Origin of the sequence: Paucisalibacillus globulus (assembly GCF_900184735.1) — a bacterium.
Taxonomy (GTDB): domain Bacteria; phylum Bacillota; class Bacilli; order Bacillales; family Amphibacillaceae; genus Ornithinibacillus; species Ornithinibacillus globulus_B.
In genome coordinates, this window is the sequence record NZ_LT855386.1 from 394,988 (window position 1) to 452,658 (window position 57,671).

Annotated in this window: 53 protein-coding genes; 13 read left to right on the forward strand and 40 right to left on the reverse strand. The window is 35.9% G+C overall.

Going from position 1 to position 57,671, the window contains the following annotated elements:
• Positions 1 to 683 precede the first annotated feature (683 nt).
• The gene (locus tag BN999_RS04065) at positions 684 to 1,037 is read right to left on the reverse strand and encodes a DUF1360 domain-containing protein (protein ID WP_096270106.1); all 354 of its coding nucleotides are present in this window, start codon (positions 1,035 to 1,037) and stop codon (positions 684 to 686) included.
• 136 nt (positions 1,038 to 1,173) lie between these two features.
• Positions 1,174 to 1,809, reverse strand: coding sequence for a DUF3889 domain-containing protein (locus tag BN999_RS04070; RefSeq protein WP_096270107.1), 636 nt, complete (start codon positions 1,807 to 1,809; stop codon positions 1,174 to 1,176).
• A 164-nt stretch (positions 1,810 to 1,973) separates the two neighbouring features.
• Here BN999_RS04070 and BN999_RS04075 point away from each other — a divergent pair, with 164 nt between their 5' ends.
• Positions 1,974 to 2,183, forward strand: a complete 210-nt coding sequence (locus tag BN999_RS04075; protein WP_096270108.1) for a heavy-metal-associated domain-containing protein — start codon at positions 1,974 to 1,976, stop codon at positions 2,181 to 2,183.
• 170 nt (positions 2,184 to 2,353) lie between these two features.
• On the opposite strand, the gene BN999_RS04080 is transcribed toward BN999_RS04075, so the two are convergent.
• Both BN999_RS04080 and BN999_RS04085 read right to left on the reverse strand, forming a co-directional pair.
• On the reverse strand, positions 2,354 to 2,623 hold the full coding sequence (locus tag BN999_RS04080; RefSeq protein ID WP_096270109.1) for a GNAT family N-acetyltransferase: 270 nt from the start codon (positions 2,621 to 2,623) through the stop codon (positions 2,354 to 2,356).
• Positions 2,624 to 2,675: 52 nt separating this feature from the next.
• Positions 2,676 to 3,857, reverse strand: coding sequence for a DHH family phosphoesterase (locus BN999_RS04085; protein ID WP_096270110.1), 1,182 nt, complete (start codon positions 3,855 to 3,857; stop codon positions 2,676 to 2,678).
• Positions 3,858 to 3,980: 123 nt separating this feature from the next.
• Between BN999_RS04085 and BN999_RS04090 the strand changes: the two genes are divergently transcribed.
• Together BN999_RS04090 and BN999_RS04095 are read left to right on the forward strand one after the other, a co-directional pair.
• Positions 3,981 to 4,418: a YndM family protein gene (locus BN999_RS04090; RefSeq protein WP_096270111.1), complete on the forward strand. Its 438-nt coding sequence runs from the start codon at positions 3,981 to 3,983 to the stop codon at positions 4,416 to 4,418.
• Positions 4,419 to 4,535: 117 nt separating this feature from the next.
• Positions 4,536 to 4,637, forward strand: coding sequence for a YjcZ family sporulation protein (locus tag BN999_RS04095; RefSeq protein ID WP_096270112.1), 102 nt, complete (start codon positions 4,536 to 4,538; stop codon positions 4,635 to 4,637).
• Positions 4,638 to 4,791: 154 nt separating this feature from the next.
• Here the strand turns inward: BN999_RS04095 and BN999_RS04100 are convergent, their stop codons facing one another.
• Positions 4,792 to 7,530: a UPF0182 family membrane protein gene (locus BN999_RS04100; protein ID WP_096270113.1), complete on the reverse strand. Its 2,739-nt coding sequence runs from the start codon at positions 7,528 to 7,530 to the stop codon at positions 4,792 to 4,794.
• 241 nt (positions 7,531 to 7,771) lie between these two features.
• Here BN999_RS04100 and BN999_RS04105 point away from each other — a divergent pair, with 241 nt between their 5' ends.
• Complete coding sequence (locus tag BN999_RS04105) at positions 7,772 to 8,362, forward strand: DNA-3-methyladenine glycosylase (RefSeq protein ID WP_096270114.1); 591 nt, start codon at positions 7,772 to 7,774, stop codon at positions 8,360 to 8,362.
• A gap of 64 nt (positions 8,363 to 8,426) precedes the next feature.
• The gene (gene moaC / locus BN999_RS04110; RefSeq protein ID WP_096270115.1) at positions 8,427 to 8,912 is read left to right on the forward strand and encodes a cyclic pyranopterin monophosphate synthase MoaC; all 486 of its coding nucleotides are present in this window, start codon (positions 8,427 to 8,429) and stop codon (positions 8,910 to 8,912) included.
• Positions 8,913 to 9,546: 634 nt separating this feature from the next.
• Here moaC and BN999_RS04115 read toward each other — a convergent pair.
• From BN999_RS04115 to BN999_RS04170, 12 genes are all read right to left on the reverse strand, one after another.
• Positions 9,547 to 10,059 carry a MogA/MoaB family molybdenum cofactor biosynthesis protein gene (locus BN999_RS04115; protein WP_096270116.1) on the reverse strand — a complete coding sequence of 171 codons (513 nt, stop codon included), beginning with the start codon at positions 10,057 to 10,059 and terminating at the stop codon, positions 9,547 to 9,549.
• A gap of 10 nt (positions 10,060 to 10,069) precedes the next feature.
• Entirely contained in the window at positions 10,070 to 10,660 is a 591-nt protein-coding gene (gene mobA, locus BN999_RS04120) for a molybdenum cofactor guanylyltransferase (RefSeq protein ID WP_096270117.1), read from the reverse strand.
• Positions 10,657 to 11,166: a molybdopterin-guanine dinucleotide biosynthesis protein B gene (gene mobB, locus BN999_RS04125; protein WP_096270118.1), complete on the reverse strand. Its 510-nt coding sequence runs from the start codon at positions 11,164 to 11,166 to the stop codon at positions 10,657 to 10,659. Before mobB ends, mobA begins: the two co-directional genes overlap by 4 nt.
• Positions 11,167 to 11,169: 3 nt before the next feature.
• The gene (moaD, locus tag BN999_RS04130) at positions 11,170 to 11,403 is read right to left on the reverse strand and encodes a molybdopterin converting factor subunit 1 (RefSeq protein ID WP_096270119.1); all 234 of its coding nucleotides are present in this window, start codon (positions 11,401 to 11,403) and stop codon (positions 11,170 to 11,172) included.
• Positions 11,400 to 11,882, reverse strand: coding sequence for a molybdenum cofactor biosynthesis protein MoaE (locus BN999_RS04135; protein WP_096270120.1), 483 nt, complete (start codon positions 11,880 to 11,882; stop codon positions 11,400 to 11,402). Before BN999_RS04135 ends, moaD begins: the two co-directional genes overlap by 4 nt.
• Positions 11,875 to 13,185: a molybdopterin molybdotransferase MoeA gene (locus BN999_RS04140; RefSeq protein WP_096270121.1), complete on the reverse strand. Its 1,311-nt coding sequence runs from the start codon at positions 13,183 to 13,185 to the stop codon at positions 11,875 to 11,877. Before BN999_RS04140 ends, BN999_RS04135 begins: the two co-directional genes overlap by 8 nt.
• 12 nt (positions 13,186 to 13,197) lie before the next feature.
• Positions 13,198 to 14,208 carry a MoeB/ThiF family adenylyltransferase gene (locus tag BN999_RS04145; protein ID WP_096270122.1) on the reverse strand — a complete coding sequence of 337 codons (1,011 nt, stop codon included), beginning with the start codon at positions 14,206 to 14,208 and terminating at the stop codon, positions 13,198 to 13,200.
• 13 nt (positions 14,209 to 14,221) lie between these two features.
• Entirely contained in the window at positions 14,222 to 15,229 is a 1,008-nt protein-coding gene (gene moaA / locus BN999_RS04150) for a GTP 3',8-cyclase MoaA (RefSeq protein WP_096270123.1), read from the reverse strand.
• A gap of 82 nt (positions 15,230 to 15,311) precedes the next feature.
• Positions 15,312 to 16,124 (reverse strand): formate dehydrogenase accessory sulfurtransferase FdhD, encoded by an 813-nt coding sequence (gene fdhD / locus BN999_RS04155; protein WP_096270124.1) that lies wholly within the window; start codon positions 16,122 to 16,124, stop codon positions 15,312 to 15,314.
• An 11-nt stretch (positions 16,125 to 16,135) separates the two neighbouring features.
• On the reverse strand, positions 16,136 to 18,487 hold the full coding sequence (locus tag BN999_RS04160; protein WP_096270125.1) for an FdhF/YdeP family oxidoreductase: 2,352 nt from the start codon (positions 18,485 to 18,487) through the stop codon (positions 16,136 to 16,138).
• A 252-nt stretch (positions 18,488 to 18,739) separates the two neighbouring features.
• Positions 18,740 to 19,330, reverse strand: coding sequence for a helix-turn-helix domain-containing protein (locus tag BN999_RS04165; protein WP_176481866.1), 591 nt, complete (start codon positions 19,328 to 19,330; stop codon positions 18,740 to 18,742).
• Positions 19,331 to 19,485: 155 nt separating this feature from the next.
• A complete protein-coding gene (locus tag BN999_RS04170; protein WP_096270126.1) occupies positions 19,486 to 20,391 on the reverse strand; it encodes a hydroxymethylglutaryl-CoA lyase in 906 nt (301 codons plus the stop codon).
• Positions 20,392 to 20,774: 383 nt separating this feature from the next.
• On the opposite strand from BN999_RS04170, the gene BN999_RS04175 reads away from it, so the two are divergent.
• A complete protein-coding gene (locus BN999_RS04175; RefSeq protein WP_096270127.1) occupies positions 20,775 to 22,361 on the forward strand; it encodes a peptide chain release factor 3 in 1,587 nt (528 codons plus the stop codon).
• 32 nt (positions 22,362 to 22,393) lie between these two features.
• Here BN999_RS04175 and BN999_RS04180 read toward each other — a convergent pair whose 3' ends face one another.
• Together BN999_RS04180 and BN999_RS20490 are read right to left on the reverse strand one after the other, a co-directional pair.
• Entirely contained in the window at positions 22,394 to 23,248 is an 855-nt protein-coding gene (locus BN999_RS04180) for a protein kinase domain-containing protein (RefSeq protein ID WP_096270128.1), read from the reverse strand.
• 15 nt (positions 23,249 to 23,263) lie between these two features.
• A complete protein-coding gene (locus BN999_RS20490; protein ID WP_176481847.1) occupies positions 23,264 to 23,425 on the reverse strand; it encodes a hypothetical protein in 162 nt (53 codons plus the stop codon).
• Between the two features lie 165 nt (positions 23,426 to 23,590).
• On the opposite strand from BN999_RS20490, the gene BN999_RS04185 reads away from it, so the two are divergent.
• The gene (locus tag BN999_RS04185) at positions 23,591 to 25,063 is read left to right on the forward strand and encodes an aldehyde dehydrogenase family protein (protein ID WP_096270392.1); all 1,473 of its coding nucleotides are present in this window, start codon (positions 23,591 to 23,593) and stop codon (positions 25,061 to 25,063) included.
• Positions 25,064 to 25,258: 195 nt separating this feature from the next.
• Here BN999_RS04185 and BN999_RS04190 read toward each other — a convergent pair whose 3' ends face one another.
• The gene (locus tag BN999_RS04190; protein ID WP_096270129.1) at positions 25,259 to 26,143 is read right to left on the reverse strand and encodes a fumarylacetoacetate hydrolase family protein; all 885 of its coding nucleotides are present in this window, start codon (positions 26,141 to 26,143) and stop codon (positions 25,259 to 25,261) included.
• Between the two features lie 12 nt (positions 26,144 to 26,155).
• Entirely contained in the window at positions 26,156 to 27,406 is a 1,251-nt protein-coding gene (locus tag BN999_RS04195) for a DUF2088 domain-containing protein (RefSeq protein WP_096270130.1), read from the reverse strand.
• A gap of 151 nt (positions 27,407 to 27,557) precedes the next feature.
• Here BN999_RS04195 and BN999_RS20495 point away from each other — a divergent pair, with 151 nt between their 5' ends.
• Positions 27,558 to 27,722: a hypothetical protein gene (locus tag BN999_RS20495; RefSeq protein WP_176481867.1), complete on the forward strand. Its 165-nt coding sequence runs from the start codon at positions 27,558 to 27,560 to the stop codon at positions 27,720 to 27,722.
• Positions 27,723 to 27,768: 46 nt separating this feature from the next.
• On the opposite strand, the gene BN999_RS04200 is transcribed toward BN999_RS20495, so the two are convergent.
• The 3 genes from BN999_RS04200 to BN999_RS04210 all read right to left on the reverse strand — a co-directional run bounded on the left by BN999_RS04200 (position 27,769) and on the right by BN999_RS04210 (position 30,531).
• On the reverse strand, positions 27,769 to 29,010 hold the full coding sequence (locus BN999_RS04200) for an EAL and HDOD domain-containing protein (protein WP_096270131.1): 1,242 nt from the start codon (positions 29,008 to 29,010) through the stop codon (positions 27,769 to 27,771).
• 159 nt (positions 29,011 to 29,169) lie between these two features.
• A complete protein-coding gene (locus BN999_RS04205) occupies positions 29,170 to 29,622 on the reverse strand; it encodes a hypothetical protein (protein WP_096270132.1) in 453 nt (150 codons plus the stop codon).
• Between the two features lie 48 nt (positions 29,623 to 29,670).
• A complete protein-coding gene (locus tag BN999_RS04210; protein ID WP_096270133.1) occupies positions 29,671 to 30,531 on the reverse strand; it encodes a DUF421 domain-containing protein in 861 nt (286 codons plus the stop codon).
• 168 nt (positions 30,532 to 30,699) lie between these two features.
• Here BN999_RS04210 and BN999_RS04215 point away from each other — a divergent pair, with 168 nt between their 5' ends.
• A complete protein-coding gene (locus BN999_RS04215; RefSeq protein ID WP_176481868.1) occupies positions 30,700 to 31,047 on the forward strand; it encodes a DUF4363 family protein in 348 nt (115 codons plus the stop codon).
• 63 nt (positions 31,048 to 31,110) lie between these two features.
• Here BN999_RS04215 and BN999_RS04220 read toward each other — a convergent pair whose 3' ends face one another.
• A complete protein-coding gene (locus BN999_RS04220) occupies positions 31,111 to 32,148 on the reverse strand; it encodes an FUSC family protein (protein WP_096270135.1) in 1,038 nt (345 codons plus the stop codon).
• Between the two features lie 198 nt (positions 32,149 to 32,346).
• The gene (locus tag BN999_RS20280; protein ID WP_141249038.1) at positions 32,347 to 37,548 is read right to left on the reverse strand and encodes a S8 family peptidase; all 5,202 of its coding nucleotides are present in this window, start codon (positions 37,546 to 37,548) and stop codon (positions 32,347 to 32,349) included.
• Positions 37,549 to 38,351: 803 nt separating this feature from the next.
• Here BN999_RS20280 and BN999_RS04235 point away from each other — a divergent pair.
• The 3 genes from BN999_RS04235 (at position 38,352) to BN999_RS04245 (ending at position 42,067) form a co-directional block, all read left to right on the forward strand.
• Complete coding sequence (locus tag BN999_RS04235; RefSeq protein ID WP_096270136.1) at positions 38,352 to 38,591, forward strand: hypothetical protein; 240 nt, start codon at positions 38,352 to 38,354, stop codon at positions 38,589 to 38,591.
• A 1-nt stretch (position 38,592) separates the two neighbouring features.
• Complete coding sequence (locus BN999_RS04240; protein WP_096270394.1) at positions 38,593 to 40,545, forward strand: insertion element protein; 1,953 nt, start codon at positions 38,593 to 38,595, stop codon at positions 40,543 to 40,545.
• A 304-nt stretch (positions 40,546 to 40,849) separates the two neighbouring features.
• A complete protein-coding gene (locus BN999_RS04245) occupies positions 40,850 to 42,067 on the forward strand; it encodes an MFS transporter (protein ID WP_096270137.1) in 1,218 nt (405 codons plus the stop codon).
• 512 nt (positions 42,068 to 42,579) lie between these two features.
• On the opposite strand, the gene cyoE is transcribed toward BN999_RS04245, so the two are convergent.
• On the reverse strand, positions 42,580 to 43,476 hold the full coding sequence (gene cyoE, locus BN999_RS04250) for a heme o synthase (RefSeq protein WP_096270395.1): 897 nt from the start codon (positions 43,474 to 43,476) through the stop codon (positions 42,580 to 42,582).
• A gap of 329 nt (positions 43,477 to 43,805) precedes the next feature.
• Between cyoE and BN999_RS04255 the strand changes: the two genes are divergently transcribed.
• A complete protein-coding gene (locus BN999_RS04255) occupies positions 43,806 to 44,354 on the forward strand; it encodes a cysteine hydrolase family protein (RefSeq protein WP_096270138.1) in 549 nt (182 codons plus the stop codon).
• Between the two features lie 43 nt (positions 44,355 to 44,397).
• Here the strand turns inward: BN999_RS04255 and BN999_RS04260 are convergent, their stop codons facing one another.
• The 13 genes from BN999_RS04260 to BN999_RS04320 all read right to left on the reverse strand — a co-directional run bounded on the left by BN999_RS04260 (position 44,398) and on the right by BN999_RS04320 (position 57,546).
• Positions 44,398 to 44,598: a cold-shock protein gene (locus BN999_RS04260; RefSeq protein ID WP_026905872.1), complete on the reverse strand. Its 201-nt coding sequence runs from the start codon at positions 44,596 to 44,598 to the stop codon at positions 44,398 to 44,400.
• A 264-nt stretch (positions 44,599 to 44,862) separates the two neighbouring features.
• Positions 44,863 to 45,594, reverse strand: a complete 732-nt coding sequence (locus BN999_RS04265; RefSeq protein WP_096270139.1) for an ABC transporter permease — start codon at positions 45,592 to 45,594, stop codon at positions 44,863 to 44,865.
• Positions 45,595 to 46,305, reverse strand: a complete 711-nt coding sequence (locus BN999_RS04270; protein ID WP_096270140.1) for an ABC transporter permease — start codon at positions 46,303 to 46,305, stop codon at positions 45,595 to 45,597.
• On the reverse strand, positions 46,302 to 47,213 hold the full coding sequence (locus BN999_RS04275) for an ABC transporter ATP-binding protein (protein ID WP_096270141.1): 912 nt from the start codon (positions 47,211 to 47,213) through the stop codon (positions 46,302 to 46,304). Before BN999_RS04275 ends, BN999_RS04270 begins: the two co-directional genes overlap by 4 nt.
• A gap of 723 nt (positions 47,214 to 47,936) precedes the next feature.
• Complete coding sequence (locus BN999_RS04280) at positions 47,937 to 49,283, reverse strand: sensor histidine kinase (protein WP_096270142.1); 1,347 nt, start codon at positions 49,281 to 49,283, stop codon at positions 47,937 to 47,939.
• A complete protein-coding gene (locus BN999_RS04285) occupies positions 49,280 to 49,948 on the reverse strand; it encodes a response regulator transcription factor (RefSeq protein WP_096270143.1) in 669 nt (222 codons plus the stop codon). Before BN999_RS04285 ends, BN999_RS04280 begins: the two co-directional genes overlap by 4 nt.
• Positions 49,949 to 50,111: 163 nt before the next feature.
• The gene (locus tag BN999_RS04290) at positions 50,112 to 50,567 is read right to left on the reverse strand and encodes a DinB family protein (protein ID WP_096270144.1); all 456 of its coding nucleotides are present in this window, start codon (positions 50,565 to 50,567) and stop codon (positions 50,112 to 50,114) included.
• Positions 50,568 to 50,665: 98 nt separating this feature from the next.
• On the reverse strand, positions 50,666 to 51,805 hold the full coding sequence (locus tag BN999_RS04295; protein WP_096270145.1) for a PcsB-like coiled-coil domain-containing protein: 1,140 nt from the start codon (positions 51,803 to 51,805) through the stop codon (positions 50,666 to 50,668).
• Between the two features lie 577 nt (positions 51,806 to 52,382).
• The gene (locus BN999_RS04300; protein WP_096270146.1) at positions 52,383 to 52,658 is read right to left on the reverse strand and encodes a hypothetical protein; all 276 of its coding nucleotides are present in this window, start codon (positions 52,656 to 52,658) and stop codon (positions 52,383 to 52,385) included.
• Positions 52,659 to 52,773: 115 nt separating this feature from the next.
• Entirely contained in the window at positions 52,774 to 54,729 is a 1,956-nt protein-coding gene (locus tag BN999_RS04305) for a GTP-binding protein (RefSeq protein WP_096270147.1), read from the reverse strand.
• A 119-nt stretch (positions 54,730 to 54,848) separates the two neighbouring features.
• A complete protein-coding gene (locus BN999_RS04310; RefSeq protein ID WP_096270148.1) occupies positions 54,849 to 55,415 on the reverse strand; it encodes an NADPH-dependent FMN reductase in 567 nt (188 codons plus the stop codon).
• 11 nt (positions 55,416 to 55,426) lie between these two features.
• On the reverse strand, positions 55,427 to 56,485 hold the full coding sequence (locus BN999_RS04315) for an LLM class flavin-dependent oxidoreductase (RefSeq protein WP_096270149.1): 1,059 nt from the start codon (positions 56,483 to 56,485) through the stop codon (positions 55,427 to 55,429).
• A gap of 128 nt (positions 56,486 to 56,613) precedes the next feature.
• Positions 56,614 to 57,546, reverse strand: a complete 933-nt coding sequence (locus BN999_RS04320; protein ID WP_096270150.1) for a DMT family transporter — start codon at positions 57,544 to 57,546, stop codon at positions 56,614 to 56,616.
• Positions 57,547 to 57,671: the final 125 nt, after the last annotated feature.

Consider the following 57,671-nt stretch of genomic DNA (forward strand, 5'->3'; position numbering starts at 1 on the left):
GTCCGCCGCTAGATCCACTAACGTCATCCCGAAGGAATCAGTTAGTTTCACTCGCTCGACTTGCATGTATTAGGCACGCCGCCAGCGTTCGTCCTGAGCCAAGATCAAACTCTCCAAAAAAGTTTGTTTATCATAATTGAAAGAATCAATTAAGTTCTTAGCACTAAAAGCACGCTAGCTTTTAGAATTTCTTTTTAATAGAAAAAACAGGGTTGTTTTTTCTTACATACTGGTTGTTTTGTTCAGTTTTCAAGGAGCAAGTTTGTTTTTTTAACAACTTTTATATAATACCAAAATAACAAAATGAAGTCAATAGTTATTTTGAAAAGTTTTTGTGTAACTCACATGTCTTAATGAGCAACGATTAATAATTTAACATAGATATCAATAGGGTGTCAATAACTTTTTTATATTTTTAGCAAGTTAACTGTTTAGGTAGAATGATGTAACTAATATCCATCATCTGATGGAGTTATTATTTCATGACGCACAAAAAAACTAAGCCACACAACAATACAAGTTTCTGTATGGCTTAGCTCCTATTCTAAAGTACTTATTTTCTTTTTCTTCTATTACCACAACCACAACCCGATTTTTTCCTTCTCTTTCCTTGTGGTTTTGGTGAGGACGAACTTTCTTCTTTCTTTTGTTTAGTCATTAAAACTGTCCTCCTTTTAACATTTTTACTCTACTAAGCGCTGTACAATGGATTCACAAATACCAGCTGCCCCAGCAATTGCTAGTAATGTAATCAGAACATCACTTCCACTAGGCCAAATAACTGTTAAACCAACTAGAAAGGCTGAGCACCAGATACCTGCACACCAATAACAACTTAATAATTCACCAAGCCAATATTGTAAACCTTTCCCTTTAATTTCAATATAATTGATTGTATTTCCATTAGAATCTATCTCTTCAACTTCTTCATGAAAAGGTCTCCTAATAAAATTCGTAATCTTGTCAAACACAACTAGCCTTGTTAATCGGAAAGAGGCTAGAATTAATAACACAAATTCAAACCATCCACTAATCATTTGCTTCATCCTTATTAAAAATTCTAGTTTAAGGGAAGATTTACTTTATAAACAACGTTATAGAAATAGTATATTTTTCACCACTACTATGTGACACTGTTATATACCCAATTGAATCTTTTCGAGATCCTCGTGTTTATATTTCCGCGAGATCAAAAGAAATTACGCGATCGGTCTGAGGATTATAAATAACATTTCCACGTATTTTTAGTTCTTCTTGTTGTTGATGTAGAACAAAGTCAAAAGTTTCTTTGGTTCTTGTAGGAGAGATCTCTGTTTTTCCGACAGATTTGTAATCAGTTACTTCAAAGTCTGGATGACCAACTTGCACTAATTCGAGTAGATACTTGCCCCATTTCTCCTCTTCTAATTCTGGTGATAGGGTTATTTCTACATTTATAACTCCTTGATTTAGATTAGCTCCTAAAGCTTCAAACGCTCTACGATGTATGTTAATTTTATTTTGAGGATATCCTCCCACTTGGTCTACAACTGTTAAAATAACCTCCCTACCAGTTATCGGATTTCTTACTTTTATAGATTCACCACACTGATACGGGGTGTCCTCACCAACTGCAACCGTCATAAACTGGTTAGTGGACCAGGGTAGACCGCATTTTGTAACTTGACCTCCTGAAGTCCATGTTGCTTGACCTTTAATAACTTGTTGACGTTCCTTCTCATTTGAATATAAATACTCAGGATAATATGGATAAACCGGATAAGGATAATATCTATATTCCGAAATATAAGGATTATAATAATAATACATCTCGTTTCCCCCTAAATGTAAATTGTTTCCCATAGCTTGTTAGTCAAGCTAACGAGCTAGTTCTGTATTACATGAATATGAATACAGATGGTTGACCTGTTACAATTTTGGAAAACATATTTAGGATAGAGACAAAATTAGAAGCAAAGAAAGGAAAATAATTAATGAGTGAACAAACTATATATATAAAAGAAGCCACATCTAAACCAGGGATTGTAAAAGTAGAAGATCTCCTGAATCAATTACATGGTATAGAGAGAGTATTGATAGATACCGATGATGGAGAGGTAAGAGTAGAGTTCGATGAAAAGGCCATTTCAAAGGAAAGAATTTTAACAGTCTTAATAGAGAGCAATTTTACTATATTACATTAAGTTGCTTTAAAAAACTGTACAAGGCACTCGATGTATTCTTGTAAGACAGTAGTAAAATACTCATTTATCATTTTTTAGAGATACTCTATCTCCCTTCACTAATTCTCAATAAAAAACTAATAAAAAAGTAAAAAAGCAGTATAGCTAATTGCTACACTGCTTTGTACATATCACGCTAGAACTTCTTGAAGATTATTTTTTTCTATATACTTCTGAGCATAGGGACATTCTGCTACTATCTTTACTTCTTCTTGTCTTGCAAAACTTACAACCTTTTCGACAAGCTGCCCTGCCATGCCTTGTCCCCTTAGTTCATCTGATACATAGGTATGGTCAACCACCAAATTACCAGTAGAATCTTTTTGATAGGTGATTTCAGCTTTTGGTCTCGCTTCATCACCAACAAAAAACTTACCTTGACCCTGTTTAATATCGCCCATTACGCCACCCCTTTATCTGTTTTTTTCCTTATTTTCCATTATAATCTACTGATTATTTTTTTGATAGTTTGTAACCTTCCATCAAATACTCAACAAATTCTTCATCACGTATTAGCCATGTCTGATAATTTCTCTTTATAAATTTTTCACCGTCATCAAAGCTAGGAAATGACAGAGTTAATTCTTTGTGATTTTCTTCTAGCAACCAATATTCATCTTTTCTAAATAATAAATAGTTTTTTCCTTCATTAGAACGGTAAAGTGAACCAAGTGGATTTCCTTTTAAATTAAATTTATTTCTTCTAGCATCTTCTCTAAGGGGGTCCAGATGGAAGGTTTCCTCCACAAATTGTTTGAAAGCTTCACTACTCATCGTACATCCAGAAGCCTTGGAGTGTCCTCCACCACCATATTTTTGGGCAACTACAGATACATCAACATCATCATGAATCGTACGAAAGCCAATACGTCTTCCCCCCATATTGATAATAGCAATGTAATCTAAATGTGGATAATCTTTCCCTAACTCATTTCCAAGTTCTGAGTGATACATTTCTGCGAACACTACACCAGCATAGTAACTATCTATCTTATGTTGAATCAATTCCCTCCTTTTTCTTCGAATGTAGCGCTCTATTTTATTGTCTTCCAACTCAAGAATTTTTTTCTCGAAATCACTAAATTGAAAATGCTCATTATCTTGTAAGCGTTCCAACATAATTTCTACAAACTCGTCGATGGAAATTAAATAGAATAATGAATTTAAACGATGCGCCTCATAGTTATCATTTTCTTCCCATTCCCACGTATCATATTGCCTTATCAACTCCACAAATTCCTCAATTACTGGCTTCGGAGTCAAAAGATTATGCTTAACAAGATATTCATAAAGGAGAGAAGTTGCTGAATTAAGTTTGCCCTCTCCATTTTCAACAACAACATGCCCCCACTCATATTCATTAAAATGCAATGCAGTTTTATGATGATCAATCAATTGTAGATTTCCACCACTTCGGAAATACTCAGCTAGTCTTTTTTCATTTTCTTCATTCACTGATAAATCAGTGATAAATAAGAATGTATCCATATCTTTTTGATCTAAGAACCAAGAAACTTCTTTATCCAACCCACCTACTGAGTTATATCGGATATTTACTTCCTTTCCAAATGCAAGTTTTGCTAATATTCCACAGCCAACACCATCTAAATCATTATGCGAAAGTAATTTATACATGTTCTCACCTCTGATGCTAGTATGTATTATGCGACATAAAAATATGAAAGCTAAACAGAATGAAAATATTAAACCAAGGAGAGAATACTAAGTAAATTCTACTTAAAAGAAGGTGTAACACTTATGAAGCATTTATCATCTTTCCTAATAAAACTTATCATGACTACCTTAATACTTTGGGTAGTGTTAGGTATTTTTTTCGATGTAACACTATCCGATATACTACTCACTAGTTTTATATTAAGTACGGTTTCGTTTATTACCGATGTTTTTATCCTACCAAACGTGTCCAATCTATGGGCTACAATTGGTGACTTTGGTTTAGCACTGGTTGGGGTTTGGCTTATAGGTCAAGGTTTATTCGAAGGGAACTTCTCATTAAGTGACGCATCACTAATATCTGCTGCAATAATCGCACTTGGAGAAATATTCTTTCATCATTATATGAAGAGTAGAGTAATCGACAGAAAACAATATAGTGCACCTAATACCATTACCCTTACTAATCGAATGCAAACGGAATTCAGTAGAGAATTACAAGAAGAAGAAGAAGATAAGTAACCCTATAGACTCAGGAAAGCGGAAGAGCACATTTTACATTCCCTCCACGTAAGTCCACAAAGTGCTAATTAAATTCCCATATGCTAATAGTAATACGGGTGTAAGGAGGGGAATGTAATGGGATACGGTGGAAGAAACAACAATAACTTCGAATTAATTGTTGTTCTATTTATCCTACTAATTATTGTAGGATCATCTTATGTTGGTAGAGGGTACTAACTATAGTAAACGAACGCATTATTTTACTAATGCGTTCGTTTATTGTTCCAACTATTAGGTGAAGTCGCACCTTATAATATCTAGTGATTTGTATACCTTCCTAACAAAAAAATATGCCAGGTTATCGGTTGTTTCGATACCTGGCAATTTTCTATTATTCAAGACCTTCTAAAATTGTTTCTATTTCTGTCATTAACTCCCCAGCTTTTTGCCATTCACCTTGTGAAAGGGCCTCTTGATATGCATCAAATAGTTCAGATACTTCTATTAGAGTATCTTCAGCATTCAGAATTGGTTCGGTGTCCTCCCCATCCTCCGTATCTTCTTGAGAATCATTAGGCTCATTATTTTGCTTACTATCTGGGTCAACAAGTTCGAGAATCCGTGCTAATGCTTTTTCAAAACTCTCTTCCATGACGATATAGTCACTATACGCTACAACTACTTGCTTTACTTCAGGTAGTGAAGTTTCATTGGAAGATTCAATATAAATAGGTTCCACATACAATATCGTATCCTCAATAGGAATAGCTAACAGGTTACCACGAATAACTTCAGATCCACCTTGAGACCACAGATTTAACTGCTGTGAAATAACACTATCCTGGTTAATTCGGTTTTCAATCTGTTGTGGTCCATAAACATTTTTCTGTTTAGGGAAACGATAAACAAACATCTCACCGTAATGTTCTCCATCATTTCTAACACCCATCCACGCAATCATGTTTTGCCTATTTCTAGGTGTAAATGGTTGCATTAATATAAATTCCTCCTCTTCATACTCAGGAAGTTTCATGGTTACAAAATACGGATCCATTTCTACATCTTCATTATAATACTTTTCTGTAGGAATCTGCCATACATCTTCACGATTATAGAAGACTTCTAAGTTAGACATATGGTATGTTCCGTATATAGAGGATTGAACCTTAAATAACATTTCTGGATAGCGAAAATGAGCACGTATGTCTTCAGGAATTTCCTCTTCAAAAAGACTCGGGAACATATTTTGATAGGTCTTTAATAAAGGATCACTTGGATCCACAACATAAAAGTCGACCTCTCCAGTATAAGCGTCAACTACAACCTTTACTGAGTTTCGAATATAATTCGCTCCACTATCCGAATAAGGTTCAGCATATGGATAATGCTCTTCTGTTAAATAAGCATCAATCATCCATGCTAAGCTACCATCTTCTCGAATGAAAATATAAGGGTCCTCATCATAAGTGAAGAATGGCGCAATTCTATCAACGCGATCCATAATATTTCTTGTATGCAGCAATAAACTATCACTACTTATTTGATCAGAAACTAGCATTCGGAAATTAGCTGTATCTAATGCAAATAGCAAGCGGTTCAGCCCTGTCATCGGAATACCATTTTCCGCTTCATAACGAGAGGTAGCATTATCACCACCTTGCGGATAATCGAATTCCTCTTTCTTGCTGTTTACCACAATTTCATCATAAGACTCTTCACCAAAATATATCTGAGGTCGATTAACATCCATAACACCTTGTGGCGGTAAATTATTTAACATGTATTTAGGTTGCCCCTGTGGTGTCACTTGATTTACGTGACTCATTACAACACCATAACCATGTGTATAGCGAAGATTCAGGTTTTCCCAGGTTTTTGCTTGTTCAGATAAATCTTCTGTTCGCAATTCTCTTGCACTTATGAATACTTGTTCGTAATCTCCATCAATCTGATAACGATCAATATCAACATCATTAAAAGCATAGTATGGTCTGATCGTCTGGGTTTGATCATACACATCTTCCAGCGGTCTTACATCATTTATACGGACATTTTCAATCGTCTTCATATTTCTCTCAATCATAGCTGTATCTAGCGAATCATTTACAGGATGCTCCTGCTCTTCTATTCCTAATATTTTATAAGCAGCTCTCGTATACTCTAAATTATGTGCCAAATAAGGCTCTTCTTTTGAGAATTCATTCGGTGAAACAACAAAGCTTTGAACCGCAACACTTGCAAGTTGTCCAACAATAACAAGTACAACGTAAGCAACAATTGGCATTGCCATGGAAAGGATTTTCCCACGATTCATGGATACAATCATCCAAATTGTTCCTATGACTGCCACAGCTGCTAATACATAAGCTTTCGGTATGTTGATTAATTGGTCTGTATAACTTAGCCCATAAACAGCACTTTCTTGAAAGATATTAACCTTATTAGTAAGTATGGTTTCATATGGTGCTAATACATGTAACCCAGCAAGTAGTAAACCAATAAAACCTAATGTCACACCCATATGAATTTGCGCTTTTTTACTTTTACGATACATTCCAAAAACAGAATAAAACCCTGCTTCAAGTAAGAAAAAGAAAATACCCAAACTTAATAAAAGATTTAGCATGATTTTTAATACTGGTAAGGTATACATATAAAAAGATATATCCATATTAAAGTATGGATCAGTTATATTAAATGAAGCTTGATTTAGAAACTTTAATAAAGGTTCCCAACCTATCCCCTGTACGAGTGAACTTCCAAATAAACCAATTACCATGGATATACCAAAAATAATAGCACTACTTTTCTTTTTTTCTAGGATTATAGGTGGCAACTGTTCTTGTTTCAGATGACCAATATACGTACTCCGAACCCAGAAAAATGTTATCATGGATAATACTAAGAAAACGATAAAGCCAATCCCTGCTAGCAATACTTTGCTTCCTAGAATTGTTGTAAATAAGTCACGAAACCCTAAACTATCCATCCAAATAAAATCGGTTATGAAACTAACAGATAAAGCACCGACAATAAATAAAAGAATAATGACTATAAGTGTTATAGATTTTGCTTTTGACATTCTTGGTTTCTTTTTAGAAGTTTTATTCTCAAAAACCGTAAAATCCAAAGTTGTTCCTCCTAATATTTAGTATTAATAAGGTTAATTTCCCTTGCTAATCATAACAGATAATCAGATTGTTTCACTATTATTACGATAAATTTACTAATAAGTTTCACTTTTTTATCAGAGACATGATAATCGATACTAAGGTTATCACACTTAATCTACTATCATCCTATCCAATATTACATCTACTATTTCATTTGAAAATTATAAAATAATAGGCATTGATTGAAAGGAGATTTATATGAATAGCACACTTTCCCCTCTACCTAAAAGTTTCTATATCAAACCAACATTAGAAGTAGCAAAAGATCTCTTGGGATGTGTTTTGGTTAAAATCACAGATGAGGGTATTACATCAGGAGTTATTGTTGAGACGGAAGCTTATCTTGGAGTTAATGATCGTGCGGCTCATAGCTTTCAAAATCGCCGAACCAAACGTACAGAAATCATGTTTCACGAACCTGGCCTAGTTTATACATACCAAATGCACACCCATTGTTTAGTTAATGTAGTCACTGGTGGGTTAGGCATACCAGAAGCTGTATTAATTCGGGCTGTAGAGCCCTTAAGTGGTATCGAGTTAATGTTAAAGAGAAGACCTGTTTCTAATATCAAAAATCTCACAAGTGGTCCTGGCAAACTTACAAAAGCATTAGGGATTACAATGGATGATTATGGAAAAGCCTTTTATAATTCATCTTTGTTTATTGCGGAGGGAAAACAACCATTAACTGTTGAGCAAGGAACAAGAATAGGAATTAATAATTCTGGTGAAGCAAAAGATTATCCGTATCGGTTCTTTATTCCAGGCAACCCATTTGTATCCCGATAACTTGTCTTTTCCAATGCCCTACCATAAGATAAATGTAACAAAATTTTCGAGAGGTGGAACAATTATGTTAACCCATTTTAATGAAGACGGAAGAGCTAAAATGGTTGATATTTCAAATAAAGATAAAACAGTTCGATTAGCAATTGCAAGGTCCAGTATTCAAATGAGTAATCAAGTATATGATGCAATCCGAAATCAGAAGATAAAAAAAGGAGACGTACTCTCTGTAGCACAAGTTGCTGGAATTATGGCAGCAAAACAAACATCCTCACTCATTCCAATGTGTCATCCAATCCCAATTAGTGGGGTAAACATAACATTTCAATGGAATGAACTAACAGAAGCAGAAGCTATAGAATTAGTAATACGTGCAGAAGTAAAAACTGTTGGAAGTACAGGCGTAGAAATGGAAGCATTAACCGCAGCATCCATTTCAGCGTTAACTATTTATGATATGTGTAAAGCTGTTGATAAAAGTATGGTTATCGGTTCAACCTATTTACTTGAAAAAAGTGGGGGTAAGAATGGAGATTATAAAAGGAATGGTTAAAACAATAGGCAGTATTTAAGTGCTAGTTTCTTGCATTCTCTCATTCACTTTTGATAGAAACTGTGCGGCTAATAATTTATTATGGGAGCAACATACCCGCTACGGAAATACACTCCGCTTTCCGCGGGCGGCTGGTGAGCCTCCTCGTGCTATCGCACTGCGGGGTCTCACCGATGCCTATCCTCCCGCAGGACAAGGAACGCTACGAAAGGGATACATCGCACGCAGAAAAAGTGATTTTCTTTTTCAAGGAGTCTCCGTGTATTTTCTACGCTAGTGTTGAGTGAATAAGAGCAATTGAACCACATAAAAGCAAAACATAATTCAATAACTAACAATAATTAGAAAACTAAACCAGCGCAGGCAGAATTCGGAGACTCCTGCGGGAATAGCACGTGTCCGAAGACCCCGCAGAGGTGGTCTTTCCTCGAGGAGGCTGAGGCCGGGCCCGCGGAAAGCGGAGTATTCTGCCGGAGCGGTAACATACCACTATCCCGACTTAATTATAGCAGTTAACAGTCTACCGCACTGTTTGTATAAATTATGTAATTCACAATTATTTTAGAGCAACTAGTAGTAAATTAAAGATATTCACATGGAATAATGAATGCCTCTAATCGTTAACACATCACACCTAATTTAAATCCTTGGTAACTTCCCTAACAGCATGTCCAAGCTCCGGCAGAATCAGTCTTTCCATAGCCAATTCTACTGCTCCACTTGAACCCGGTGTTGAAAAAACCACTCGGTTATTGATTACACCTGCAATGGCCCTTGATAACATACTCGCAGAACCAATGTCTAGTTGATAACTAAGCATACGGAATAGCTCTCCAAAACCTGGTATCTGCTTGGCGAACAACGGCTGAAGTGCTTCAATAGTCACATCACGATTAGAGATCCCCGTACCACCATTTATGAGTACCGCTTCTACTTCATTACTTGCTGTTACACCTTTTACAGTTTCTTGTATTACTGTTTTCTCGTCTGGAATGATGCTGTATTGGAGAACCTTATGTCCCCCATTTTCCAGAAATTCAATCATTAGTTTACCACTTTTGTCTGTTTCTTTTGTTCTAGTGTCACTAACCGTAATTACCGCACATTTTACAGAACGTTTAGCAAGTCTCTTATGGTCCTTTAACATATTTCCCCTCCTAACTATCCTTAACTTGATACTTACGTAAATCATCTTGATAATTAATATTTCGAAAGGGTTCTTCACAATCCATTTCTATAAATTTAACTTTACTTTTTGTAAATAATTGTTTAGGGGAGAGTTCTTGATTCGCAAGCTGCTCTCTTATTCTCTCCTTCATCGTACAATGGAAAGCGGAAATGAGCGGCTGCATTCTCCCCTTTACAATAGGAACAACTATTTCGTTACCAACTTCTATATTCTCGAGAAGAGTTTTATAAACCAATTCATCCATAAATGGTACATCAATAGGGGAAATAAGATACCATTCCGCTTCGACAGAATCCATCCCAGAATAAATACCTGCAAGTGGTCCAAGTCCTGCATATAATGGATCATCAACAATTAGTTTAAGATTAGGAATCTCATGCTTGAACTCATCCACTATATCGTTATTAGATACTAGTACAATGGATTTTACAAATGGCTTCATCACGTTAATGGAGTACTTATAAAACGGGATACCTTCGAGTAATGCAAACGCTTTTGGTGTACCGAATCTTCTTGACTGTCCACCTGCTAATACTATTCCAGCAATTTCAAGATTCATCTTATTTCTCCTTGTACATAATGGTGTTGATATAACCACTCACATATACCACCTGTATTCTCCAGTCGAAATATAGATGTATCTTTATTTTCTATATGTATATCACAAGGCTTTATTATACCGATAATATTTGTAAGACTAGTTAACAAAGATACGTCATCTTGATTCCGAAGAAGGACTAACTTGGGATAAGCAAGTTCCTTAAATCCTTCTAAGATTAGGAATTCTATTTTTAAATATTGGTAGACGGCAAGCATATCCTCAATCTCCCATTTATTTACATGAGACAACTGAAATATATTTTCACCTAGTACACCTGCAATTTTAGAACCCGCTTTTTGGTGTTGAGCGCTATCTGTGAACTCCATTCCAAGTGGTGTTCCACCGTGTCCATGATGTTTGAGTGAGCCGACTTTAATACCTTTACTAGTAAAGTAACGAATTATTTCTTTAGAAATAGTCGTTTTTCCACTGTTTTTGTAACCCACTACCTGTAGTATTTTCATTTATTATCCACCACTAACTGGTGGAATTAGGGCAACTACATCTCCACTCGAGAGTATATCATCTGGTAAAGCATATTCTTCATTTACAGCTGTCATAACATGATCAATTTGAGGTAAATTGTAGGCGATTTTAAGTTGTTCTTTTAACTCTGTAACGGAAATATTTGAAGCTTCGACTTCAATCATTTCCTTCCCTAATGATTCTTGAAGTTGTGCAAAAAGCAGAACTGTAATCATTCTTCTATATCCCCCTTCATAGATATAGATGGTACACCATTAGGATAGGCTACTTTTTCTAATTGGTCGCCAATCCAAATTTCACCATCTTCCCAATGCTCTTTTTTCCAAATTGGAACAATTTGTTTTATTCTTTCGATCGCATATTCATTTGCTTCGTATGCCGCCTTTCGATGTGGAGAAGAGACGACAATTGCAACAGCCACTTCTGAAATGTCTAGTTTCCCAATTCGGTGAGTAATAGCAACTTCTGTATTTTCCCATCTATCTTTTATCTCTCTTCCAATTTGAGCTAACTTCTTAACCGCCATTGGTTTATAGGCTTGGTATTCCAGATAAAGGGTCCTTCTCCCCTTTGTCCATTCTCGAACTGTTCCAAGGAAAGTGGTAATCGCACCTGCTTCACTTCTGGTAACTTTTTGAATCAATTCCTCAACCCGAATTGGTTCCTCTACGATAGAAAAGAAGTCATTATCCATGACGCATACCCCTTCGCGAAATAATATCGTTTTGTATAAATGTCTCCAAGGTTGTACCTTCCTGATCTTCTAGTAGAATAACCGACACATCCATTCCCGCTTCATATCCCCTTGTTCCTCCTGGAAGTTGAATTAATATGTCTGCATGACCTAGCGATGAAACTACATTTGATTTATCTAAACCGACTGGGATGGCTACTAATCTACCATGTTTAATTTCTAAATGTCCTCTTACAAACCGGTCAAATGGGTTTGCTTTTTTGAAATCAATCCCTAGTACAGCTATCTCTTTCTTCAAAATTGGTTTCTTAGTATGTAAGAACTCCCGAATTATTGGTCTAGTAAAAAGTTCAAACCCTACGTAACAAGCTGATGGGTTGCCAGATAAACCAAACATTAACTTGCCATTTAGTTCTGCAACAGTTGTGACACTGCCGGGACGCATCGCTATCTTATTGAATAGAACATTCGCCCCTAATTTTTCATAAATTGCTGGTAAATAATCATAGTCACCTACCGATACCCCTCCCGTTGTAAGGAGAATATCTACTTTAGATAACGCTTCTGATACTTGATGGAAGCATGTATCAAAATCATCGCTAAATTGACCTAAATAGATTGGGTTTCCACCTGCGCGTTTTACTTGAGCATAGACCATATAAGCATTACTATTGCGTATTTTACCCGGTTCAAGTGGTTGATCGACCTCGAGTAACTCACTACCTGTTGCAATTATCCCAACATTAGGTTTTATACTAACTGGTACCTTTTTATATCCAAATGTTGCCAAAAGGGCTACAATTCCCGGATTTATATATGTGCCCTTTGATGCTAGAATTGTTCCCTTTTTGGTATCTTCACCAATAAATGAAATATTTTCACCTACTTTTGAGGGGCGCTTCAATTCAAAGTAAGATTTACCACCTATTTCCAATTCATTAGCTAATTCAAGCATCACAACAGCATCACACGCCTCAGGTAGTTGTGCACCTGTCATAATTCGAACTGCTTGCTTTTCTTCTACATGCTTATCAAATACACTTCCTGCACCAATCTCTCCAATCACTTCAAATGTGACCGGATTACTTCTAGAAGCACCTGCTGTATCTTCAGCACGAACTGCAAAACCATCATATGGTGAGCGGTCAAAATAAGGAATGTCATGATCGGCAATTAAATCTTTTCCTAGAAAACGCCCAAATGAGTCTTCAATAGAAACAAATTGAACACTCCCACTTTTTTTATACTTCAACACCCTTTGTAACGCATCTATTACTTTGATAGGTTTTCTTCTTTCAACCATCTTGTATCCTCCCTATCCAACTAGCTGATAATAAATATTCCTCGCTTTTTCAGTAGAGTCAGTTCCATGAATTAGAACCCGACCATCATGAAAAATCACTACCCGATATCCCTCGTATTGTAAAGATAATAAAAATTCATTTTGATTTACAATGCCTATCCTCTTTAAGCGATTTGCTAATTCTTCAAGATGAACCTCTCTCCTAGCTCTTACCTGTACCGTATTCCTACCACATAGCACTTCCATCTTCGTCTGTGCATCATAGGTAAGAGTTGGATATACTGGGTTCTCTCCACAGGTTGGACATGAGTCCTTTTGGGCACGCTTCATATTCATTGTATGATAAAGATTTTTCCACATATCAAAGGTAACTAAATTTGTACGTAGTGCACCGTAATCCTCTACCAATATCTTTAAAGCCTCTGCTTGTTGGTGAGCAACAACCATCTGAACAGTAGGAGCAATAATCCCCACAGAATCACAAGTTGCACCTGATACAGGTGTTGCATCAAGTATACATTGTAGACATGGACTATTACCTGGTAGGATGGTATAACTCATTCCTGTGCTTCCAACGCAAGAGCCAAATATCCAAGGTACCTGGTATTGATGAATTAAGTCATTCATGATGAACCGTATATCAAAATTATCGGTAGCATCTATAACTAAATCCGCTTCGATTACGAGTGGTACTAAATTAACACTAGTTCCATCCATCACATAACTTCTAATGTCCACACTAGAGTTAATTTTAGCTAAATGTTCTTTTGCAGCAACAGCTTTTGGTAATTGCTCCAAGCAATCTTGCTCTGTAAACAACTGCTGTCTTTGGAGATTACTAGCTTCTACATAATCACGATCAACAATTGTTAACTTGCCAATACCAGCTCGTACTAAACCTTCTGCGTTGGCTGTACCTAATGCACCGCAGCCAATGATCAGTACATGTTTTTTAGAAATAAGTTCTTGTCCATTCATTCCAATAGGATTAAATAATATTTGCCTGGAGTATCTATCTTTCATCGTATTACCTCACTTAGCCACCAATATAGGACATTTCAATTCTATCTTTATTCTTTGCTGATTCTTCCGTTCTCTCATCAGAGTAGCGGTCTGTTCTATTATTCCAGAGAGCAATAATTTGCTTAATGACCTCATCATCATTCACACCAGAACGAAGCAACTCTTTAAAATCAAATCCTTTTGAAGCAAATAGACAGGTATAGAGTTTTCCATCTGCTGCAATTCGTGCCCTTGTACAAGTAGAACAAAATGATTCTGAAACAGACGTTATGAAGCCTACCTCCGTATCTGTTCCAATATAACGATAGCGCTTTGCCACTTCGCCAATATAATCAGGATCTATTGGCTCTAATTCAAATTCACGGGATAATTCATTGAAGATTTGCTTCTTTGTAATGACCTTACTAAAGTCCCAACCGTTTGTCTTACCGACATCCATAAATTCTATGTAACGAAGCGTTACACCTTTGTCCTTAAAGAAGCGAGCCATTGGAACGATTTCAACTTCATTCATTCCTTTTTTTACAACCATATTGACTTTTACTTCTAACCCAATTTCTACTGCTTTATCAATACCTCTCAGCACTTTTTCAGTATTAATACCACTATCATTAATAGATTGAAATAATTGATTATCTAAAGCATCTAGACTAACATTAATACGCTTTAACCCTGCATCCTTTAAATCACTAGCCATTTTCTCTAGTAAAGTAGCATTTGTAGTTAATCCGATATCCTCTAAACCATCAATAACTGATAATTTACCTATCAAATCTGGTAAATTTCTTCGTAACAGTGGTTCTCCGCCTGTTAAACGTATTTTCTTTACACCTAACTGAACAAAAGCTTTTGCTAGTCTCTCTATCTCTTCAAACGAAAGTAAATCGTTCTTGGGTAAGAATGGATAATCACGACCAAATATCTCTTTAGGCATACAATATGTACAACGAAAATTACAGCGATCTGTTACAGAAATACGCAAATCCTGTAAGGGCCGACCAAATTTATCCGTTACAATCATGACGACAGGCCTCCTTTTATTACTTAACTACTAACCTATGATAAAGAGCTGTATTTCATCACTAAACACAGCTCTACATCATTTATTTTGTATAGGATTCCATATCCAATTCTACAATCCGATGTGGATGTGTATAGACATTCATTTTATTCTCACGGGCAAAACCTATCGCTGTAATTCCCAACTCATTTGCCAAGTTCAGTGCTAGGTCAGTAGGTGCAGATTTCGATAATAATATTCCTACTCCAATTTTGGATACTTTCAATAGCACTTCAGAGGAGATACGACCACTAAATACTATTAATTTATCATTTAGAGTTATTTTTTGCTCTAGTACTGTACCATAGATTTTATCTAATGCATTATGTCTACCGATATCAGTTCGAACCTCAAGTAGACTTTCCGGTGTTGCAAGTGCTGCATTATGAACACCGCCTGTTCTTCTAAATTGTTCAGAGCGTAACTGCAATTCCTTCATAAGATTATAGCATTGTTCTGCGCTAATGAGAATTTTACTCGTAACAGTTTTAGCCGTTTTTGCGTCACTTTTAAAATAAAATTGTCTACTTTTACCACAGCACGACCCGATGAAGCGTTTGGAGTGTTCTATACTTGCTTGATTGATTTCTCGATATAACTCCACATATGCAAACCCCATTGCTTCATCAATGAACATGTTTTTTATCTCCTCATACAACCGAATAATACCTTCTGAGGCAAGAAAACCAACAATTAATTCTTCCATACTAGTTGGAGAACAAACCATCGTAGCAAATTCTTCACCATTAAGAATAATAGTTAGAGGAAACTCTTCAACAATTTCCTCCTCCATTCTAGTTGCTTCTGTACCATTAAAACGAATGATTTCAAAAGGTTCTTGTTTTACCTCATTCATACTCTCACCCTCTAATGTGGTTCCATCTCTAGTTCTTCCACACGTTTTTCTACATATTTCGTGTCTTTATGGGCATAATAAGTTTCCGCTTTTTCTATAATAACTGCAGTATTATATTCCGGTATTCCTGCAAAATTCTCATATACACCTTTTGGAATGAGGGAGTTACCTTCTGGCCAATGGACTTCTACATTCCCAGACTTTACCGGTTCAAACTTAGCTCGACCTGTAAATGTTCCATATTGATTAAAAGCAACTATTGCATCACCTTCATTTATATTTAATTCTAAAGCATCTTTCTTGTTCATGAGAAGGTCATAGCGATCAGCTGCATTAAATGGATCTTTTTCATCATAAATCATGGAGTTAAATTGTTTACCTCTTCTTGTTGTGACATAGAAATGTCCTTCTGGCTTCCTAAGTTCCGGAATCTCTACAGTAATTAGATTGCCTTTTCCGTCTGGTGTTGGACATATTCCATCTTCGCAAAGCCATGCACCACCCCATTGGAATACGTCTCCTTTATTATTTAACTGCTGGATTCCATCATAGTTAGGAGCGGTGATAGCAATTTCTTTACGAATATCGTTAGCGTCCTTAAAATCGATCAATTCCTTTTGTTCGGGTTTTACTCGTTTTGCTAAATCTACATAAATCTCCCACTCTGCTCTTGCTTCTTCTATTCTGGGACCTTTGATTTCTGGTGAAAAGTATACCATTCTTTCTGTTGAGGTAGATGTTCCACCACCTGGTTGTTCATATCTAGTCATTGCAGGTAGGACAAGCACTGCTTCCTTTGCATCTAATAAAGTAGAAGTGTTCAAAATAATATCTTGATGGACACGTAACTCGATATTCTCTAGTGCTTCTTTTACAAAATCCGGATCTGGCATGGTCTCTAGGAAGTTACCACCTGACAAATAGTAGAGTTTTAACTTTCGTTCATGTTCCCCTGGTAATAGTGCATTTTCTAATGAAACACCTACAATATCTCCCTGCCATTTTGGAATATCGAACCCCCATATCGATTCAACACGTTTACGGTTCTTCTTATCTAATCCACCACCCGGTAAAGAAAATGGGTCTGCCCCCATTTCCGCTGAACCTTGAACACCTGAATGCCCACGAATTGGCATTAAGCCACAATGCTCTCTACCAAGAAATCCTCTGAGTAGAGCTAAATTTGCTACTTGTGATATATTATCCGTTCCAAATCGGTGTTGTGTTAGTCCCATTGACCAGACAAACACTGCAGAGTTTGATTTAGCTAGAAGCTCGGCCAATTCTAGCATTCTGTCTTTAGGTATTCCAGATGATTTTTCTAATTGCTCCCATTGATAGGACATTACTTTCTTTCTTAATTCTTCAAGACCGTTCACATGTTCATTTATAAATGCATGGTCAAGTGCTGATCCAGGATTTGCTTCTTCCATCTCAAACCAGTGCTTCATAATTCCATGCATAAAGGCAATATCACCGCCGATATTTACTTGATAAAAATCATCAGCTATCTTCGTTCCAAATAGAGCAGATTCTGCAATAGAAGGTACCCAATACTTATCCATCGCAGGTTCGTGATATGGATTGATTATGATAATCTTCGTTCCTTTACGTTTTGCTGCATACATATATTTCGTTGATACAGGTTGGTTATTAGCAGCGACTGACCCCCAGAATACAAGGACATCTGTTCCAATCCAGTCTTTATAATTACAAGTTGATGCTCCAACTCCAATAGATCGGCTTAAAGCTGTTTTCGATGGAGAGTGACAGATTCTTGACGCATTATCCACATTATTTATTCCTAGGAAACGGGAAACTTTTCCTAATGTATAATACACTTCGTTCGTTATTCCTCGAGATGTTGTATAGAAAGCCGCTTGCTTAGGGTTGATTGACTTTATTTTTTCTGCAACCATATTTAACGCTTCATTCCAGGAAATACGAGTAAAGTTCGGGTCACCTGGCTTTCTGATTAGTGGATACGGGATTCTTCCTAGTTGCCTTAGCTCTGTACTAGTCATTTTACGAAGCTTTTCAATGTCGCCATGTAACATACCTTCTTTAATTGGCCCCATTGTATTAAGACGTAATACATTAAGTCTAGTTGTGCAGACATGTGGACCTGTCAATGTTTGATCTTTAAGACCTGAAACCCCAAGCGCACATCCATCGCATACACCTTGTGTAAGAATTCGAGTAGCATACGGTAAGTTATCCTTATTTTCCCATACGACTTTCATGGTATCTCGAATATGGTGGGGTTTAACTTTACCTAGACCAAAAGGAACCTTACTTACCCAAAGCTTTGGATCTGGCTTTTTTGGTAATTTAATCGGGCCAGTATGTTTGGTTTTCCCCATTTCCTTCCCCTCCTAACAATGTTCGAAGATCTACTGTACAACTGTTAATTACAAACTATTATTTTCTTTATATTCTGTCATTAATTGTAACATGGAATCGCTTTCAATTAAATGTTAAATACTTTCCTTTGATATTCCTTCTATTGTTATATGTCTATGGTAACGAATCAAACTTTTAGAATCCTGGTGAACAAATTATTTTTTTCTTTTGTAATAAAAAAAGCCCTAATATACAGGACTTTGTTTTTCTATCTATAATGGATTGTCTATAAAGAATGTTAATACTTTTGCTTCATTTTCATCAACAGGAATGAATAAATGCGGCTTTGACCCTTGAAAACATGCACTATCTCCCTTTTCCATAAAATAATTCTTCCCATCATAAGAGAGGTATATAGAGCCTTCCAAGACAAAAATAAACTCGTCCTGGGAGTGGGTATAAGATTCTTGTCTTAAATTTAGGTTTTTAGGAGTAACATGTACAATGGTTGGTTCAAACCCAGATAACGAAGAACGATTAGCAAGTAACTCGTACGAATAACCCATATTATCATCACCAATTCTTGCTCGCCTATTACTTTTTGGCAGAAATACCAAGTCCTGTTCTTCTCTATCATCAATTAACCACGAGAGAGAGACATCTAGGGCTTCACTTATTTTAGACAGGGTGGCTACCGCTGATGCTGTTTGACCATTTTCTATTTTAGATAACATACTTTTTGAAATACCAGATAAATCAGCAACTTGCTGTTGAGTTAATTTTTTACGTAATCGTAATTCTTTTATTTTCTTTCCGATAGTTTCAAGATTAATTGTATTTCTCCCCTCTCTGGCTGCGAACAATATTTCTTATATAATAGATTATAGTTATAAAGCTAGTCAAGATACGTAACTTAACGGGTGACTATTAGACTTACTTAAGTCCGAAAAAAAATGACTATAAGAATTCTATAGTCATTTTAAATCTCAGTATAGCGTTATAATTGGCAGGAGAAAGGTTAAGCAGTTCCTTCAATATAGGCTAAAGAGCGACTCGGGAGTTTTTTTCCTAATCTATTTTGAATAAAAATAGAAGCCTCTTGAATCTTTTTATCTATTATCCCAGTTCTTACCCCTAATCCATGTAACAAATATAACACGTCATTGGTCGCAACATTTCCAGCAGCCCCTGGAGCATAAGGACAACCACCAAGTCCCCCAATGGATGTATCAAATCTGGTTATACCATAGTTTAAGGAAGTCATTATATTAGCGATTGCCATTCCTCTTGTATCATGAAAGTGCAAGATTACTTTTTCTTTAGGAAATCTCTTTAGAATTTCTTCTAGTAGCAATTCCACTTGTGAAGGAACTGCTGATCCAATTGTATCTCCGAGTGAAATGTCGTCAACCCCATCCTCAATCAATTGGTCAAATACACGCAAAACTTGATTGGGATTAATCCTACCTTCAAACGGACAGTCAAAGACTGTTGACACATATCCTGTTACCTTTTTACCTTCTTTTTTAGCCTCTGTGATAACTTGTTTCAAAACCGGGTAAGTTTCCGCGATTGATTTATTAATGTTTTTACGGTTATGTGTTTCACTTGCTGACATAAACACAGATGCACCATCAATTCCTGCTTCTAATGCATTCTCTAGACCTCTCATATTGGGAATTAATGCTGAATATAACACATCTGGATTTCGTGTTATCCGCTTCCCAACTTCTTTGGCATCAGCTAAGGCTGGGATCCATTTAGGATTAACAAATGAAGAATACTCAATTTCCTTTATTCCCGAGTTTGAAAGCATATCAATCCACGCTACTTTATCATCGGTTGAGATAAACTGTTTCTCATTTTGCAAACCATCACGTGGTCCAACTTCTTTTAACGTAACAAAATCCGGCCATTTTCCCACGAACTTCCCTCCTTAACCTTATATTCACCCAAGAGTCCTTATCAGGAATACGTTTTCACCAGTATAGAAAATTTTTTATATTATACAATATGAAAATAAGAAAAGAATCGTTTATAAAAGCATATTCAATTTTGTATCGTTTCATTCAATTTTGTTGAATATAGTTTAACGAAGTATCATAATATTGTCAACTTACGAACCATTATCCATGTAAGATTATAAACTGCCTATATATCTTAAAAATCATCAACGGAACTATTTATTCAACTATACAGACCCGAAAAGAATATAGTATTATAGGAAAGTGCCTAAGCCATTGCGGTATAGTAATGGACGAATGAAGCTCGAAATAATGTGAATTTTACTTTGGAAAGGAATTATTTATGACGATTAAAGAGGAAGTTGCAAAACGAAAAACGTTTGCTATTATATCTCACCCAGATGCCGGAAAAACAACACTTACAGAAAAGCTATTACTGTACGGTAACTTAATTCGCTCTGCAGGTACTGTTAAAGGTAAAAAGTCAGGAAAATTTGCCACCTCAGATTGGATGGAAATTGAAAAGCAACGTGGTATCTCCGTTACATCCAGTGTTATGAATTTCCCTTATAAGGATTTTCAAGTTAATATTCTTGATACACCTGGACACGAGGACTTTAGTGAGGACACTTATCGTACATTAACAGCTGTTGATAGTGTGGTAATGATTATTGATTCGGTTAAAGGAATTGAGGCCCAAACAATCAAGTTATTTAAAGTATGTAGAATGCGTGGTATACCTATCTTTACTTTTATAAACAAATTAGACCGTGAAGGTAGAGAGCCCCTTGAGTTATTAGAGGAAATAGAAGAAGTATTAGAAATTGAAACTTACCCAATGAACTGGCCAGTAGGTATGGGAAAGAGGTTTCATGGTATTTTTGACCGTTCTAATGAACAATTTATTAAATTTAACGGTAATGAAGAGGAAACACATATTCCTTATGCCGAGTTAGATAATCCTGATTATCTAGATATTACAAATTCAAATGAATATAGCACGGCTAAGGAGGAACTTGAATTATTAGATGAGGCTGGCGATCAATTTTCAATGGAAGCTGTAATAAACGGAGAACAAACACCTGTATTTTTCGGAAGTGCATTAGCTCCATTCGGTGTACATGACTTTTTTGATACGTTTATTTCCCTTGCACCGACTCCAGGCCCACGTAGATCAACAGAAGGTGTAGTCGCACCAGCTGACTCAAATTTCTCTGGTTTCATCTTTAAGATTCAAGCTAATATGAATCCAGCACACCGTGACAGAATTGCATTTGTACGGGTATGCTCAGGGAAATTTGAGCGAGGAATGAGTGTGAAACTATCGAGAACGGGAAAAATATTTAAACTTTCTCAATCCCAGCAAATAGTTGCTTCATCGCGCGATACTATAGATGAAGCATATGCTGGTGATATAATAGGAATTTATGATCCAAATGCATATCAAATAGGTGATACATTGATAGAAGGAAAAGCAGACTTCGAGTTTGATGAACTTCCAAAATTCCCACCTGAATTGTTTAAGAAAGTAATGGCAAAAAACGTCATGAAATCCAAGCAATTTAAAAAGGGAATTGATCAGCTAGTACAAGAAGGTGCGATTCAGTTATTTAAAGACAAGCGGACAGAATCTTATATTATTGGAGCAGTAGGTGAACTCCAATATGAAGTATTTAAGTACCGAATGGAAAATGAATATAATGTAGAAGTACTGTTTGAATCCATTGGCGAAAGAATTCCGCGTTGGTTAAAAACAGAACAAGTTAAAGAATCTTTATTTGACGACCGTAATCTGTTAGTTCGAGATCGCGAAGACAATTATATAGTCCTTTTCCGAAATGAGTTTGCCCTAAACTGGTTTAGAGATAATCATGAAGACATTGATTTAATCGATTTATTTGAGACAAATTCTTATAGTCAGGTCAAATAATTAAGCAGTATGTAACAAGACTTCTAGTCTTGCTACATACTGCTTTTCCAATCATAATAAAACTCTTGTACACTTCGATAACGCTTGTTTCTATCCTTCTCCACCGCTTTAATTGCTACATCATATAATTCACTCGATGCTTCCCATTTCTCCATTGAACGGTCTAATTCACCGCCTAACAGTCCAAAGCAGATTGCCCCCATATTAAACACATTCGTTCTTTCATCAATTATTGCGTGAAGTTCAAACTCTTCCGGAGACATAAATCGGGAAGATCCCCACATTCGTCCCATCTGGTTTTTATATGGTTTCGTATGATATAAATCGATATCACATATTTTAGCTAGGTTATTTTTGAAGTCATATAGGATACTTCCATCATAAAAATCAATCGCAACATAATTATTTTCTTCCACATGAACATGGAACTCAAGGATGGTATTCACTACCTCTAATCGGTGCATTAAGGGCAATTTTCTAAATCTAAAATAAGGTGAATCAGGATGTTCATATTTATTAGGTGGTGGGAAATCCCAATGATTATGCAGCGTTTCCCCACCAAACCAATCAAATAATAGAGCGAAACCCTTTTCTGTCTCAAAACAATCCATTAATTCAACCAAATATGGGTATTTTAGGTCGGAATATATCGTCACTGAATTTTTTAAATGCTGAATTGCTATGTCCGGGTTCACTGATGAATTTATTGTCTTTGCTCCAGCATATTTGATAAAGCGTCTCTTACCTTTAATTTTTATTCCGAAACATATATTTCCTGAATCTTGCTGATCAAATACTGAAAATACTTCTCCAAGTCTCTCTAACCAAGAAAAGTCTTGATCCTCTTTTAATTCAAATGTTAATCCATTAATCGTCTTTGTTACCATATTTATACCTTACCTTTACTCTTTCTTATTTGCTCCTATCATAGAAACAATAGTTGAGAACAAGAACCCTGTGCCTAGTCCTATAAATAATCCTGCAACTAAATGCCCCATTGCCATTCCAATTCCCATTCCAATAAACAAACCTGCAGGAATTAACATGTTATTTTTATGATTCAATCAATTCCCTCCCTTTTTTATTTTCTTAATCATTCTATGATTTTAACATAATTCACCACTTTCATCTCCCTAGTTTTTTTAAGTTCAATATCATCTATATTTACTATGTTTTACATTTATGGGTACGCTAAAGGAGAGTATATGTCAATGTTAGGAGTGAATTTGATGGATCTTTATTCTAAGTTAACTAAAAATTATATATCTGGTGAATGGAAAAATGGTAATGGGAATACAGAACTTGAAGTAGATAATCCATATAGTGGGGAGATTATAGGTAAGATAAAAACGGCAAGTATTGATGATATTAACGAAGCTTATGAATCTGCCAAAGAAGCACAAAAAATATGGAAAGATAAAAATCCTTTTGAAAGATCACAAATTATGGAAAAGGCAGTTCAACTCTTTGAATCACATCGAGAAGAGCTGGTGAACATATTAATCAAAGAAAGTGGTTCTTCACATCTTAAGGCAAATGTTGAGGTTGATTTTGTAATTGCGATTACAAAAGAATCTGCTTCGTTTCCATTACGTATGGGCGGTGAAATTATCCCCTCACTTGTTGCAGGTAAAGAAAATAGGATATATCGCAAACCAGTAGGAGTTGTTGGTGTAATTGGACCATTTAACTTTCCAATGTACTTAGCTCAGCGATCGGTTGCCCCAGCGCTTGCAACTGGTAATGGGGTTGTATTAAAACCCGATAGTCAAACTCCTGTTTCAGGAGGAACTATTCTAGCCAAGATAATGGAAGAGGCCGGTGTCCCTAAAGGCTTATTTAATGTCGTTATTCCTAATAGGAAAGAAGTCGGAGACAGGATGATTGAACATCCAATCCCTAGAGTCATATCGTTTACCGGGTCAACAGGTGTTGGTCGCCATATCGGGGAAGTCTGTGGTCGACTAATTAAAAAGTCAATTCTTGAACTCGGTGGAAATAATGCCCTGCTTGTACTCGAGGATGCCGATATAGACCGAGCAGTTAATTCCGCCCTCTTTGGTAAGTTTATGCATAACGGACAAATATGTATGTCACTTAACAGAATTATCGTACATGAAAAATTACATGATAAATTTGTTGATAAATTCGTAAGTCTCGCAAAGAAAATTAAGGTAGGTAATCCCGAAGAAAAAGATACTTTGATTGGACCCCTCATCAACAAAAGGTCAATAGAAACCATATTAAGTCATATCGATAAAGCAAAGTCAGAAGGAGCAAAAATTGTCTTAGAAGGAAAAGTTGAAGGAAATGTTATGCACCCATATATATTAATTGGTAGTAATGAGGTTGCAACTGCTCAAAATGAGATGTTTGGGCCTGTAGCAACCATTATTAAGGTAAAAACTGACCAAGAGGCAATTGAAATTGCAAATGATACGCAATATGGATTAAGTGGAGCTGTTCATGCTGGCACCGTCGAAAGGGGAGTAGAGGTAGCAAAACAAATCGTAACTGGAATGGTACATGTGAATGATCAAAGTGTTAATGATGAGCCTCTAATAGCCTTCGGTGGTGAAAAAGACTCTGGTATCGGTCGCTTTGGTGGTATTCGATCACTGCTTGAATTTACTACAGAACAATGGATCTCAACACAAAGTGATGAAAGAGAAAGTCCATTTCATGTAAATTATCTAAAATAGTAATTATTCATTTAAGTGTTGTATTAAATAATACTAGACATATATTTAGCACATTTAAAGAGCGCTAAAACTAGCTTTCGGAAATATACGTAGCACTTAGAAAAAGCGCTCTTCTTTTTTCAATTAGTACAAATAATCCAAAAGCTAGTATGAAGCATTCTTTTAAAAAATTTGATTTGTTAATTCTCCACATTATTATTGATTACTTATTTTCAAATCAATAACCGGATTTTTTAGACTCTCAAATCCATCGATTTGGCACTCTACAATATCCCCATCCGAAATTTTAATTGCACCAGGTGTTCCGGTTGAGATAATGTCCCCTGGCTTTAGTGTCATTACTTTTGAATGAAATGATACTAAATCCCATGGTTTAAAAGTCATATTATTTACTATATTTTTTCTATGTACTTCCCCATTTTTGATAGTGGAGACATGAAGTTGTAATATATCTTCCACCTCTTCTCCAGTAATTAATTGTGGACCAAAACTAAAAAATGTATCAAAGCTTTTAGCTCGGGTTAAGTAACGAGGATTTTTTTCCAAAATATCCTCTGCGGTCATATCTAGTATGGTTGTAAATCCAGCAATTACATTAGGGACATCCTCTGGAGATACATTCTTACATTCTTTCCCTATAATAATACCTAATTCTGCTTCAGCTGTTGTACGGTATGATTGATGTGGTACTTTAATTTGTTCACCTGGTCCGATTATTGTTGTGACTGGTTTCATAAAACTTGCTGGTTCTGTATTAGGGGCGACTTCATTTAAGTCAGATGCGTGATCTACGTAGTTCAACCCGATTCCCCATATCTTTCCTGGGTTTCGGTACAGAGGTTTGTATTGGACTTCGTGATGAGGGATTAATTCAAGTGTTGAATTTAACAATATCATTTCTTCTTTTTCTTTAATGAATTGATTCAATTCCTCCAATTTCAGTTTTGCTATGAGATGGAATAGACTTGTTGGCCATCTATGACCTAACTTATCATTTAATAATTTTACTGGTAACAAACCTTCAAAGAAAACGATCCCTGCCTGTTCTTCCCCATCTAGTAAAATAGTTGCTAATTTCATATACTCTCTCCTCTATAATGGCATTATTTTATTAATTAGGTTACCCTTTTCAAATAAGAACTCTAATCTTCTAGTGACTGAATAATCTACTTGAGGAGACACTTCTTTTAAAGCAGATTCTGATACTATTACTCTACTAAGATGTAATGTATTAGGAATCTGAACAATTTTTACATTTTCTTTATTAAGCCCAGGTCCAAGAGTTAATAGTGCATGGTTGATAGCCTCCTCTTCCGTAGGATAAATAAACGGAAACATGGCCCTTCTTAAAAACGTGCTCGTAATACTATTCATATATGTTGCGTATTTATCTACCTTTGAAATTAACTTCTCTGTTGTAAAATCAGCTAGACCGATACCTTGTGCATTTCCATGGGATTGTTCTGCTAAGTCAAGAACTGCAATCCTTTTGACTATTGGCTTCTGAGGTTCTGGTATCCCATCAATCCGTAATCTTCCAATAATTGTAGGATCCATTCCAGTTCCGCTGTAACATTTCCCCATTTCCTCTACTATTAGTAAATCAATATTATCAATAGGTAATGATGGCATTAGACTTTTGGATATATCCAGTAATTTAGCTTCCTCCTCATGCCAATTTTCTATTGATATTCCTTTTATTATAGAAGTCTGATCATAACTATCTTCAACAATCGCTAACCCCATACAGATTGGGCTATTTTCAATTGCGTACTTTGAGCCTTTTATGATATTATCTTCCATAAAATCAGATCCTTGGCTATGTATAAAACTAGCTCCTTTTTGTTTTCCCATCCCAACTGAAACCATTTTACTTAAACCACTTTCAATTTTCCCACTAAAGGCTGTGTGTGATTTAATTCGGTTAACTACTAAGATAGCATCAGCTTGATAAGCAATCCTGTCCATATAAACTGGCATTTTTTCGTTAATATGACCTAATTTAACAACCTCCATTGTGGACCGAATCGGTACTCCTACCGAATCCTCAGTAATACCAAGTTGTTTTAATACTTCAACTTGTCCTTCTGCAGTTGCTCCACCATGACTTCCCATCGCTGGAAAAAGAAAGGGTTTCATTTTTTTACTCTTTAAGAAATTCGCGATTTCTTTTAAAATTAATACAATATTATTTATTCCTCTACTGCCGGCAGTGATGGCTACTTCAGCATTAGGTGGTAATGCAATAAGTTGACTATTCCTTGACAGCTCTGACCATATAACTTCCTTTAGGTTTTCGAGCTTGGATGACTTGAACTTTAGCTCCAATTCATAACCAATCACATTAATTCCCCCTGACAAAATGAACAAGCTCACACAACAGTATACACCAAATGTTCAAAATATTCACTACGCATTATAAAAAGTCAGTGATAGATCTCTTATTTTGGGTACTAACATCATTCTAGGGAATAATAGGGGTGGAGGTGATAAGTTGGAAAAAGAATTTCGTGAATATCGTACTGGACAAGGTGTTCCTGTTTCAGGTTCCTATATATGTCAATCAGGCGAAAAATCAAGTTTAAATAAGAATGATACATTCCCACAATGCCCTATAAGTGGACAAGATACTTACTGGAAACATCAAAATGAAACGTAATTATAAAAAAACTTTGTCTCACCTGACAAAGTTTTTTTAATTAAAATTAAGCCATATCATTCCCATCCATAACTTCTTTAGCCCACATCAACGATTTTTTATATAAGTCATTATAATTTTCCGCATTTATCCCAAGTTCTTTTACCAATGGTCCTACTTTATTCCACTCACCTTTTTCTGCAGCAAAAACTAAATCTCGAACAGGTGTCAAGGAAGTCTCCAATCCTAATAAGGAATCTTTAATTTCTTGATCAAGTGGTAATTTTTGCAGAATTTCTTCTAATGGTTTCTTAAATATTGGTTCTACAAGTGAAAATAATCCCATTAGAAACATACTTGAGCTTTCTTTTCTTTTTCCAATATGTAAGGAAATTAATTCACTTGCTTTGGCCCTAGTTAAAGACAACTTAATTACTTCATCAATTACTGGGTCTGTTTTTTCAAGTTGCTCTCGAAATGAAAGTACATATACCCACTTTCTTAACTCAATTAAACCTAGCAAGACAATGGCTTGCTTAATAGATTTAATCTTATATACAAGACCAATAGTCGGTGAGTTCAATAATCTTAATAATTTATAGGATAAAGAAACATCTGATTCTATGATATTGCTCAGTCTATCAATATCTGGATCCTCTTTAGAAAGTTCGGAAATAATGATATATAAATTATGATTAAAGACTGGAATATCCTTTGATGAGAGTATGACTGGTTTACTAAAAAAATAGCCTTGAAAATAGGAGTATCCATCATACAGACATTGCTCGAATTCTTCTCTTGTCTCCACTTTCTCTGCTAAGAAGACAATATTTCTATTTTGCAACTCATTCATAATCTTTAATTGTTCAAATCGATTTGTCTTTTGAATATCTATTTTTATAATGTCGGCCAATGAAATAAGTTTGTTGAAGTTTATATCGTTCTCTACTAATTCAAAGTCATCTAGTGCAATTTTATATCCTTGCGCTTTTAATTTCATGCAATTCTCAATGATTTTCTCAGTAGGTCTTACAGTTTCCAAAATTTCAACAACCATTAATTCGGGTTGAAGAAATGTAGGTACTGTATTTTCTAATAGTGTTTCCGTAAAATTAACAAAGCAGGGCTTGCCATCAGACAGCTCCTCAATGCCAATCTGCAGAAAACTATTTATGACTTCAGAGGTGGCTTGGTCACTATCCAAATTAGCATATAAATTGTCATGTTTATTGTTTCGATACAGTAATTCATAAGCAAATACTTCTTGTTTTTTTGTTAGAATAGGCTGCCTTGCAACAAAGACTTCCACACTTCCACCTCAATTTTCTGATAATATAGTAAAATAATACCATATTTTTATCAAAAATAGGAAAAAAGAATGAAAATTTTCGTAAAATATTGTCACAATTTGATGAAATATAAGAAAAAGTCGAACTGCCTCATATAATTCATTGGGCAGTTCGATAGATTACCGAATGATAGTTACATCTCGAAACTTAAATTCTGTTTGTTGGGTTCCATCTGTAATAACTAATACATCAACTTGTTCCGTTTCTTTACTTAAATCGGCATTAATTCGGTATTCTTTCCAATCGCTAGTTAATAAAATCATTGGTGTTGTGTGTTCTTTTATATACTTGCCATTTGGATTTGTTTCCACTAACTTAATATAAACAGTTCCTTTCCCTTCCAAACTAACTTGAAAGGTAATTCTATCACCATTAGTAATTTCCTCAGGAGTGAAAATAAATCCTTCACCTACGTTCTCTCCTTTAGTCTTAACCGTAAAAGTTGCTTGCTCTACTTCCTCAACAGTTGCCCCTACACCAAAATATTTAGTTTTGGTTTCTTCTAATGCAAAGGAATTCGAACTTATAAAAACAATAATGATGGAAACTATAGGTACCAACCATACTCTCAAGTTATTCACTCCTCATGCTCTATTGAAATAATGAATTATTTCAATATCTTATTTTAAATATGGTGAAATATTATCTATGACCTCTTGAAGACTTTTAGCTTGGTTTGTGTACATTTCTTTCGCTGCTGGATTTTGAGTTTGTAGTGCAAAACTTTCCAAATCTGCTTGAAGTTTTTTTAATGTTGCTGCCATTAATGGGCGCTGTTTTACAGGCTCTCTTTTTAGTTCATCTGAGTACAAATCAATAAACACATTTCCCTTAGAATCTATTTGCGCTAAAAAAACATCATCAATTCTTTTTGCACCCTGATTTTGCACTTCTCCTAATAGCCACTCATTCGTGTAACCCAATCTTTTTAAACTATTCTTCATTACCTGACCATCTGAAATAATAATGGTTGGTCCTTGATCTCGTTCAACCGGCTTACCTATAAATTCTGGAGTTACTGGCAGTTTCTCTGACTTTTTTAGAATACTTAATTGACCATTTGTTTCGAACACTGCCATTTCTACATCATCTATATTAAAAACATCTTTTTCTCGTAATAATAACATTAATTCCTCAACGGCTAGTTGATTCTTTCTTAGATTCCTCTCCAAAATCTTCCCTCTTTCAATCAGTACATCGGACTTCCCATCTGTCAATTGATGGAACCATTTAGATTTTAATCCTAAATAACCTAAAATTAGTGGTATTAACCCCCATACAAGAAGTGCAATAATTCCATTTGAGATCTTAATATTTTGATCCACAGCCATGCTAGCAGCAATTGAACCTATTGTAATTCCCACGCAATAATCAAAGAAGGTTAATTGTGAGATTTGTTTTTTCCCCATTATTCGAGCTAGTATGAGTAACAATAAAAACGAAATGAATGACCGAATGATCGTCAATACAAACTCAGGCATATTATACCCTCCAAACTTTTAATGTAGCATAGTATTTAACTTGGAATAAACCTTCTTTGCATATATATTCGGCGTAGGATTATCAAACATATTTAATTCTAGGTACATATGTAAGCTTTTTATAGTATTGGACAATCTAGAAATAACATGCAAATTTGGAGGATGCTTATGCTAAAAAATACGATATTTATATCTTTATTAATTTTAATTACGTTCTTCATTGGTGGGTGCACGGAACCAATTGGTGGTGATTATTTTTTCAATAAAGTTGAGGCTTTAGAAGTGGCCATTAGCCAAGAGGACTGGCAAAATGCCAATATGCTATTAGAAGATTTAAAGAAATTATATAAAAAGAATGATTGGAAGTTACAGCTGTTAGGGGACGAAGCAGAATATGAGGGAATGAATGAAGCGATATCGAGACTATCCGCAGCTATTGTAAGCTTAGACTCCAAACCAGCACTTCTTGAATTAGCAACCATACGTGCTTATCTGGAAGAAATATATTCTATGTAATTAAAAACGAGGCTTCCCTAGTTAATTGGGTTAGCCTCTGCTCTATTTAGTCTATATAAATGTCTATTTACTTTCTTTTAATCTTACAAATCGCTCTAATTTATTTAATTCAAAAAATAACTCAATAATACTATTCGCAATTGGAAAAACGATGGCCCACTTGGAAAACTCTGCTCCTTGTAACTCATCAATCAAATTATTAATAGTTACTTGCATCGCCGATTTCGTTTCTTTTTGTAAATCCTTGTCTAGAATTATTTTATCTTCATATAATAGCAAAATATTTTCACTGTATGAGTTAATTTCAAGTACTAGTTTTTTAATCAATTGTGACTTGTTACTAGGCATAGTTTCTATTTTATTAAAGTTCTTCTCTAATTCACGAATTAGTGTATGTTTCTTACTTAAAACCTGAATCATGTGCTTGTAGATAATAATATTCCGGAAAAAGCTTAGACGTTTACGAATAAACAAACGATTACGCTCATCAGAAATTATCCCATAATAATTTTTGGCATCATTGATTAATCTTTCTGCATCTTGATCCTCTGCTTTCATCTGTGGAACATTCATTGTTTTATTAGAAATAACACGTAATAAAAAGTTAGTTTTATCATTAGCCTTTTTAATCATAGTATATAAAATCTTCTTATGGTCTGGTGGCATTACTAATGCATTTATTACAAATGCAGCCATGACCCCAATTGTAACAAGTGATAGACGTTCAAGAATATAAAGATAGTTTATACCATCATCGCCACCAAGCATCATCGTTATAATGGTTAAAACTGTTAAACTTACTGTCTTGTTAAGTCCTAGTTTAATATTAATAGCAATCGATATAATAACAACTGCCCCAACGGAAAGGGGATGACTTCCTAGTAGAAAAAAGCCACCTAAAGCAAAAATTATTCCGATACTATTGGAAATAACAACTTCCTTAATATAGGCATAGGAACGCATAATAGAAGGTTGCATAGCGAGTACAGCAGCAATTGCTGCTACTATCTCCAAATCTAGATTAAGGATATCAGTTATAAGTAGAGTCAAAGCAACCGCAAGACCCGTCTTAACCATACGCGGGCCAATATTAACTTCCATGTTTTGCACCTCATGTACATCGTAATAATCAATTAAGATAGACTTATTATAGTGACTCCCACCGGAAAATTCAATCACTTCATTTATTATTCTTTCGACAAATTCTTTATTCTAACAATCTCACTCTAGTATTATAAGGCAAATTTAAAGGCACAGTAGCTTAATAGCTAGCTGTGCCTTTTTTTAGAAAAGGGTAAGTTAGTTTTTCCCTTTTGCTTTCCCTTTCCCTTTTCCAGGATTGTCGTTGCCGTTGCCTTTACCTTTTCCTTTTCCTTTTCCTTTGCCAGGGTGATTATCTTCATCACCGCTACCATCAGAAATATTTAGTTTACCAGCTGCTTGTGCTCGAGATTCATTACCGAAGTCATCCACTGCAATAACTTCAATAACAGCTCCTTCTGCAATAATTCCACCTGGTACTGTCCAATATGCAACATAGTGACCTTCCGTAGTTTCAATCATTGGAAGCTCTGTTACATTAGAAGTCGTCATATTAGTTAAAGGCATATGAACAACAAAGGATGTGTCTAACCCTGATTCACTGTCGAATGTAATCATAACCGTCTCACCTACTTGGAGATTCTTGTCTTCAGTAGGTGTTACATTTTCGATTTCAGGAGCAGTGAAGTCTGCTTCTACTGTAACTACCTTAGTAGTCACGTTTCCAGCAGCATCAGTTGCTACAACCTCTACTGTGTTTTCACCTTCATCAAGTAAAATACGTTTCGAGAATAGTCCTTCTTCAACGGAAGTTTCCTGACCGTTTACAGTTAGAGAAGCAAGATTTGCATCATTTACTGTTCCTTGAACTGTTAATGTTTCTCGATTTGTTCGATCACCATCTTTAACATTGGAAAGAGTTAATTCTGGTGCAATAGTATCAAGAGTTACTGTAACCGTTTCAGAATCAGTAGCTTCCTCACCGTTAACAAATGTTACAGCTTGAAGTTCGTTAGCACCTTCTTCTAGTTCAATGTCGAAGCTAAATGCTCCATCATCGCCAATATCAGCTGTTCCAACTTCTGCTCCGTTATTTTGAAGACTTAGTGAAGTTGAATGAGATGCTGTTCCTTCAACAGTAACTGCTGCTTCATTCGTAAACGCTCCGTTAGTTGGAGATGTAATGACAGGGTCACTTACTCCATATGCAACTCGAGCACGAATCATATAGTTACCTTCAGCAGCCGGTGATGCAGACCACGCTCCACCAACATATTGATAACTTCTTCCTGCATTGGTACCATTTTCATCCGTTGCAAGTCCTGGTGCATTAGGATTAGCGATTGTTTGAATGTATACCATATAGAAGTCGCCATTTACTTGAATGTTATGCTCACTTAAATCAACAACTGTTGGTTGGTTTAAGTCGCGAATTGCTTCTGCCTCAATTGGTCCAGCTAGCTTTTCTGCAGGCATACCATCATCGCCAGCACTCCAAACTTCTACTGCAAATCCTGTTCCACCTGGAACTGGCCAATCAGTGCCATGGAATTGGAATACACCATCAGTAACTATTGCTTGATCTTTTCCTTCTGGAAGTGACATTTTAACTGCCCAACCATTACCAGCATCATAGAATGCACGTGCATTTTCAGCTGTACCGTCATCATATCCAATTTCTCCACCAGGGATGGTAAAGAATGGTTCCAATGCAATGTCTAGTGTCTTGTCTTGATCAAATGTTACTTCAATTTCTTGTCCGTAGTAATCTGCTGCAATAACTTTTAATGTGTATGTTCCTTCATAACCTGTAATAGAGAAGTTTCCATTCTCATCTGTTTGAACCGGTTCAACGTTAGCATCTTCAACAAGTAATAGTGTAGCTCCCGCAATTGGGTTGCCTGACTTCTCGCTTGTTAATGTACCAGACACGGTAGCTTTTGGTAATTCTTCCAGTACGAAGTTTGCAGTTGCAACCTCATCCTGATTCACTGTAACAGCCTGCTCTAGAGCACGGAAGCCATAAGTTTCAGCAACTAATGTGTAATCCCCTGCTGGAAGCATTAGAGAATACGATCCATCTTGTGGATTAGTTGAAACAGAGCGTCCATTTTCAAGTACAGAAACTGTTGCACCAAGTGGTAAACCACTTACTTGATTGTCAGCATTAACGGAAGCATCTTTAGCTGGTTGAGCAGCTTTATTTTTAGATTCTGCATTTTTCTCTAATGATGCTTCTTTTGCTTTTTCATCTTCATCACTTATTGTTGTAATTTTTTCTTTCGCTGGATTACTTTCTAGGTTTAGCGATGTATCAGATAATGCAACATCATCAAGGTACCAACCCAGTTTTGTTATACTACCATCTGAGTACCCAAAGAATCCAACAAATACCGTTTGTCCAGCATATTCAGATAAATCAACTTCTGCATCTAACCAGTCACCCGAAGTTCCATTGAACTGAGATAGTGACGTCCAGTTGACCATATCTGTAGATACAACTACCCGGCCATAATCATATGCAGTACCAGAAGAAGATTGTTCAAACTCATGCCAGCTCTTAAATTGCAGATAAGCTCCATCTGCAGGTACGCTCACAGCAGGCATTACTAGTGTTCCATCCATACGCGTCGGATATTGCCCTGCTAGATTTGTAGCATAAACATTGTCTCCTGAAACCGCGCCATTTGGTCCGGAAGTTGGTTCACCAAGCTCCCATACATTATTCGCACCAATTAGAGACCAGCCTGCAGGATTGTTTTCAAAGTCTTCAGAGTACCCTACTGTAATACCATCACTTAAAGTAACCTCATATTCAGGACTTTCTACTGTATTACCAGCATAGTCACGAACTTCCCACTTATAAGTGAAAGTTTCACCAGTAACATGTTCACCTGGTACAAGTGTACTGAATGTACCTTCTAATTCACTGCCATCTTGAAGTTCGGCATCAAGTGATTGCCACTCTCCATTCTCTAAGAAATGAAGTGTCGCTCCACCAATCCGTAAATCATCTTGAACCGTTACATTAAGGGTTAGTGGCATATTTTTATACGCATCGCTTGGTGCAGCGTGATCAAATGTTGGTGCTACAGCATCATCACTGAATTGTGAATCGCCTGTTAAAGCTACATCATCAATATACCAACCATCTCTTGTCACACTTCCATCGGAGTAAGTATAGAAACCGATATAAACGCGTTCTCCTTGGTAATCTGCTAAATCAAATTCTTTAGCAGCCCATCCTTCTGAAGCGCCAACAAATTGCTCCAAGGTAGTCCAGTTTTCCATATCGTTGGAAATTACTAATTCACCATAATCCCAAGCCCTACCTGAAGAACTGATTTCAAAGTTATGCCAGCTCTTAAATTGTAAGAAGGAATCTCTTTCTGCTGGAACATCGATTGGTGGCATTACTAAATGATTATTCATGCTACTAGCATAAGGTCCCGCTAGATTTGTAGCATAAAGATTATCACCTGAAAATGCTTCACCAGGTCCAGAAGTTGGTGCTCCCCACTCCCAAACATTGTTCGTTCCAAGCTTTTGCCAACCTAATGGATTAACTTCAAAGTCCTCGAAGTAACCGTTGGTGATTCCAGCCTTAACATCGACACTATAATCTTCACTAACTACTTGGTTGTTACCAAAGTCATTGATTACCCAGTTATAAGTGAAAGTACCTACTTCAAGTGCATCTCCAGGTAATGTCACTTCATAAACACCTTCTTTGAAGTTACCAGATACACGTTTAGCATCTACCGTTTCATCACCAAACTGCAGTTGTACAGATGTGACACTAATATTGTCACTAACATCAATACTTAATTCCAAATCAAGGCCAGCATATGTTTCAGATGGAGCAACATGCTCAAACACTGGTGCTTCTGTATCTTCCCCATCCATTGTTACTTGACCTTGTACTGAACCTAAACCGTCTGCAATTGTAGATACTGCAGCAAATGCATCAATAATTCCATGTCCAAAACCATTGTTTGGACTTTCTGGATATTCACTATCAGTCATTGGTTCTGCTGTATCCATTAATAGTTGCTCAATATCATCGACGGAAATGCTTCCATTTGCAGATCGTAGTAATGCTACTGCACCGGCTACTGCAGGTGCTGCCATAGAAGTCCCGTTATAACTAGCATAGCTATCAACTGGGACGGATGAGCGAACCGCTACACCAGGAGCAGAAACATCAGGCTTAATTTCTCCATAAGGAGATGGCCCTTCAAGTGAAAAGCTAGCAAGATTATCATTTATGTCAGTTGCTCCAACTGCAAATGATTCCGGATAGTTTGCAGGAGTTGCTACTGAACCAGGTCCTCCAGGGTTAAATAACGTTGTATTACCTGCTGCAAACACTGGGAAAATCTGCGCTGCACGCCAAGCGATTACAGTGTCACGATACCACTCATCTATACCAGATCCTCCACCCCAAGAGTTGTTCACAACATCAGGAGCTTTTGATGAGTCTCCACCAGGAGCCATAATCCAATCTGCCGCTTCAAGTAAATCAGAATCATAGGCACCATCTGCAGTAAATGCTTGTACAGCAATCCACTTCGCACCAGGTGCTACCCCAATTTGGTTTGAACCATCTGGCTCACTACCAACCATCGTACCCATTGTATGTGTACCATGACCATCAATGTCATACGGAGTAGTTTGTCCGTTAACAGGGTCAAAGAAACTATAAGTATGATCTGCTTGACCAGTTGCAGCATCATATCCGCGATACTTTTCTTTTAGTGCTGGGTGATCCCATTGAACACCAGTATCGATATTCGCTACAACTGCCCCTGTACCATCAATTCCAAGTCCCCAAACTGCTGGAGCATTCACACGATTAACACTCCACTCAACGTTTTGAGGTTGAGCTTTTGGAGCTTCCTCTACAGCTAAACCTTTAATCAATTTACGTGTTTCATTCGGAAGGATTTTTTCTACTTCTTGGAATGTCGCAATTTTCTCAGCCACTTCTTTTGTAGCTGTAACTGCCATACCGTTAACAACGAAAAATTCTTTAATTTCTTCAGCGTTACCTTTTGAAGCCTCAGCCTCTAAAAACTTCTTAACGTTCTGTTGCGAAGCAATCGCTGTAGCCTTTAGCTCTGAGATTACTGCTGAACGTTGAACTAATTCTTGGTTATAAGCTGAAAGATTTGCACTTTGAGCTTTCGCAAGAGATTCCTTTGCAACTTTCATTGGATCTGCTTTTTCTTTAAACTTAACTAAGAAAGTGACTTTCTCCTCTTTCTCAAATTCACTCATTACATTGCTACTTACTTTTGCTTCTACTACTTCTTTAGAATCAACTAGAGAAGTATGTGGTGTAGCATTTTTTGATGCACTATTTGGTGCTGCACCTGCAAAAGCTGGCGTAAACAACGAGAAAATCATTAAGATTGTGGCAACAATACTAAATCTTCTTGCCTGTCTTCTTCTCTTCAAGAATATTCCTCCCCCAACAAATTTTGATAAACAAAAAACCACACTTGCCTCCTTTCCCCTAAAAGTAAGAACATGTCTGGTTTCTGAGATGCTCGTCTAGTTGTTGTAATCAACTATAAGCTATTGGTATTGTCATATTCCGTCGAAGTTTGTAATGATTTTCAGAATATTTCCAAAATGAATAATTATTCCTAGGATGATTATTTTTTATTCTAAGACCAAAGAAGCATACAGTGTTATAAATGCCTCAAGATATATTGACCTTATCTGTTATTTATCAATATAGTTCTATACCACCACATCAAACTTTTCCTATGAAGGGAAAGAAAAATAATGATAAAGTCATGCATAAAATTGGTTTAATATGCAAATATGACTGGTTTCTCTTTTTTTCTACTTTATTTATTTAGCGAATCCATTCAAAAGACTCAAAATTTATTCATCAGAACACTACTTTTTGCTCATTCCTACACCATATATAGAACCAATTTTTATTGAAAATTTTAACCACAAAAAAAAGAAAAAGCCCAATTTAGACTAACGGGGTCAGTTACGGGAGAGAAAATATAATATAACACACAAATTAGGGATGCAAATCACATATGATTTAGCATCCCATTTTTATTGTCATAACAGCGTTCAACTACTTTTACATAGTCAAATATCGTTATAAATAACAAGGCAAATAGCAAAGGCACATAGATTTATGTACTCTTGCTATTTTATGTGCTAAAATCATTGCTAAATTAGTTGTTATATCTATTGCTATTTATGGTGATAATAATAGTAGGAAGGTGATGGCAATGAAATTCATTAAACCTAAGAATAGAAACGCTGAGAAGGTAAATTGGGAGTTGTCGGAGCATACAAGAGCCATTGTTAAATACTATGCTGAATACACAGAATATACCGAGGATGAAGTAGTTGAGATTATAATGCTCAACCTCCTTGATGATGAAGGTTTCATCAAATGGATTGAAAGCAAACGTAACAACAAGCGAATTATCCAACAACTAGAAATTGAAGATAAGGTGGCGAAATAAACTGGTTAAGCCAAAAAGGTTAACTACAAAAGAAGATGTGGTTGTTGCAGTTTCTGCTCCGATTACTAATGAGGAAATCAAAGAACGGACAGAACAGTATCCGCTTTTAACGCCGAAAAGGTTCGCTACAAAGTTCAATGATTTACTGTTTAAACCTGTTCAGTTTCAATGGAACGGAATTAGTAATACTATTCAAGTAAATCAATGCACTAATCCATATTGTAAATGGTTTGGGATGGGACAAGAAAAGTTTCCAGTTAAAGGGAAACCAAGTCGATATAAATTAAGTGGAACAGGTGAAAGTAAAACAATCAAATGCAATCCTGACCCTGTGCATCCAACAAGAGGGATGACGCTAGATTGCCATACAAGAACCTTCTCCAACTGGTCTGTCGCTGAAGAAATTTCAAGATTAGTCAGCTTGGAAACAGTGAAAGAAGTTGAACCAGAATATATCTTTCACAAAGAAGGGTGCGTATCCGAAGGACTTACTCCATTCAATGAACCAAAAGGCTTTTATAAGCAAGGAAAGAGTAAAGTCGGAGCACAGAGATGGCAATGTAAATCTTGCGAGAAAAAGACGAATATAATGCCAAACACCAAACAATCTATCACTTATAATCAACAAAAAAATGATATTGTTCCTACTTTTGCGAAACTCCTTTTAAACAAGACACCAGTTAGTCGTACTTGCGAAATTTTAGGGATTGGTAGAGGAACGTACTATCAAAAGCTAGAATGGCTATATCGTCGTTGTTTAGAGTTTATAGAGCGATATGAAACTAAACCATTAAAACAAACCTCTTTTGATGAAATTTGGCTTAACACCGATAAGATGACCTATCTATTGAACAATGTTCGTAGAAAAGGAATGGGTGGCAAAAAATACGATAGCGTTGAAGACACTCAATTTCCTACAAATGTAGTCATTACCGCTGAGGTCTTCTCTCGATATATATTTCGGTCGGATATAGCTTATGATTGGAACGCCTCGATGGAAGATATAGCATTGGATACGGTTTTATTTAAGGAAGACCACTTGAATGAATTTGCTAAACGACACGCTCGGTTACGCTTTTCGCATTATCCGCAGCCACCTTCTCATAATGATACTCAAACCAAAGAGGAGTATCACAGGGAACTGTTAAAGGTGGAAAGAAGAGATAAATATATTGAGGGTTTACACGTCAATTCAACATACACGACTATGGCACACTACTGGCTTATCAAGCAGCTTTTAAACGCTTCTGAGTGGCGATTTGTTACTGATAGGGATAGTTCGTTAATGACTGCTTGCTATCGAATGTTCGCTAAAGAATTTAAGCTAACAGATGCACATCATTTCATTAGCCAAACAAATAAAACGAAAACACGAAAGCAAGCATATGAGGAATTCAAACAAGCTCAACAAGACCTCTACGATTGGGGAGTTACGAACGGGCACACTACACGGTCTTTGCGGAAACTAGCGTATATGTACCTTGAGGATACATTCCAACGACATCAGTTTCACGAAGAAATTCATACTGCCACCCACTCCTACAATCAATATGCAAGTAATCCAATTGAACATCCTTTGGCTACACCAGACAGAGGTTTCAGAGAAGTGGATGGCACAACTGATTTATCTTCTTTAGAACCGAGCGATATTGCTAATTTAATACTTGAAGTAAACGACAATGCAGTAAATACTTTTATACAAAACATCCGCAGAAGATTGTCCATTTTAGAAAGACCTTTAATGACAGCTCGTGGAGATGGTAAAAGTTATATCTATTCTAATTTCAATCCAAAATACGCACAAATGGCTCTAACGATACTTCGAACTCATTATAACTTTTGTATGCCGTTTACAACGAAGGAAGGGAAAAAGAAAACAGTGAAAACACCAGCACAACGATTGGGGATTACTGACAAAGTGTTTGATTTAAAAGATATAATTTACTTTAGGTAGTTTATAAATTATGGTGGACTATATTTTGACTATATTTTTTTAAAGGTAAATGGAAAATTTATGTTAAAATCATTATAGAGATTGTGAAAAATAGTAAGATGACAAAATTAAAATGATTTGGTCGTATTCGGTGCTTTTTCATATTCACTACCCCCTACGGATGTATAGTTTGGAAAGCAGTATTAAACGAAAACTCTTAACAAAATGCTATTGTATAACAATTTAAAAATAGATGGGGGGCATTTAGCCAATGTAAACTTCTCCTTTTCTCATACTGAATTAAATGATAAAAGGGGTAGTGAAAATGAAAAGTAAATCATTTCGATTTTTATGGATTGGTGATTCTTTTGCGAATTTGGGCGATGTGCTTTATATTGTAGGGTTAATTACGATTCTTTACGAAATAACGAGTTCAGCGTTTTATTTGGCACTACTGCCATTCTTTAACACGTTTGGGCGTTTTATTGGCAGTACACTTGCCCCCTTGTTGTTCGATAAATATAGGTTAAAGACGATCTTGGTTGGTTCCCAGTTAAATAAAACATTCATATTGTTCGTTCTTTGCTGTTTAATTACCTTTACTAAATCACATTCGTTGTGGCTCATTTTATTTATGATTCTTATCATTGCGTTTTTGGATGGATGGTCCATGCCTGCCTCCATGTCGTTGCTCCCAAGACTGGTACAAAAGGATGAGATTGTTCAAGCGAATAGCTTTGTTGCAGTTATTGACCAGACCATTCAATTGGGCGCCTGGGCGGTAGGTGGGGTTCTGGTTGTTTTGTTGGGTGGGCAGAATGTGGTTTGGCTAACATTTACCTTATTTGTTTGTTCTACATGTCTGCTTCACAGGATTAATGATGATACCCCAATTAAGACTAAGGATGCCGAAACGACAAAATTACAGGCTATGAAGGAAGGATGGATCCTAATATGGAAAAAACCTTTATACCGATTAATACACCTTCTGATTTCATTTGAAGCAATTGCAAATGTAGTCTGGATTGCGGCGATCTTGTATGTGTTTGTAACAGAGATATTGCAAAAGAGTGAAGCATGGTGGGGGTATATTAATACTGCTTTTTTCATTGGTATGATTCTTGGTGGAATAGCCTGCTCAAGGTATGCTAAGCATATTGAAAAACATTTAAGACTAACAATGTTAATTACTTCTGCGCTCGTTAGTGTTATCGCGTTTTCGTTTGGATTCAACCCAATAGCCTGGATTTCATTATTACTTGTGGCGTTTAATGGTGTCGTTCAACAAGTTAAAGGGATTACAATTGAGGTGTATTTGCAAAGAGAGGCTACACCGTATGAATTGCCAAAAATATATGGCGCACAAAGTGCATTGATCTCGCTAATGTTCGGTGTGTCGACTCTTGCCTTTGGAGCAATTGCTGACTTTCTAAGTGTTCAGATTGCCTTCCTAGTATCGGGAACGTTATTGGCAATTGGGGCTGGTTATGTATATTTTTATAGGGGAGTGTTTCCAAAGGGCTACTTTGGGCACCAAAAGTAAATTGTAGTATTGGGCGCTTCTAATAAGGGCAAGAAGCGCCTAATTGCAATATCAGATTAGAGTAATAAAAGAAGATTCCTCATTTTGGGTAAACATACCAATATTTCTATTAACTGTAATTACCTTTTCCTATATTGTATTTACTGGTAAAGAGGAATTCAGGTTTACCCGTATTTTGATGTATTTTGTTACATTTCTAGCTGTATATACCGTAGGCTTTTTACGCAGAAATACATTCAAACAAAAAAGGAAAAAATAAACTATACTGCAATCGGGCGCGTTTGTGGGGTAAAAGTCACTTTTCTTATTAAACAAACGGGGCATTTAGTTGAAGAAGGAAATTAAATATCACGTTAAAAAACGCTCAGAATACTTTCTGAGCGTTTTAGTTTGCTATTTATAATGTGATATAGGGTGCGAAATGTACACAAATTATTGTGTTATTTCTAATGTTATTTGCATTTTTCTCTCCCAAAACTGAACCCGTTAAATTTAGACTTCTTCTTTATTTTTTATAAGTTAAATATTATTCCCATTAGAGAATAGATAATTATAGTTGAGAACATAACCGTCATATATAAAAGGGAATAAATAAATAAAGTCTTAGCCCACTTCTTTGAATTCTCTTGTCGAAAAGCAACAATACTAATAATTAGCCATAATCCTCCAAGAAGCAATCCAACTAGCATCAATCCTAAGCTTAATGAACCCAACAAAAAGCTTGCTAATATCATAATAATTAGGTATATGTTGGTCTGATAATATGTCCTTTTAATTCCTTTCACAACAGGAAGCATAGGCACGTTGGCTGCTTTATAATCATCATGTCTACGAATAGCAATAGCATAAAAATGTGGCATCTGCCAAAGGATTGCGATTACAAAGAGACCCAATACAGCAGGATGTGAAATATCCGGGTAAACTGCTGCCCATCCAATTAATGGCGGTACAGCACCAGACAGACTTCCTATTTCTGTATTCCAAATGGTTCTTCTTTTTGTCCACATAGTATACGGAACAACATATAGGAATAATCCTAAAAATCCTAAAATAGAAGCTAGAGAAGTAGTTAAAGCTAAACTCCCCACGCCTAAAACGGCCATGATAATAGCTAGCCATAGTGTCATCCTAAAACTAACATCACCCGTTACAGTCGGTCTTACCTTAGTTCTTTCCATAATCATATCAATATCTCGATCATACAAGTTGTTAAATGCACCCGCAGCTGCAATAATTAATGCAGTTCCTATTGTTGCAAAAATCATTTCAGGTATTTTATCAATAAGGCCAAAATCATATGTATACATCGCTAATGTTAAGCCTGCAAACATAGGAACAAGATTGGATTTCACAATACCAATTTTAACCGTCTGATCTAATGTTGTTCTAATTTCCTTGAATTTACTCATGTTCCACAAGAATTTCCCTTCTAATAGCACCACACACTATAGGTCTATTTTCACTTATTGTCCTTATCTATTGTATCACTTCTTGTCATTTTTTTCTCAAGATAATTATCACTAATTGTTGAACATTAGAATTAATCTCTATCTAATACACTCCTTTATCAAACTTCACTATTAGATTTACAAGTAATTTCCACTCAAAAAGCAGGAATTATGTCTTAACTTCTCGAATTATGTATTAAACAACTTTTGCAGGAAATTTTCAGGAGGTATCATCCAATGTACAACAAATCTTATTAACTCAAAAATAAGAAGAAACGAGGACATAGCATATGAAGAAAGCATTACTTGTAATAGATGTTCAAAATGGCATTGTTAATTTTAAGGATTTTACAGAGGAACTAGGATTAATCGAACATGTAATAAAAGATTTCAAAGAAGTATCCAATCCAGTTATTTTTGTTCAGCATTTTGACAAGCAGGATGAAAGTCCATTACATCGCAACTCTGAAGGCTCTAATTTATATCCTAAACTAAAAGTTTATGCAGATTATGTTGTCGAAAAGGAGTCACCTAGTGCCTTTCACAATACAAACCTTAGTAATATACTGGATGAATTAGATATTGAGCAACTTTTCATCACTGGATTTAATACAGAATTTTGCTGTATGTTTACTGCTATATCTGCTTATGACAGAGGATACAAGGTTACATTTATTGAAAATGCTACCGGAACAGCAAATGAAGGTGAAACATATGAAATGCAAGATTTAGATATTAGGGATTTTGTTGGAACTGTTTTACATTGGTCTGATGTCGTTGAAGTATTAGAATTTGATGAATACAAAGAAGCTTACCAAAATGTCAAAGTAAAAAAATAAGAAAAAAATCTCTTCTCGCAATGGAGAAGAGATTTTTTTGTTATTATAATTTAGTAACGTTAGCAGCTTGTGGTCCACGGTTACCTTCAGTAATTTCGAAAGAAACTTGTTGACCTTCTTCTAGAGTTTTGAAACCTTCGTCTTGAATTGCTGAGAAGTGTACGAATACATCGTCTCCACCTTCAACTTCGATAAATCCAAAACCTTTTTCTGCGTTAAACCATTTTACTGAACCTTTGTTCATCTAAAAAACCTCCATGTGCTATTGCACAAATATTACTAATTTCAGTTCAAGATAATAATTCAAGACGAAGATAACCACTAGAAAGTTATTACATAAATCTTGTATTGCTAAAACGAACATCAATGAGTTAATCATAGTATAACACGATATTACGTTAAAAGATACCTATTTTATTAAAAAAGTATTATCTTACTATAAAATCATAAACTTAAATAACAGTTACCTTATGACTTTACAGCGAGAATCCCCCTTTTTTATCATGTATTATACTGATTTCCTTTGGAAATACAGGAAACCTCCAATAAAAAACAATAGAAAGCTTCCGCCAACTACCGTAATAAGCTGTTCCCATGGAATAAAAAAGAACTCACTAGTGTCTCCACCTACGTTCATCATGAAAACTGGCTGTGCCCATGGATAATATGGGCCAAACTTTTCTGAATTGATTGCTAGGATCGTTGGCAATGTAAAAATAACGTTTACCGAGAATGATGCTGCAAAACTCTTGAATAATATGGACATCCATAGCTGCAATGCTACAAGGGGGAATGTTGCTACCCAACCTCCTAGTATACTTTTCCAAACAATTTCCATTGGAAAGGAATCAGTAAAACCATGCACGATTCCGACTACAAATATTGATCCTAGATATAGAACTTGAACAACCAATACTAACATGATTAAAAGTAAATATTTTGACATGAACACCTTGCCTCTTGTTACTGGCAAAGCCAATAGTTGTTTCCAGCCTCCTGCTTGATGTTCATATCTGCAGACTGTTGCAGCTAGTACCCCTGTAACTAATGGTAAGAATAATAGTGCATAGGTTAAATTCATCATTAACAAAGCTCCAGCCCATTGATTAACTTCAACCGGAAATACACTTGATCCTCCTACTATGCCAATTAGTAAACCAACTAAGGGAGCAGCAAATAAAATATAGATAATATTTGATTTTCTAACCTTATACCATTCCGATTGCAATAGGGAAATCATCTATTTCACGTCCCTTCTCATAAAGTCTATCATTCCAACTAAATATATGGCTAAGCCTACAGCCAATCCTAGGCACACATTAATTATTGGCTCATCCCACTGATTATCCAGGGATGGCCATTTCCAAATCAACCAATCCGGTAGAAAGTAAGCCATGTACGACAAAATCACTCCAAATATTCCAAGGGTGATGGGAATTCCCTGATTTTTACTCACTAAGGCAACCCACAACTGCAAGCCTAGAACAGGTAGAGATGCAAAGAAAGTATAAAAACAGTATTTAATTAAGTCCAGATATGGTATTCCACCATCAAGCCCTAGGAACATACCAAAACCTAAAGAGAATAGGGTTAATAGACAAGTTGAAACCACCAATAATATAGCTAGAGTCGTATATTTAGATAAATAGACACCCCACTTTGTTACAGGTAAAGCAATAACTTGCTTCCAAGCGTTTGTCTCATTTTCAATGCTAGCCATAAAAGAAGTCAAAATCACTATTCCGAGTATTAGTGCAAATGGTGTAAATGCAATAACATTCCGGATATAATAAAACCAGCTGTATATATCCTGCTGAATAAACCAATCTTTACGTAAACCATAGTTAACCATTTGTAATGCTACAACACCAAACGGTCCTAAAACTGTTAAAAACCATATTCCCTTCCTTCTAATCTTCATAAAATCAGTACGGATGAGTTTTCCAATCATAATCCTCTCTCCTCCGCTGTCATTTGTAGGAATGTACTTTCTAATGAACGTTTCTCTTCCTCAATTCGGTAAACAGAAATATTATTCTCTACTAGTACACGAACTATATTTGCTATATCCTCATCGTGATGTTCCGGTAAGGTAATGCTATCGATTGAAAAGTCGGCTTTCATACCATTTGAAATTAATATGCGGTTTGCCCTCTCATAATCATTAACCTTAAGTGAAATCTTCTTCTGTGATTGTCTACGCATCACATCAATTGTATCTTGGAAAATCATCTTTCCTTTGGAAATTACCCCAACATGGTCTGCAATCTGATCAATTTCTGATAATAAATGGCTCGATATTAAAATCGTCATTCCTTCTTCTTTAGATAAACGCTTGATCAGATTTCTTATTTCAATAATTCCAGAGGGGTCTAGTCCATTAGTTGGTTCATCCAGGATTAACAACTCTGGTTTGTTTAACAAGGAACTAGCTATTCCCAATCTTTGCTTCATTCCTAGGGAGAATCCTTTAACTTTTTTATTGGTCACTTCTGACAGACGAACAATTTCTAACACATCTGCTATTCGCTTTTTAGGAACCCCGTATATTTTCCGTATTGTTTCTAAATTTTCATAGGCTGTTAGGTGTGGATAGTAAGACGGATTTTCAACTAGTGAACCAACCTTTTTCAAGATTCCTATTCGCTCTCTTTTTAAATCCTTCCCAAATACTTTTATATTTCCTAAAGTTGGCTCCATTAACCCTAGCAACATTCGTATTGTCGTTGTCTTCCCTGCCCCATTTGGTCCTAAAAATCCATAAATCTCCCCTTTTGGGATCCTCAAATCCACGGCCTCTACTGCGTATTCTTTTCCAAATCGCTTTGTTAACTTGTTCGTTTCAACTATATATTCCATTTCTTATCACCTCTATCTTAAGGATAAGTTACGAAGGTTAAAACTACGTCTTGAGTTAGTTTAAATTTTGTTTAAAAAAGGCTATTTTCCAAATGATTGTTATATTTCAGGATAGCACCTAACAAATAGTATGTTAGAAACTGTGCGGTAACCACTGCTAATCTCAAAAAATAAATGGGTATAGTGGTATGATTCTGCTCCGGCAGAATACTCCGCTTTCCACGGGCACGGCCTCAGCCTCCTCGCGGAAAGTTCACCGCTGCGGGGTCTTCGGACACGTGCTATTCCCGTAGGACAAGGTAGGCTTCGGCAGCATAATCATCATCGCACGAAGAAAATTGCTCTTTATTTTCGAGGAGTCTCCGTATTCTGCCTGCGCTGGTTTAGTATTCTAATTATTGTTAGTTATTGATCATATTTTTGGATTTAAGTGGTTCTATTGCCCTTAATTACTTATTACTAGCGAAGGAAATACACGGAGACTCCTGCGGGAGGATAGGCATCGGTGAGACCCCGCAGTGCGATAGCACGAGGAGGCTCACCAGCCGCCCGCGGAAAGCGGAGTGTATTTCCGTAGCGAGTATGTTGCGCTAACCAAAATAATTATTTACCGCACAGTTTCTATCAAATGCAATTAAATGAACGAGAACAAACTAAAAAAAGAAGCAGATAGAGGGCTTTATCCTCTTCTGCTTCTTTTAACTCATTTTTAAGGTTGATTCCTCACTTAAAGCGAATAATCTTAATTATTGTTCCATCTTCACTTGATTGAACTTCCCAGTCTAATTCCATTCCTTTGACCATCATGTCAACAATTGTTAATCCAATTCCAGCACCTTTTTCATTGGACTCCTGTGACAATCCTGGACCATGGTCTATAATCAATATAGCATCATACTGTTCATTAGATACTGTTTTGATCCCAAGGTATTTTCCCTTTTTGGCATGTCGTAATACATTCTGAAGAAGGTTGTCCAATATTCTTCCCATCCAGATTGGGTCTACCTTCCATACTCCCAATGATTCCAATGACACATCTATTTCAAAGGATTCCTTTTCAAAAACGGGATACCAGGTTGCTGCGGATTCCCTCAAAAAACGGGTTATATCTATTTCAGTTGGGTCATACTTGTACTTACTTGCCATCAGTAATGTGTAGGACATTAAGTTTTCAATTAAGCGATCAATAGCAGAAATGGATACTTCTATCGCTTTAACAGCTTGCCTTCCCTCATCTGACAATTTCTCTTGCATAATTGAATAGGTTTGAGCACGTACTTTTGTCAACGGTGTTCTAAGGTCGTGCGATAAATTTGCAATTAGCTCTCTTCTAAGTTGTTCTTCCCTTATTTCCCGTAATCGACTTTCACTCAGCTCATCTACCATTGTGTTATAGGATTTTTCAAGTTCGCCAATCTCATCTTCCTTTTTTATTACCACCTTTATAGGTAACCCATCAACATCACGAATTCCCATAGATTCCTGAAACTCCAATAATCGCTTCTGTATACTTCGGAAAAACAAAAATGAAACGACAATGAAAAGAAGCACAAAAATAAATACACCAGCAATTATTAGTCCACCATATTTTTGGGAAGCTTGTAATATTGGTGGCCCAAATGCAGTTCTAGGGATTTCAAAAACAATAAAGCCATTTACATCTTTGTTATCAAGAAAAGCGACGACTGTGAATGGATCTCCATTGTATCGCTCTTTTAAAAAAGAAGCCGTATAAACAGAAGTCCACTGAACAGGTAATTCTGCCATAGTATTACTTTCGATTACTAATCTGCCATCTCCATCAACCCAGAACATACCTGCCTCAGGGTAAATCTCTTTCCATTTTTTGAAGAGATTATGAATATTAACTTCATTAACTTGCTGAATTCGATTTGCATCTTCATGCCATTTAATTTCTACTTCATTAGCATCAATATCTTCATCTTCTTGCATATTAAATCCAAAAATTGCAACTGATCCTACTAGTAAATACGCGAGTTGTACAACAATGATAGCAACAATAATGATAAGCATATATTTAGCTAGTAGTGACTTCATAAACCGTTTCATAGTTTCACCCGGTATCCAATGCCACGAATTGTTTCAATAATGGTTGGAGAAGCTGGGTTCTTTTCAATTTTTTCTCTTAAGTAACGAATATGTACCATTAGGGTCTTATCTCCATCCATATACTTATCACCCCAAACACCTTCATACAACTGTTCTTTTGTTAATATTTGATTAAGGTGCTTTATGAAGAATTGAAATAGATGATATTGTTTTCCTGTCAATTGGATTTCTTCTTGTGTTTCCTTGTGAATAATTCTTCCATCTTTTGTATGTACAATTAAATGTTGAATCTCCATCTCTTCATCTTGCTTTTGATATCTCCTAAGTAATACTTCAACTCGAGCAAAAAGCTCATCCGGATGAAAAGGTTTGGTCAAATAATCATCTGCAAAGTCCAACCCCTCAATTTTATCTTCAACAGAAGTTCGGGCAGATAGCATTAAAATAGGCAGATCAGGGTAATCCTTTTTTATTCTTCTTCCTATAGAAAAACCATCTAACCCTGGTAGCATGACATCTAAGATCACCACATCAACCGTTGGAATATATTTTTCTATACCTTCCCCACTTGTTAGCCAATGAACCTGATGTCCGCGCTCCGTTAAATCTTTTGATACCCATTGCCCTATTTCTCTTTCATCTTCTATGTACAGAACCCTTGCCAATTAGCATCAACCTCTCTTATAAAACAAATTACATCCTTCTATTAATATAGTACTACATAAATAATAGTTCATAGAAATTAGAATGTTTTTTAAAATAATCTCGCGATACGTTGAGGATAATTTTTCAAATTAAAAAACTCGCTAATTAAAAGCGAGTTTCCAGTTATTCTGCATCATAAACCTGTTTCATGGTCTTTATCTTTCCTAATAGCTCCGCTTCACGGTGTGATAGCATAATCAAAAGATCACCATGTGTTTCAACATGACCATGTGGTACTTTGAATTTAACTTCTGATTTCCAAAAAAGTTCATCAAAGTTATTAATTCTATTTTGTTGGTCTTCTAGATGTCCCAATAATTCCTCAAGACTTGGTACCTCTTTAGTCCAATCTGAAGCTTTTATATCGGTACTAAAAAGTTCTCGGTATTGATCAGGTAATTTAAAAGAATTCTTGCTAACAAACAGTAGTTTTTCATTCATCAATAAAGAATTCCCTATATACCAACGAATGGTATTATCAAAGTATTTAGATTCACGGTCTACTATAGCCTCATCCAACTCTCCTAAAAAGGTAAGTAAAGATGTTCTTGTAAGATTGAATTGTTTAAGAACTGACATATTTTTTTCCTCCTTCTAACCACTATAGTATATAGGAATCCAGTAACAAATAAAAGAGATGTGACTGCGCTGTGCAGGTCACATCTCTATTGAAAAAACTATTCAATGGTTACTTTCACTCTACGAACGCCCCATTTTAGAGCCTCAGCTCGATTAGGAACGAAGATATCAATCTTATTGCCTTTTATTGCTGATCCAATATCACCAGCTATAGCATATCCATAACCCTCTACATAAACAACTGAGCCTAATGGAATCACAGATGGATCAACAGCTATTACCTTTGAATCTGGATTGTCAATCAAATTAATTCCAGTATGGGTAATTCCTGAGCACCCTTTACAGTTTGCTGTATATGCTGTAGCTGTTACGGTAAATGTTTTTCCTGCTACTTGTTTTAAAGGTTTTTGACTTTGACCTGACTCTTTAGAATTACTTGATTTTTTAGCCATAAGTGCAAGTTCTCGTTCCTTTTTCTTTCTTGCTTCTTCATCCGCAATTTGTTTCTTGACATCGGATTCGACACGTGCAAGGCTACTATCTTCCTTCTTTAACTTATCGATAATAGCTAATAAGTCTTTTTGCTTTGACTCTAGAGAATCTCTTCTTACTTCATTCTGCTGTTGTTGTTCTTCAACTAGTGCTAGAGTCTTCTCCTGTTCGAGCTTCATCTCATTTAAGTTATCAAGTTTATCTAATGAAAGTAACTTTTTCTCTTCGACAGATTTTATATCCGACTCTAAATTCTTGATTAGATCTGTGTCTGATTGAGTTATCGTGTTTACCATCGTTACTCTACTTATAAAATCACTAAAACTTTGTGCTCCAAATAATACTTCAAGGTAATTAATAGAGCCACCTGATTTTTGGTAGGAAGACATTCTTTCTGTTAATATATCTTGACGTTTCTCAATATCAGCTTCCAATTCCTTAATTTCTTCTTGTAGTTTACCTATTTCAACAATAGTATCCGTAATCTTGCCTTCTGTTTGATCTATTAATTCTTGATTTTTGGAGATTTCCTCATTCACCTGATTAATCTCTTGATTTAACTCATCTATTTCAGTCATAATAGAATCTATTTGTGCTTGTGCACCTGAAAGGTTTTTCTGGATTTGATTACGTTGTTCTTTAATATCTTGTAACTTATCTTTTCCTTCTGCAAAAACTTGAATACTACCAAATGCACTTCCGAAAATAATTGAAATAGCTAAGGTAATTACAGTTAATCTTCTCAACTTTTTCCCCTGCTTTCTGTTTATCTACTATAAAACATGTCCATTCTATCAAGGAGAATTATAACATTGCTAGATTTCGTACACTTTAGCGTCATATTACAAGTTTATTTCATATATTAAGAGCAGCCACTAATATTGGTCCTATTTTTTTAATAATTTCAAATTAGGTGATATTAGTAAATTATTTCAATCCATGGTCAAAATTAAAAGGAAGAAAACTTCATGTGAAGTTTTCTTCCTCTATATTACAAAGGCTCTCTTAATATATACAATTTGTCACTATTGATAGAAACTGCGCGGCTAATAATCTAATTTGGGAGCAACATACCCGCTACGGAAATACACTCCGCTTTCCTCGAGGAGGCTGAGGCCAGGCCCATGGCAAGGTAGACACTGCGACGGTCTTTTCGAGCAGATGTCGCCCCTGTGCTGGCAGTAAAAGCGGAGTATTCTGCCGGAGCGGTAACATACCACTATCCCGACTTAATTATGGGAGTTAACAGTCTACCGCGCAGTTACTAATATACTATTTGTTAGAACAATACGAGATAAACAACAATTCTTTAGAAAATAGCTATTACAATACATCATTAATATTTTGCTGGGCTTCTTGTACTTGTTGCCTTATATCGTGCAAGGATTCAAAAGCCTGCTGGAATTGTGAGTTCTCTGTAGCTTCTTTTCCAGCTTGATTTTGAACCGCTCGTAGTTCACTTTCAGCCTGATTTAGTGCATTCTCTGCTTGTTCGAGGGTTTGTAAATCTTGTCCACCTGCTTGAATCACAGCTTCCTGCGCTTCTTTTAACATTCTAGATGCCTGTTGCAATTTTTCATGTAAATTTAGATAAGCCATTTCATTTACCTCCGTTACCTACAATTTCTACAAAATACTATCTATATTGTTCCAAACATCCATTTAAATATGTGCCCATATTATGTAGTAATTGTTTAACGGTAATAAAATGAACTTATTGACAATGCATCATTTTTTCCGCTTCGTCCCACTTCACACTGTATCCTGCACCTTTTGAACAGAACACAGATGCCGATGTATACATCGGGTCAGATTCTTTATCATAGCCAATCTTCTCGATTATTGCGGATTCATTATGGCAAATGTCATACCCAGCAAAATCTAACGAAATACTTCCTTTTCCCTTTGTATATGAGGCGAGTGTAGTAGTATAATCCATAAAAGTTGAAACTGGTACTTTCCCTGTTATTATAGCCTTATCGCCATCTGTCATTGGTGGTTCAAATGTCCCATGTGCAGTTTGGATGTCCGTCATTACTCTGCCCATCTGCTCTATTTCCACTTTGATATTAAATTGATAATAAGGTTCCAATAATCTATTTTTGGCTTTTTCTAATCCTTGACGTATCGCCCTAAAGGTTGCCTCTCGAAAATCACCACCATGAGTATGTCTATTATGGGCTCTGCCAGTTAGCAGTGTAATTTTAACATCTGTAAGCCCTGAACCAGTTAATAAACCATGGTGATCCCGTTCATAAATATGCTGCTTGACCAAATTCTGTAACCCTAAAGATAAATGATCCGTATGACATGTACTTCTAAATTGGATACCGCTATTGCGTGGTGCTGGTTCAATCTTAAGATGAACTTCTGCATAATGCTTAAGCGGTTCAAAATGACCATACCCTGTCACAGTAGACTCAATCGTTTCCTTATATATAATCTCAGGTTTTTCAAAATTAACCAGTAAGCCGAATCTTTCCAATACAACCTGCTTCAATACTTCAAGCTGAATCGTTCCCATCACATGGATATGGATTTGTTGTAACTTCTCCTCCCAGGAAACCATTAAAGAAGGGTCTTCCGAATCCAAGATCATAAAGTATTTCAAAGCTTCTTTTGCATTAACTTGCGATTCAAAGACTACCTTTGAACGGAGAGTGGGAATCATGTCAAAGCTCATTTTTTTAGCGGGTAACTTGCCAACTCCATCCCCGGTAGTAGCTTGTGACAATCCAATAACAGCACAAAGTTCACCCGCACAAACTTGTTGAACCACTTCATATTGATTTCCATTATATTTTCTTATTTGTGTAATTTTTTCTGTAATTTTATTATCTATATCGCCATAAACTACTTCATCACGAACTTTTAAAGTACCACTAATGACCTTAATAAATGTCAACCTTGTACCAGCATCTTCATAACGAATTTTATACACCCGACCTGAAAGTTCTTCTTCTTTTTTATAATTAGTTGTTGTTAAATTATTTAACTTCTCTATAAAATCCTCGATGCCAATATCTTGTAATGCAGAACCACTTAAACAAGGGAATAGAGTACATTCCTTAATCATATTTTTCATCGTATTAACCCACAATTCATGGTTAAAGCCATATTGCATATAATAGTCAAAGAGTTTCTCATCTCTTTCAGCCACAAATTCTATTACCTTTTCATCAAGCGAATCAGTAATTGAGACAGCATTCAAATTCAACACGTCACTTGTTAAGTTATTACGTATATCTGCTATTACCCTCTCAACATCCCCCCCTGTTCTATCAGTTTTATTGATAAAGAAGAATGTTGGAACATGGTGTTTATTCAACAATCTCCAGACCGTTTCTGTATGACCTTCAATACCTTCTACTGCACTTATAATGATGATAGCAAAATCCATAACTTGAATAGATCGCTCCATCTCCGGTGAAAAATCAACATGCCCAGGTGTATCTAATAGGTAATATGTAGAATCTTTATAGTGAAATATTGCTTGATCTGCAAACACCGTTATTCCTCTTTGCTTTTCTATATCATGATTATCGAGGAACGCACTCTGATGGTCTACTCTACCTCTATTACGTATTGCTTTTGTATGAAAAAGTAATTGCTCAGAGAAGGTTGTCTTTCCAGCATCAACATGTGCTAATATTCCTATTGTTTTGTTCATTATTAACTCCCCATAAATTTATTCTATAAAATATTATATCAGATTTAACCATAATCAAATTTCTATACATAAGCCATTAAACTAACAAAAAAAAGAATCTGGTATTATCCCAGATTCTCCTAAAAACCGTATTCTGCTTCTTTTTCTTTTCTAATACTTTCATATGTTTTAGTTAATGTAACTATATCTTCTACCAAACGTTCTAAACGAAAAATCACATCATCACTAACGATTTCTTTTCGATAGAAATCTTGTTCTTCAAGAAATACATATGTTTGAACGATTTGTGCCTTCATATAGGCAAGTATTGGTTTTAATTGTTGTTCAGCAACTAAATAATGTTTTGGAGAACCTGCAGTTACTACAAAACCAACTACTTTATCTATGAAAGCTTTCTCTGGTAGTAAATCAAATATATTCTTCAAAGTAGCTGGAATAGATGCCTGAAAAACAGGTGTGCCAATTACTACTGCATCTGCTTCCATAATGGTTTGCGTCACATATGCAGTATCACCTTCATATTCCAAGTAATTACGACCGTCACTGAATTGTATATTAAAATCTGCTAGATCGATTAATGTAACTTCGATCTCCGGATATTTTTCAGAAATAATATTAATAGTACGCTCCATCGCTGTTCTTGTTTTTGATCCAACTATAGACCCAGATAAGCCAACAATCTTCATACATGCTCCCCCTATTTTTTCCGTGTATGTTTCTTTATTTCAGGTAATATTTTTGTACCTATTATATCAATATTACGCTTTAATTTATCAAACGTAACACCACCAAAGTCCATTTGTGCAATATAGCGTTGATGGCCAAATACCTCATGTTGATATAATATTTTTTCTATTACTAGCTCAGGACTACCAATATTCATCACATCTTGTGGATGTGCACCTTGAGCAAAATGTTGTTTAGGAAAACCATTACCATTAGTTAATTTCATACCTTCATTGATATAAGGATACGTTTCTGCTTGGGCTGCTTGAGTTGTATCCGCAACATAGAAAAAGCCAGCCGTTGCAACTGGAAGTTCATCTGAATTATGACCACTTCGATTTGCGGCTTCTCGATAAGCTTCTATTGACCGTTTGAAACTGGAAACCGGTCCACCTAGCATGGCTAGAAACATCGGTACCCCAGCATATCCTGCCTTGATAGCACTTGCCGGTGGCCCACCAACTGCACGCCAAATCGGTAACGATCCATTAAGTGGTCTTGGAATCACTTTGGCATTATTTAAAGGTGCCCGATAACTACCTTTCCAATTAACAACTTCCTCTTGATTTATCTTCAACAGCAAGTCAAATTTCTCTTCAAACAACTCTTCATAATCTCTTAGGTTGTAACCTAGTAAGTCAAATACTCCTACTCTTGATGCACGGCCAGCAATAATCTCAGCTCGACCATTCGATATTAAATCAATCGTTGCAAAATCTTCGAATACACGCACCGGATCTAAAGTACTAATAATAGTAGATGAACTAGCAATTTTAATTTTTTCTGTCGCCTGAGCAATTGCTCCTAAGACCACTGTGTGTGCTTGGGTAGTAAAGTATTCTTGATGACTTTCCCCTACACTAAAAAAGTCTATACCCGCTTGTTCAGCCATTTTCGCTAGTTCTATTATCTCCTTAATACGTTGTTGATTAGAGATCCGTTTACCTGTATGTGGATCGGCAATATGATCTCCCAAAGTATATAAACCAAATTCTAATCCAGAGTTTGGGTTGATGCGATACTTTTCCATAAAAATAATCCTCCGTTCAGCCATTCATCTCAATTTGGAGTAATTGAGAGCGTTTCTCACTTAATAGTACACTATACAATATATATTAATCTAGTTTACTGCCTGTGAAACATTAAATAAAAAAGCACCTAAGAAATTTCCTCCTTAAGTGCTTTTTTACTCAGTTCCTTCTTGCTACTTCCACCTATGGATAGTATCGTAACAAAAACTAACATGATGATAACTCCGAATAATTGAACAGCTTGGAGCATTGTTCCAAACCATATGACAGATATGATCATGGCAGTTAATGGCTCCACACTAGATAATATGCTCGTTTCAACAGGTGTAATATAGCGCATACTAGAAAGGAATAGGACAAAGGCTATGGTACCTAATACAATCATCAAAGCTATCATCAATAACACTTCGACTTGAGTAAGAATCACCCACTCTTTAGATCGCCATATTTGATTAGTAGTCCCCAATACAATTCCACCAATCAACATAGCCCATCCAACAATTACCAATATACTTAATTCTTTCATCAGCCGAGCTGGATATAACGTATAAAACGAAAAGGCAACACCGACTGCCAGTCCCCATAGGAGGGCTTGTTTACTAACCATTAAGGATTCAAATGAACCATTTGTCATTAACAAAAATAATCCAGATAGGGTTCCAAGTATACCAATCACTTGTATTCTAGGTGGAATTTTCTTCATTCGTAAGGAGACCCAAGTGGTTATGAAAATTGGTGCTGAAAATTGAAGTAATGTTGCAACAACCGCATTACTTGCATTGATAGCACCTACGAATGTAAACTGCACACCCAACATCCCAAAAACACTAAAAATTATTAGCTGATATCTCCAGGATGGTGCTTTCCAAACGGATACTATGTCTTTTTTACTTATAAGAAGAAAGCAAAGTAGAAAAAGACCCGCTATTGTTAATCTTAGCGTTAATAAAAATGAAACCGTAATACCGGTTGTCTCTAAGATTCTTTCAATTAGCGGACCTGTTGCACCCCAGAACATGGAACCAATAATAATCATAATTATTCCTTTAATTCTATGCATCCTTGCTACCTCTTCTCCCAGATTAAATCATTATTTAAATATAGCATTAGATTCTAGAAACAGGAAGAAGGAAATAACATTATGAAAACGTATGACTTCTCTATAAATATTTGTTTCTTACATAA

Coding starts and splice junctions, on each gene's coding strand:
- BN999_RS04065 (WP_096270106.1), bottom strand. CDS start 1,037: ATGATTAGTGGATGGTTTGAATTTGTGTTATTAATTCTAGCCTCTTTC.
- BN999_RS04070 (WP_096270107.1), bottom strand. CDS start 1,809: ATGTATTATTATTATAATCCTTATATTTCGGAATATAGATATTATCCT.
- BN999_RS04075 (WP_096270108.1), top strand. CDS start 1,974: ATGAGTGAACAAACTATATATATAAAAGAAGCCACATCTAAACCAGGG.
- BN999_RS04080 (WP_096270109.1), bottom strand. CDS start 2,623: ATGGGCGATATTAAACAGGGTCAAGGTAAGTTTTTTGTTGGTGATGAA.
- BN999_RS04085 (WP_096270110.1), bottom strand. CDS start 3,857: ATGTATAAATTACTTTCGCATAATGATTTAGATGGTGTTGGCTGTGGA.
- BN999_RS04090 (WP_096270111.1), top strand. CDS start 3,981: ATGAAGCATTTATCATCTTTCCTAATAAAACTTATCATGACTACCTTA.
- BN999_RS04095 (WP_096270112.1), top strand. CDS start 4,536: ATGGGATACGGTGGAAGAAACAACAATAACTTCGAATTAATTGTTGTT.
- BN999_RS04105 (WP_096270114.1), top strand. CDS start 7,772: ATGAATAGCACACTTTCCCCTCTACCTAAAAGTTTCTATATCAAACCA.
- moaC (WP_096270115.1), top strand. CDS start 8,427: ATGTTAACCCATTTTAATGAAGACGGAAGAGCTAAAATGGTTGATATT.
- BN999_RS04115 (WP_096270116.1), bottom strand. CDS start 10,059: ATGTTAAAGGACCATAAGAGACTTGCTAAACGTTCTGTAAAATGTGCG.
- mobA (WP_096270117.1), bottom strand. CDS start 10,660: ATGAATCTTGAAATTGCTGGAATAGTATTAGCAGGTGGACAGTCAAGA.
- mobB (WP_096270118.1), bottom strand. CDS start 11,166: ATGAAAATACTACAGGTAGTGGGTTACAAAAACAGTGGAAAAACGACT.
- moaD (WP_096270119.1), bottom strand. CDS start 11,403: ATGATTACAGTTCTGCTTTTTGCACAACTTCAAGAATCATTAGGGAAG.
- BN999_RS04135 (WP_096270120.1), bottom strand. CDS start 11,882: ATGGATAATGACTTCTTTTCTATCGTAGAGGAACCAATTCGGGTTGAG.
- BN999_RS04140 (WP_096270121.1), bottom strand. CDS start 13,185: ATGGTTGAAAGAAGAAAACCTATCAAAGTAATAGATGCGTTACAAAGG.
- BN999_RS04145 (WP_096270122.1), bottom strand. CDS start 14,208: ATGAAAGATAGATACTCCAGGCAAATATTATTTAATCCTATTGGAATG.
- moaA (WP_096270123.1), bottom strand. CDS start 15,229: ATGATTGTAACGGATAAATTTGGTCGGCCCTTACAGGATTTGCGTATT.
- fdhD (WP_096270124.1), bottom strand. CDS start 16,124: ATGAATGAGGTAAAACAAGAACCTTTTGAAATCATTCGTTTTAATGGT.
- BN999_RS04160 (WP_096270125.1), bottom strand. CDS start 18,487: ATGGGGAAAACCAAACATACTGGCCCGATTAAATTACCAAAAAAGCCA.
- BN999_RS04175 (WP_096270127.1), top strand. CDS start 20,775: ATGACGATTAAAGAGGAAGTTGCAAAACGAAAAACGTTTGCTATTATA.
- BN999_RS04180 (WP_096270128.1), bottom strand. CDS start 23,248: ATGGTAACAAAGACGATTAATGGATTAACATTTGAATTAAAAGAGGAT.
- BN999_RS04185 (WP_096270392.1), top strand. CDS start 23,591: ATGGATCTTTATTCTAAGTTAACTAAAAATTATATATCTGGTGAATGG.
- BN999_RS04190 (WP_096270129.1), bottom strand. CDS start 26,143: ATGAAATTAGCAACTATTTTACTAGATGGGGAAGAACAGGCAGGGATC.
- BN999_RS04210 (WP_096270133.1), bottom strand. CDS start 30,531: ATGCCTGAGTTTGTATTGACGATCATTCGGTCATTCATTTCGTTTTTA.
- BN999_RS04215 (WP_176481868.1), top strand. CDS start 30,700: ATGCTAAAAAATACGATATTTATATCTTTATTAATTTTAATTACGTTC.
- BN999_RS04220 (WP_096270135.1), bottom strand. CDS start 32,148: ATGGAAGTTAATATTGGCCCGCGTATGGTTAAGACGGGTCTTGCGGTT.
- BN999_RS04235 (WP_096270136.1), top strand. CDS start 38,352: ATGAAATTCATTAAACCTAAGAATAGAAACGCTGAGAAGGTAAATTGG.
- BN999_RS04245 (WP_096270137.1), top strand. CDS start 40,850: ATGAAAAGTAAATCATTTCGATTTTTATGGATTGGTGATTCTTTTGCG.
- cyoE (WP_096270395.1), bottom strand. CDS start 43,476: ATGAGTAAATTCAAGGAAATTAGAACAACATTAGATCAGACGGTTAAA.
- BN999_RS04255 (WP_096270138.1), top strand. CDS start 43,806: ATGAAGAAAGCATTACTTGTAATAGATGTTCAAAATGGCATTGTTAAT.
- BN999_RS04260 (WP_026905872.1), bottom strand. CDS start 44,598: ATGAACAAAGGTTCAGTAAAATGGTTTAACGCAGAAAAAGGTTTTGGA.
- BN999_RS04265 (WP_096270139.1), bottom strand. CDS start 45,594: ATGATTTCCCTATTGCAATCGGAATGGTATAAGGTTAGAAAATCAAAT.
- BN999_RS04270 (WP_096270140.1), bottom strand. CDS start 46,305: ATGATTGGAAAACTCATCCGTACTGATTTTATGAAGATTAGAAGGAAG.
- BN999_RS04275 (WP_096270141.1), bottom strand. CDS start 47,213: ATGGAATATATAGTTGAAACGAACAAGTTAACAAAGCGATTTGGAAAA.
- BN999_RS04280 (WP_096270142.1), bottom strand. CDS start 49,283: ATGAAACGGTTTATGAAGTCACTACTAGCTAAATATATGCTTATCATT.
- BN999_RS04290 (WP_096270144.1), bottom strand. CDS start 50,567: ATGTCAGTTCTTAAACAATTCAATCTTACAAGAACATCTTTACTTACC.
- BN999_RS04300 (WP_096270146.1), bottom strand. CDS start 52,658: ATGGCTTATCTAAATTTACATGAAAAATTGCAACAGGCATCTAGAATG.
- BN999_RS04305 (WP_096270147.1), bottom strand. CDS start 54,729: ATGAACAAAACAATAGGAATATTAGCACATGTTGATGCTGGAAAGACA.
- BN999_RS04310 (WP_096270148.1), bottom strand. CDS start 55,415: ATGAAGATTGTTGGCTTATCTGGGTCTATAGTTGGATCAAAAACAAGA.
- BN999_RS04315 (WP_096270149.1), bottom strand. CDS start 56,485: ATGGAAAAGTATCGCATCAACCCAAACTCTGGATTAGAATTTGGTTTA.
- BN999_RS04320 (WP_096270150.1), bottom strand. CDS start 57,546: ATGCATAGAATTAAAGGAATAATTATGATTATTATTGGTTCCATGTTC.